This window comes from Kitasatospora sp. NPDC059648 (genome assembly GCF_042734825.1).
In the GTDB taxonomy this organism is placed as follows: Bacteria; Actinomycetota; Actinomycetes; order Streptomycetales; family Streptomycetaceae; genus Kitasatospora.
Genome location: NZ_JBHWDU010000001.1, coordinates 281,838 through 338,355, shown reverse-complemented (window position 1 = coordinate 338,355; position 56,518 = coordinate 281,838). Strand labels below are relative to the sequence as shown.

Below are 56,518 nucleotides of genomic sequence, written 5' to 3'. Positions count from 1 at the left end.
CGGCCGCACCGGACGGGTCCGCCGCGATGTACGGGGTCTCCCCCGGCACCGCGTAGTGCAGCCGGGCGCGGGCCTGCGCCTTGACGTACTCCGGATCCTGCCAGCGGGCCTTGTCCCGGCGCAGTTGCTCGACCTGCTGGCGCACGTGGTCGGCCTTCGCCCGCTGGGCGGTGATCTCGGCACGCTGGGAGATGAACTGCCGCGTCGGGTAGGCCAGGATCGCCACCAGTGAGCAGAGCACCAGGACGAGTACGGTCGCCCGGCTCGTGAACCGGGGCCGGGCCGCCAAGCCCGGGATCCTCCAGCCAGCCATCTCCCGTTTCCCCTCCTGGTCGCGACGGTGCCCCGCCGACCACCCTACGGGGTGTGCGGCGGGGCACCGGTCAGGCTTGCGCTACCGGGGGCCGTCGGCCCCAGGGTTTTCAGCCCTCGTGCTTGCTGTGCTCACTACTCCGCAGCGCGGAAGCGCGGGAAGGCGCCGCGGCCGGCGTACTCGGCGGCGTCGTCGAGGATCTCCTCGATGCGCAGCAGCTGGTTGTACTTGGCGACGCGCTCGGAGCGGGCCGGGGCGCCGGTCTTGATCTGGCCGCAGTTGGTGGCGACGGCCAGGTCGGCGATGGTGACGTCCTCGGTCTCGCCGGAGCGGTGCGACATCATGCAGCGGTAGCCGTTGCGCTGGGCCAGCTCGACGGCGTCCAGGGTCTCGGTCAGCGAACCGATCTGGTTCACCTTCACCAGCAGCGCGTTGGCGGTGCCGGTGTCGATGCCCTTGGCCAGGCGGGCCGGGTTGGTGACGAACAGGTCGTCGCCGACCAGCTGGACCTTGTCGCCCAGCTTGACGGTCATGGCCTTCCAGCCGTCCCAGTCCGACTCGTCCAGCGGGTCCTCGATGGAGACCAGCGGGTAGGCGGCGACCAGCTCGGCGTAGTACTCGATGAGCTCGGCGGACGACAGGGCCTTGCCCTCGAACTGGTAGGCGCCGTCCTTGTAGAACTCGGAGGCGGCGACGTCCAGGGCGAGCGCGACGTCGCGGCCCGGCACGTAGCCGGCCTTCTGGATGGCCTCGGTGATGAGGTCCAGGGCCTCGCGGTTGCTGTCCAGGTTCGGCGCGAAGCCGCCCTCGTCGCCGAGGCCGGTGGACAGGCCGCGCTCCTTCAGCACGCCCTTGAGGGTGTGGTAGACCTCGACGCCCCAGCGGACGGCCTCGGAGAAGGACTCCGCGCCGATCGGGGCGATCATGAACTCCTGGATGTCGACGTTGGAGTCCGCGTGCGAGCCGCCGTTGAGGATGTTCATCATCGGGACGGGCAGGACGTGCGCGTTCGGGCCGCCCAGGTAGCGGAACAGCGGCAGGTCGCTGGCCTCGGAGGCGGCGTGCGCGACGGCCAGCGAGACGCCCAGGATGGCGTTGGCGCCGAGCGAGGACTTGTCCGGGGTGGCGTCCAGGTCGAGCATGGCCTGGTCGATCAGGCGCTGCTCGGTGGCGTCGTAGCCGACCAGCTCCGGGCCGATCTGCTCGATGACGGCCAGGACGGCCTTCTCCACGCCCTTGCCGAAGTAGCGGTTCTTGTCACCGTCGCGCAGCTCCAGCGCCTCGAAGGCGCCGGTGGAGGCACCCGACGGAACAGCGGCACGACCCGTGCTGCCGTCGTCGAGGCCGACCTCGACCTCGACCGTGGGGTTGCCGCGGGAGTCGAGGATCTCACGGGCTACGACGACATCGATGGACGGCACGAAGCATCTCCTTGCGGAAGCAGGGTCCGGCTGACGGTGACGCTGTCGGCCGGAGGATTGCGGAGTCGTTACGACCAGAGCCTAACCGCCCGGACTCCCGGGACCACGTCGACCTCGGTTCCGTCTCAGCGTGTGAGCCCCTCTACCCACCGGTAGTTCACCTGCTTGTCCCAGCTTGTCCCACCGGGGCGGACGAAGACGGACGAAGGAGGGCGCAGGCGGTCGAGAGGGGCCGACCGGTCGGTCGGCCCCTCTCGAAGGGTCTCAGCCGAGGTGGAGGACCTGGCCGGGCACGATCAGGTTCGGGTCTCCGCCGACGGTGCCGCGGTTGCCGTCGTACAGCGCCTGCCAGCCGCCGGACACGCCCTGGGCGGCGGCGATGCCCGACAGGGTGTCACCGGAGCGGACGGTGTAGTCGTGGCCGGTCTGCGGGGCAGGGGCCGGCTGGGCGGCGCGCGGGGCGGCGTGCTTCGGGGTGTACTGCTGGGCCGGCTGCGTCTCCGGCTGCTCGGCCTTCTTCGGCGCGGCGTGCTTCGGCGCGTACTGCTGGACCGGCTTCGGGGCGGCCTTGGGGGCCTGCTGCTTCGGGGCGGCCTTGGTGGCCTGCTTCGGCGCCTGCTGCTTGGGGGCGGACTGCGCCTTGGTGTCCGAGGAGGTGTCCACGGCCGCCGGGGCGCCGCCCTTGCTCAGGCCGGCCTTCTTGGAGCAGACAGGCCAGGCGCCCGGGCCCTGCGAGGCGAGCACCTTCTCGGCGACCGAGATCTGCTGCGCCCGGCTGGCCTGGTCGGCCTGCGGCGCGTAGGCGGTGCCGCCGTACGCCTTCCACGTGCTGGGGGTGAACTGCAGGCCGCCGTGGAAGCCGTTGCCGGTGTTGATGCTCCAGTTGCCGCCGCTCTCGCACTGGGCGACGGAGTCCCAGGCGGAGGCCGGGGCGGCGGAGGCGCCGGTGGCGGTGAGGAGCGGCAGCGCGAGTCCGACGCCGGCCACACCGGCGACGGCGATCGCCTTCTCGGCCTGGGTGCGACGACGATGACGGCCAGATCCAACGAGCAGCATGAAGAGGTCCCTCTCCGCACGCCTGCGAGGTGAGCTGTCGGGTTCGGACCGGGAGGTGGCCCGGCCGCCGGCGGCGGAAACGATTCCGCTCGGGCGGCTTCACCCCAAGCCGTTGGAGGAACGGCAACAAACCTGGTTCCCCCGCCCCTGCCCAGGGTCTGGTCGGTTTCCCGTGGCGCGGCGGGCAGGATTCGGCGTTCCGCGCACGAGGTCCGCAGCTGCGAACTCCAGGGAGACTAGACAGATCTTCAGACCGATCACAAGCTCATATCGCCGACATCACACAAAAATCACGGCCCGTGTTCGATCGCCTACCAACAGCTGGGCTTTGTCCGGTTTGATGGCCGTTCATACTGCTGTCACCGCGCGGAATACGACGTCACATCAGTGTGTCGGACGCTCAGGGAGGGCGTGCGGCGAGCGTGGCTCGGGACTGAATTCGACCGGAAGTTCGCGCAATCCGCGCATGATCAGGCCACCGCGCCAGCGCAGGTTCTCCGGGCTTTCGGCCAACCGCAGATCGGGCAGCCGGGAAAGCAGGGTGGCCAGCGCGGACCGCCCCTCCAGCCGGGCCAGCGGGGCCCCGATGCAGTAGTGGATGCCGTGCCCGAACCCCAGGTGGGGGTTGTCGCTCCGGGCCAGGTCGAGGGTGTTCTCGTCGGCGAACCGGGCCGGGTCGCGGTCCGCCGCCGCCAGCACCACCAGCACCGGGTCGCCGACCGGGATCTCCACCCCGCCGATGGTCAGCGGCGCGGTCGCGAACCGCCAGGTCGCCAGCTCCACCGGTCCGTCGTAGCGCAGGAGTTCCTCGATCCCGGTCTCCAGCAGTGCCGTCTCGCCGCGCGCCACCGACTCCTGCAGCAGCGCCCGCTGGTCCGGGTTGCGCAGCAGCGCGTACGTCCCGTTGCCGATCAGGTTGACCGTCGTCTCGAACCCGGCGAAGAGCAGGATGAAGGCCATCGCCGCGGCCTCGTTCTCGGTCAGGTGCTCACCGTGGTCGCTCGCCCGGATCAGACCGGAGATCAGGTCGTCGCCGAGGTCGGCCCGCTTGCGGTGGATCAGCTCCAGCAGGTACGCCCGCATCCGCTTCACCGCCCGCCCGACGCCGCCGCGTTGGCCGCCTCCATGGCGGATCATCATTCCGGCCCAGTCGCGGAAGTCGTCCTGGTCCTCGGCCGGAACTCCGAGCATGTCGCAGATCGCGTAGATGGGGAGAGGGAAGGCGAACTCGTGGATCAGGTCCGCCGAGCCGCGCTGCGCGAAGCCGTCGATCAGCCGGTCGGTCAGCTGCTGCACCCGCGGCGCGAACTCGGCCACCCGGCGCGGGGTGAACGCCTTCGACACCAGGCGGCGCAGCCGGGTGTGGTCCGGCGGGTCGATGTTCAGCAGGTGGGTCATCAGGTCCGCCTGCCGCTCCCCCGGGATGCCCACCCGGCCGGTGCGGTGCGCCTGTTCGCTGTGGTGCGCCGGGTTCTTCGACAGCCGGCTGTCCGCGAGCGCCTGCCGGGCGTCAGCGTACCTGGTCACCAGCCAGGCCTCCACCCCGCTCGGCAGTTCGGTGCGGTGCACCGGGGCGTGCTCGCGCAGCCAGGCGTAGGCGGGGTACGGGTCGGCCGCGAACTCCCAGGTGAAGAGCTGCGGGGCGGGCTGGGCGGCGGGCTGGGCGCCGTCGGGCTGAGCTGGCATGGGTCGACCGTAACCGGTGGACCCGACGCGCCCGGACGACCTCCGGGGCCGCCGCCGCGTCACCGGTTCGCGAACCGCCCGTGAGCGGCACGCCAACACTCCGTGGACGCCCCGTGGACAGCCCTTGGACAGCTCTTGGCCGGGCGGCAGGCGTGAGCCTGGTCACCTGCGGGGTAATCCCTGTTGCGGAGGGTCAGGACGTGCCTACGATCCTCCGCAGTACGCGTGGGCGCCGGTGCGGTGTCGTCCACAGGGAGGAGCAGACCATGCGGGTCAGCGGAGCAGTCGTCGTCATCGCGGTACTCGACGGCGGTTCGGGAGCCGACCTCGCCCGCCGGTTCACCGCGGCCGGCGCCGCCGGGATGCTGATCGCCGACCAGCACGTCGGGATCGCCGAGGATCTCGCCGCCGAACTCGACCGGCCGGGCTGCCCGGTGGTGGGCGTCTGCGGCGACATCCGCCGGCCCAGCGACGTCGCCGCCCTGGTCGACACCGCCGAGAAGCACCTCGGTCCCATCGACCTCTTCTGCGTCGCCGGCCCGAAGGGCGAGCGGGTCGTCTCCCTCGCCGACCTGCCCGACCACCTCGACCTGGAGCGCCTCGCCGAACTGGTCGCCCTGATCGGCGAGGCCATCGGCGAACTCGTGCCGCCGCAGCGGCGCCCCGCCGAGAGCGCCGCCACGGCCGCCTGACCCTGCCGTCCCGCCCTACTGCGGTTCGAGCCCCTCGGCCGCGCGCACCGCGTCCCGGTAGCCGCGCGCGGCCGAGCGCAGCGCCGCGTCCACGTCCACCCCGGCGTCGTGCGCCCGCTGTGCCACCGCGAGCAGCAGCCGGCCCGCCGACTCCGCGGTCAGCTCGGCCGGCAGCTCGTACGGCTCGTCCGGCACCTCCGTGAAGCCCGCCCGGCGGACCCGGGACACCAGCTTCGCCGCGTACGCCAGTGCGGGCAGCCCGGCCGGCACGCCGTCCAGGACGGACTCCCGGTCCGCCTTCTCGGCCGCCTTCAGCTGCTCCCAGTTCGCCTCCACCTCGGCGGCGCCCCCGGCCTCGGCGTCCCCGAACACGTGGGGGTGCCGGTACACCAGCTTGTCCACGATGTCCCCGGCCACGTCGTCGACGGTGAACGGCTCGGTGGGGTGCTCCTCGGCGATCCGGGAGTGGAAGAACACCTGCAGCAGGACGTCGCCCAACTCCTCGCGCAGCGTGGCCCGGTCCCCCTCCTCGATCGCCTCGACCAGCTCGTAGGCCTCCTCGACCAGGTACTTCACCAGGCTCTCGTGGGTCTGCTCGGCGTCCCACGGGCAGCCGCCGGGCGAGCGCAGCCGGTCCATCACCGAGACGAGGTCCAGCAGCCGGGCCCCCGGCAGGTCGTACGAGCCCGGCAGCACCTCGATCTCCGGCACCTCGCCGGCGTGCTCCACCGCGAGGCGGGCCAGCGCGTCCGTCAGCCCCGGGTCCCCGTCCGGTCCGCCCAGCCACACCGTCGGGCCGGCGTCGGCCGGCTGCCCGGTCAGCAGCCGCGCCAGGGCCGGCGCCGACCCGGCCGGCACCGCCTCGACCGTCACCCCGGCCTGCCGCACCGCCGCCACCTGCGGATGCCCCTCGTCGGCGACCAGCACCCGCCCCGCGGAGCGCAGCACCTCCCAGGCCGGCCAGGCCAGCAGCCCGGGTGCCACCCGGTGGGTGGTGGTCAGCAGGATCAGCTTCGCGCCCGGAGCGTCCGTCGGCACAGCGTTCGTCGTCACACCTCGAACCTACCCGCCCCGCCCGCCCCCGGCCCCGGGGGTGCGGGTAGGGGGACGGCGCCCCGGGGCCGTAGCCGGGGGCCGCCGATCGACGGGTGCTACTTCTTCGCCCCCGCCAGGTCGTCGAACATCGCCGACAGGAACTCGGTGCACCAGCCCAGCAGCTCCCGCCCGACCAGCGGCTTGCCGCCGATCCGCCCGGTGCTCGGTCGCGGCACCAGCAGCTGCTGGGCCGCCGCCTTGACCTGGCTGCGGGGGTAGAGCCGGTTCAGCCGCAGCTGCTGGGACTCGCGCAGTTCCACCGGGCCGAAGCGGACGTTCGAGCCCTGGAGGGTGATGTCCGAGATCCCGCACCGCCGGGCGTACAGCCGCAGCGCGGCGACCAGCAGCAGGTTCTCCACCGGCTCGGGCAGCTTCCCGTAGCGGTCCACCAGTTCGTCCCGGACCTGCTTGATGTCCGCCTCGGAGTTGACCGCCGCGATCGAGCGGTAGGCCTGCAGCCGCAGCCGCTCGCCGGGCGCGTAGTCGTGCGGCACGTGGGCGTCGACCGGCAGCTCGATCTTCACCTCCAGCGGCTCCTCCTCCGGCTCCGCTCCGCCGTTGGCCAGCGACTCCCGGAACTCGGCCACCGCCTCGCCGACCATCCGCATGTAGAGGTCGAAGCCGACCCCCGCGATGTGCCCGGACTGCTCGCCGCCGAGCAGGTTGCCGGCGCCGCGGATCTCCAGGTCCTTCATGGCGACGTACATGCCGGCGCCCATCTCGGTGTGCTGGGCGATGGTGGCCAGGCGCTCGTGCGCGGTCTCGGTGAGCGGCTTCTCCGGCGGGTACAGCATGTAGGCGTAGCCGCGCTCGCGGCCTCGTCCGACCCGGCCGCGCAGCTGGTGCAGCTGGGAGAGGCCGAAGGTGTCGCCGCGCTCGACGATCAGGGTGTTGGCGTTGGAGATGTCGATGCCGGACTCCACGATCGTGGTCGACACCAGGACGTCGAACTCCTTCTCCCAGAAGTCGACGACGACCTTCTCCAGCTGGGTCTCCCCCATCTGCCCGTGGGCGGTGGCGATCCGTGCCTCGGGTACCAGGTCCTTCAGCCGGGCGGCCGCCTTGTCGATCGACTCCACCCGGTTGTGGATGTAGAACACCTGGCCCTCGCGCAGCAGTTCACGCCGGATCGCGGCCGAGATCTGCTTCTCGTCGTACGGCCCGACGAAGGTCAGCACCGGGTGGCGCTCCTCCGGCGGGGTGGTGATGGTGGACATCTCGCGGATGCCGGTGACCGCCATCTCCAGGGTGCGCGGGATCGGGGTCGCGGACATGGTGAGCACGTCCACGTTGGCGCGCAGCTTCTTCAGCTGCTCCTTGTGCTCGACGCCGAAGCGCTGCTCCTCGTCGACGATGACCAGGCCGAGGTCCTTGAACCTGGTCTCGGAGGAGAACAGCCGGTGCGTGCCGATGACGACGTCCACCGAGCCCTCGAACAGGCCCTCCAGGACGGCCTTCGCCTCGCTGTCGGTCTGGAAGCGGGACAGCGCCTTCACGGTGACCGGGAAGTTGGCGTAGCGCTCGGCGAAGGTGGAGAAGTGCTGCTGCACCAGCAGCGTGGTCGGCACCAGCACCGCCACCTGCTTGCCGTCCTGCACCGCCTTGAAGGCGGCCCGAACGGCGATCTCGGTCTTGCCGTAGCCGACGTCGCCGCAGATCAGCCGGTCCATCGGGACGGACTTCTCCATGTCGGCCTTGACCTCGGCGATGGTGGTCAGCTGGTCCGGCGTCTCCGCGTACGGGAAGGCGTCCTCCAGCTCGCGCTGCCACGGGGTGTCCGGGCCGAAGGTGTGCCCGGGCGCGGCCATCCGCGCCGAGTACAGCCTGATCAGGTCGGCGGCGATCTCCTTGACCGCCTTCTTGGCCCGCTGCTTGGTCTTCGCCCAGTCCGCGCCGCCGAGCCGGTGCAGCGTCGGGGCCTCGCCGCCGACGTACTTGGTGACCTGGTCGAGCTGGTCGGTCGGCACGAACAGCCGGTCGCCGGGGTGGCCGCGCTTGGCGGGGGCGTACTCCAGCACCAGGTACTCGCGGGTGGCGCCCTGGACGGTTCGCTGCACCATCTCCACGTACCGGCCGACGCCGTGCGCCTCGTGCACCACGTAGTCGCCGGCCACCAGGGCCAGCGGGTCGATCGCGTTGCGGCGCCGGGACGGCATCCGGCGCATGTCCTTGGTGGAGGACTTCTGGCCGGACAGGTCGGTCTCGGTGATGACGGTGAGCTTGAGGGCCTCGTCGACGAAGCCGTGCTCGATGGAGCCGCAGGCGACGTACACGACGTCCCGGGTGGGCGCCTCGGCGAGGTCGGCGACCAGCCGGGCCGGGATGCCCTCGTTGCCGAGCACCTCGGCCAGGCGGGAGGCGGGGCCGTGGCCCTCCGTCACCATGACGACCCGCCAGTCAGCGGCCAACCGCTCCTTGGCGTCGGCGATCGCCCGGGCGGTGTCGCCCCGGTAGGCCTCGACGGCGTGCATGCCGAGGGTCAGCGTGTTGGCGTCGAACTCCAGGATGGCGTCGACCGAGGACTCGCTGGTCGCGAACGGGCTGACCGACCACCAGGGCAGCCCGATCTCGGCGGCGTGCTCGCGCACCTCGGCGAGCGAGCGCAGCGAGGCGGCGGAGACGTCGATGGTCTCCAGGTCGATCGGCCGGTCGCCGCCGGCCGCCGCGGCGACCCAGGAGGCCTGCAGGAACTCCTGGCTGGTGGCCACCAGGTCGGCGGCCCGGGTGCGGACCCGCTCCGGATCGCAGACCACCGCGACCGATCCGAGCGGCAGCACGTCGAGCAGCAGCTCCATGTCGTCCACCAGCACCGGCGCCAGCGACTCCATGCCCTCGACCGCGATGCCTTCGGCGATCTTGTCCAGGATCTCGGCCAACCCTGGCTGCTCGGCGGACAGTTCGGCGGCCCGGGCGCGCACCTCGTCGGTCAGCAGCAGCTCGCGGCAGGGCGGCGCCCACAGGCCGTGCTCGGCGATCTCCAGGGAACGCTGGTCGGCGACCTTGAAGTAGCGGATCTCCTCGACGTCGTCGCCCCAGAACTCCACCCGCAGCGGGTGCTCCTCGGTCGGCGGGAAGACGTCCAGGATGCCGCCGCGGACGGCGAACTCACCGCGCTTCTCGACCAGTTCGACCCGCGCGTAGGCGGCCGCCGCGAGCCGGCGGGCCACCTCCTCCAGGTCGTGCGACTCCCCGCGCCCGACGGCCACCGGCTCCAGCTCGGCCAGCCCCTTCACCTGCGGCTGGAGCACCGAGCGGACCGGGGCGACGATCACCTGCACCGGCCCCGCCGCCGGGTCGTCGGCCCGCGGGTGCACGATCCGGCGCAGCACGGCCAGCCGGCGCCCGACGGTGTCCGAACGGGGCGACAGCCGCTCGTGCGGCAGGGTCTCCCAGGCCGGGTACTCGGCCACCGCGTCGGGGGGCAGCAGCGAGCGCAGCGAGGCGGCGAGGTCCTCGGCCTCCCGGCCGGTGGCGGTGACGGCGAGCACCGGGCGGCCCCGGTCACCGGCGGCCCGGCCGGCCAGCGCGCGGGCCAGCGCGGCGATCGCGAACGGCCGGGCGGCGGGCGGCCCGACCAGGTCCAGGTGGCGGCGGCCGCCAGCCGCGGCTCCGGTGGCGGTGGCCGCCTCGATCGCCTCGGCGAGCGCCGCGTCCCGCGCGACGACATCGAGCAGTCCGGTCAGGCTCATCTGGGGTCTCTTCTTCGTCCCGTGGCTGGTGCTGCCTCCGGCGGCGAGAGGCCCGCCGGGGCAACGCGAACGGCCCGGCGCGCCGAGCGGCCGGGGGTCTCCAGCCTACGCCGCGGCACGGACGGGCACGCGGCGTACGAGCCCGGCGGGGCCGCGACGACCGGACGCCGGGCCGCGCGGGAGCGGACCGGCGGGCGCACCCGCCGCACTGCCAGGGACACGACCGCGGGCGGAGCACTGGACGGAACACCGGTCGGCCGGCGGACGACCCGGTCGGGCACCGGTCCGCGCGGGGCTCCGCCATCCGCCACGAACTGGACATACTCCTGTCACTGGCCGTCCATGGAGATCGCGCACCATGGTGAACGTGCCCGCCGCACCCAACCGTGGGGGATGGCTGTGGCGGCACCGTCGCACCGCCGATGGGGGTCGGAGGTGCGAGGCCGGGCGACCCTGGGTGGGGGCGCCCGCCCAAGCGCCGGGAACCGTGGCGCCCCTTCCTGGAGGGCGCCACGGGTCTCGGCCTCTTCCGCTCCGTCCACCCGCTCCGCGAGGCCGCTCCGGACGTCCGCACCCGTCCGGCCGCGGACACCGCCGCGCCGGGACTACCAGCGGGACAGGTTGATGTCGTACATCATCACCTGGTGCCCCTGGTTGGCGTTGAAGTCGTAACGCTCCCAGGTGAAGACGGTCCAGGAGCCGAGGCCGCCGCCCAGATAGGTGACGACCTTGTTGTTGCCCGCGTCGATCCGGTCGACGTTGTAGATCCGCACCGCCATCCAGCCGTCGTTCGCGAAGCAGAGCTGTCCGCTGTAGCCGTAGTTCCAGACCTTCGCCAAATCGTCCCGGTTCCCGCAGTCGATCCGTTCCACGGCCTGTGCGGCGGTGGACGGCAGCAGCGTCGCGGCGGCGGCCGTCAGAACCGCGAGAGCGCCCGCCCGCCGGGCCGCGCCTTTTCTGCTCCGCCCGGCGGTACGGGGATCAGTGCGGCGAATCATGTAACCCCTCCATCGACAACGGTTGGGCTCCCGAGATTTGCACGGCGGGGCAGCACCGGACAGCTGTTTTCCGGCCAAGCCAGGCCTTCGGCGGAACTCGCGGAACGTACCCGGACGAAATGAGCTAAGGTCCCAACACGCTTGCCGCGCTTGAGGATCGGAGCAGAAGCTTGGCACGTCCCGCCCAATTCGGACGATTCACCGCCGCCGCCCTGGCGGCCGTTCTGCCGGTCTTATCCGCGGGTTGTGCGGACGACTCCGGGAAAGGATCCGCCGATTCCGCACCGACCCCGCCGGAGATCAGTTCGCCGGCCGCTCCGGAATCCGGCCGGGGCGGATTGACCGGACTTCCGCTCTCCGCTTATCAGGCCGACGACCGGTCCGCGGTCAAGGAGATCCAGGCGCGGAACGCGCTGATCGTCTCGTGCATGCGCCGGGCCGGCTTCTCCGCGTTCACCGGGGACGGCCTGCAGGCCGCGCAACCGCCGGACAACGCGACCGCGCTGCCGGCCGGCGCCTGGGGATACCTGGGGGCCCAGGCCGCGGCCACCCTGGGCTTCCACCCGCCGAAGCGGACCCAGCCCCGGCCGAACCCGGCCCCGGCCGGCTCCGGCGAGGCGTACGACGGCGCCCGGGTGGACTGCGACCGGCAGGCCGCCGAACGGATCGGCTCACCGCCCGCCGCGGGCAGCCAGTTGGTGGGCCGACTGTTCGACGAGTCGATGAAGGCCACCGCCGAGGACGCCCGGGTGGTGGCGGCCACCCGGCAGTGGAGCGCCTGCATGACCACCGCGGGGTTCGGGGCCACCACCCCGGAGGAGCTCTCGCAGCGCTACCAGGCCACCCCGGAGGTCACCCCGGCCGAGCTGGCCGCCGCCCGTGCGGACGCCGACTGCACCGCCGGGACCAACCTGGCCGGCCTCTGGTTCGCCGTGCTGGCCGGCTACCAGCGCCAGCTGATCGACCGCAACGCGGAGGCCCTGGCCGCCAGGAAGGAGGCGGTCAGGGCCCAGGACGCGAAGCTCACCGAGCTGGTCGCCGGGGCGGGCGGCGGCAGCTGACGCTAGCGGCGGCGGTAGGCCACCGTGTTGGGGGCCGCGTAGCCGGCGCCGTCGTCCACGATGATGATCTTCGGGATGATCCGGGTCTCCTCGGCGCCGTCCGTGCCCTCCGCACCCGCCGCGCCCTGCGCGCCGTCCCGCACGGCCGCCGACAGGGGCGGCTGGGCCGGCTTCGGCGGCACCGCGGGCGGGACGACCGGGCCGGTCACCACCTCCGGGTCCTGCGCGTCCCTGGGACCGGCTGCCCTGGAGACGGCCGAGAAGGCCGAGGAACCCCCGACCACCGGCTGCCGCACCGCGGTCGTCCGCTGCTGCGCCCGGGCGTCCGCGCCGCCGTCGGCCGGCACCGCCTTCCGCAGGTCCGGCACCGGGATCTCCCCGGTGTCCGCCTCGGAGTCCACCGGCGCCGCGTCGGCCACCGCGTCCGCCGGGGCCGCCGCGGCACCGGCGGCGGCGAGCGCCTCGGGCTCGATCTGCCCGACCGCCGAGCCGGTGAGCGAGGCCAGGGTCGCCTTGATGTGGTCCAGGTGCTGCTGCACGGTGTCCAGCCGGGCGTCGAACTCGCGCTGCTCGCGCTCGCTCTCCGCGTGGATCCGCTCGGCCTCCCGGCGGGCCTTCTCGATCAACTGGTCGGCCTTGGCCTGGGCGTCCGTCTCCAGCTGCTTGATCTGGTTCAGCACGGTCTCCCGGTGCTGCTCGGCCTCCTTGACCCGGCGCTCGGCGGTCGCGGAGACCTCGGCCTCCTCCGCGTCGGCCTTGGCCTCGGCCGCGGCGAAGGCCTCGTCGGCCTGGCGCCGCTTGGCGGCCAGCTCGGCCTCGGCCTGCTCGCCGGCCTCGGCGGCGGCCACCCGGACCTTGGCGGCGTAGGCGGTGGCGCCGTCACGGGCGGCGCGGCTCTCCCGGTCGGCCTCGGCGCGGATGCCCTCGGCCTCGGCGCGGGTGCGCTCGTCGGTGCGGCGGGCGGCTGCGTCGGCCTCGGCGCGGGTGGCGGCGGCGTACTCCTTGGCCGCCTCGGCGAGCGCCTGCCCCTCCTCGTACACCTCGTCCCGCAGGTCCTCGGCGAAGCGCTCGGCCTTCTCCCGGACGGCACGGGCCTCGTTCGCGGCGATCCCGGCCAGTCCGGCGGCCTGCTCGCTGAGCACCAGGTAGTCCGGCTCCGGGGCCTCGTCGGCGGCGCGGCGGATGGCCTCCAGCCGGGTCTCCATCTGCCGGATCCCGGCTCCCAGGACGCTCAACCGCTCCCAGGCCTCGTCGCGCTGGGCGGTCAGGGCGACGAGCGCCCGGTCGACCTGCTCGGGCGCGTAGCCGCGCCGGGCCTGGCTGAAGCCGTACTGGGGGACGGCGTCGCTCATGGGCTCTTCCCCTCGTTTCGCGGGCTGCGGAGCCCATGATCGGACGGAACGGCCGGATCCGGAACCGGTTGGGAGACCGGGGCCGGATTCGGCCGTCGTGCGGACCGGAATGTGTCAAGGACCGGACGAATAGACCGATCCTCTTGACCTATTTTGCGCAGATCCGGACGAAACCCCAACGAGGCACAGCTGTCGAGACATGCCGGAGGGGTCGTTCCGGACACCGGAACGACCCCTCCCCGTCTGCGAGGATCCGTGACGGTCCGCTACAGCAGGCCGTCCCAGAACTGCTCCAGCAGCACGGCCCACCAGGTGTCCGTGGACTGCAGGGCCGCCGGGTCGATCGCGGCGAGCTCCGCCTGGAAGTCGGTCGTCCAGCGACCGGCCTGCTCCGGCGTCAGCCCGTACCGAAGCCGCCACATCCGGCCCAGCAGGGCCAGCGCACGGACGAACTCCGGTACACCGCTGTTGACGAAGCGGGGCGGCTGGCCGGTTCCGTCGACGTCCACGGCCACCACGTTCGCGGTGCCGTACTGGACGCACAGCTGACGGCCGTAGTCGTTGCCGAGCACCAGGTAGCCGCCGAAGTCCGCGGCCGCGGGCAGGCCGCGCTCGGCGGCCAGTTCGGCCAGCGTCGGGATCGGCCGGCCCTCCTGCGCCTGCGCCCAGAAGAACGGCCCGAAGTCGCGCGGCAGCCCGGCCCACATCAGGGTCTGCGACACCGGCTCGGGCACGCCCTGGCGGGAGACGGCGCGCTGCTCGTAGCGGAACAGGTTCTGCCCGAAGGCCGTCCCGAGCTCCTGGGCGAGCTGCTGGGGCGCCAGCGGGGGCAGCGGCTGGACCGACCCGGGCGCGGGCAGCGGGGCCCGGAACGGACGGACCCGCTGGGCGCCGGAGGCCAGCTGGTGCAGCTCGTCCAGGTGGTCCAGCAGCTCGGCCATCCCGGCCTGCCGGGAGGCGTGGTCACGGCCGTACGGGGCGGTGTGGGTCAGCCGCACGTTCGGCCAGGAGGCGGCGATCATGCGGTTGCAGTAGCCGCCGGGCAGGTCGCAGGACTCCAGCTCGGTGTAGAGCTCCAGCACCTGCTCCGGGGGCACGTTCAGCCGGCGCAGGTCCTGAAGGATCTTCCACTCCGGGTGCGGGGTGCCGGGCTCGCTGCGGTGCAGCAGCTTCTGCTCCGAGCCGTCCGGGCCCCGGTAGCTGAGCGCGGCAAAGTAGCCCGGGCCGACCGCGGGCACCCCGGGCGGCACCGGCGCACCCGGCGGCGGGCCGGTGACCGGAGTCGGCGGAACGACGCCGGGCGCGGCGCCCGCGTTCGGGTAGCCGTACCCGGCCGCGGGCGCGGCGGGGGCGGCCGGACCGCCGGGCGGCGGCGGGACGGCGGGACCGCCGGACGGCGGGGTGCCCGGGTCCGCCGGGCCGCCGAGCAGCGCCGGGTCGATCGCGCTGGCCAGCTGGGTCGCCTCGTACGCCACCCCGGCGGCGGCCGGGGCGGGCGCGCCCTGCGGGGCCGGAGCCGGGGAGGCACCGGCGCGCAGGCCCGCCGGGGGCGGGGGCGGCGGGGTCGAACCGGCCGAACGGCCGCCGGGGGCGCCGGCGGGCGCACCGGAGCCCGGGGTGTGCCGCAGTTCGGCGGGCGGGGGCGGCGGCGGGGCGGAGCCAGGGGTGCGGCCCAGCCCGCCCGAGCCGGACGGAGCGGACGACCCCCCGCGCAGCGCACCCGGCGGGGGCGGCGGCGGGGCCGAGCCCGGGGTGCGGCCGGGACCGCCCTGGGCCGCGGCGGCGGGCGGGGCGGCCGGACCGGGGGCACCGGGCAGGCCGGCCAGCCCACCGGGCGAGGCCAGCATGGTGGGCGCCTGCTCCACCGGGGCGCCGCCGACGGGCGGGGCGGCCGGGGTGCCGGGCGTGGCGAGCATGGTCGGCGCCTGCTCCACCGGAGCGCCGGGCGGAGTCGCCGGGGCACCGGGCAGGCCCATCAGGCCGGGCACCGCGTCCGGCGGCGCGAGCAGCGTCGGCGCCGGCTCGACGGCCGCGGCGGGCGCCGGGGCCGACGGGGCGACGGGCGGCGTGACCGGGGGCTGGGCTCCGACCGGCGGGACCGGGGGCATGCCGCCGCTGCCCGGGGGCATCAGCACGGTCGCGGCCTCGGCTCCGGCAGGGGCGGGCGCGTCGGGCAGGTCCGAACCGGAGGTGCGCAGGCCTTCGGGCATCAGGACGGTCGCCACCTCGGCCCCGACCGGGGCGGCCGGCGGCCGCGGGGCACCGAGCGGCTCCTCGCCGGGCGGCGGGGCCAGCATGGTCGGCGCATCCCCGGCGGGCCGGTCGGAGACCGGCGGCTCGGTCAGCACGGCGGGCGCGGACGGCACGGCGGCGGCCACCGGAGCGGCCGGTACGGGAGTGGGAGCCGGTACAGGAACGGGAGCCGGAGCAGGCACCGCTGCGGCAGCAGCGGCGCCGCCCAGCTTCTCCGCCTCCGCCGCGATCGCCGCCGCACCGGCCTCCTGCAGCCACTGCGGCGGGCTGAGCAGGAAGGAGGTGGCCTCCACCGGCCCCGGTGCGGGCTTCGCCGCCCCGGCCGGGTTGGCCGCGACCGGCCGCCCGTACACCTCCTCGTACTGCCGGACCACCTCGTTGACGGGCAGCGCGGGCCACAGCGTGCTGGCGCCCGAGTCACGGGCGATCACCAACCGCGCCTCACCCGAGCCCGAACCCGAACCGGACCCACCGTCGGCACCGGCACCGCCCGCCGCCTCCGCGGGCGGGACCGCCCAGCAGACGAAGCCCAGGTCGAACTCCCGGACCCGCACCTCGCGCTGCTGTCCGTGCGGCACGCCGCCGTTGATCCACTCCTCGGCGAGCTCCTGCGCCTGTGCGTACGTCACCACGCCCGGTTCACCCCTGTCCCCGTCGTCACCACTCGTTCCCTCAACGCCGTTCCCGCGGTCACGTCAGTCCACCGGGACGGCCCGGGCGAACCCGCCGTCCACCATCAGCTCCGCGACCGTCTCCAGCTCCGGCGGGCTGCCGGCCAGCCGCAGCAGGAAGGCGTCGAAGTCGTCGCCGCAGGGCAGCAGCAGCCGGGCGCAGCGCTCCTCCGGAGCCTCCGGGGCGCCGGAGTCGCGGGCGTCGTCGTACAGGTGGAACCAGACCGAGCCGACCCGGTCGCCGCGCACCTTGAGCGCGACGATGCCGCCCTGCACGTAGGCGATGCCCAGGTAGTCCTTGGTGAGGTGGTCGCGCAGGCACTTGTTGGCGTACACGACGTCCTCGGTGCCGTACTCCTCGGTGAGGGTCAGGAACGGCTGGTCGACCAGCATGCCGAGCTCGGTGTCCAGCGCCACCCCGACCGGGCCGCGGCCGCCGCCCAGCTTGAGGAAGGTGCGGTAGGCGCCGGGCAGCCGGTAGCCGAGGCGCTCCTCGGCGCGCTGCACCAGGTCCTCGGAGACGCCGATCGGGTCCCCGCCGTCCTTGGCCAGCGAGAAGTGGACGGGCCGGCGCTCCTGCAGCGGGCGGGTGCCGCGGCGGGAGTGGTCGGCGGGCGAGGTGGCCAGGCCGCCGTGGTGCCGCAGCAGGGCCTTGACCTCGACCGGGACGAGTTCCATCCGGCGCCAGCCGGGGGCGGCCCGGCCGACCGCGTGGTGCCAGGTCCAGCCGGGCGGGGTGGCCACGGCGGTCTCCAGGTCGGCCCAGAGCGGGTGGCCCTGGGTGAACAGCGCGGCGTTGGCCGAGACGTAGTCGGTCAGCCGCAGTTCGTCCACGCCGAAGCCCTCCGGCGGGTCGGCGACCTCGGCCGCCGCGGCGGCGTACGGACCGAAGTCCGGGTAGCCGGACTCGTCCACCCGGACCCCGGCCGGGTGCCGCTCCGCGCGGACCGGGTCCGGGAACTGCACCACCTGACCTGCGTACGCCGCGTTCGGTGCGGCGGCGACGCCGGGCCGACCTGTCGTCATCTGGGAGCCCCCACTGGCTGCTGCAAATTCTTCGGTGCGCTTGCTGGGCACCAGCCTATTGGTTCACCCGCCCGGGCGATCCCCCGCACCGGAGCCCGTTCCAACACCTCCACGACCCGCAGTCGCCGTGTCCGCGCGGGGCGCGGGTGCGGGTGCGGGTGCGGGTGCGGCGGCAGGCCGAGCAGTTCCCGGGCGGGCCGCTCGGCGACCGGGAGGGAGCCACCGCGCCGGGCAGCGCGTCGGCGGCCTCAACGTCCGGCGCGGGGAGCGGAGTCGGCCCCGCCGGCGGCCGTGCGCGCGGCCGCCCGCCCCCTTCGGCTCGCCGCCGGAACCGTACCGGTCGGGGCCCGGGACCGGGGGAGGTTTCGGTGGATCGGCGGACAAGTCATGACGAGGCCGTGCGGATACGGCCCGGGTGCCGCCAGGATGCGGGTGGAGCGAGGGCGCGATCCGCCGGGAACCGCACGGGTGTTCGCCAGGCCCACACCCCGGTTGTGCGGTTGTCGGTGTCGAATGACAGGCTTGCCCCGGACCCCACGGGGCCGAACAGGAACCGGTCCGCCAGGAACGAGGAGGAGGAGCCGCATGACCACCGGTGAGCCGGCGGGCCCGCCCGTGCTGCGCCACCACCGCGACAGCCTGCTGCCCGCCGTCGCCGCCGCGCTGTCGCTCAAGGGCGGCGAAGTGCACACCCTGGCGGGTGACAAGGACGACCGGCGCCCGGTCCTGCACCCGCTGGTCGGCGAGTTCCTGGACACCCTGCCGGTCGAGGCCCGCGAGCGGTTCACCGGCCGCTGCCCGGAGGCCGTCCTGCTCTCCCAGTACCTGACCACGGTCGACGGGAAGCGCTCCAAGCGCGCCGCCCGCAAGCCGATGAGCCTGCAGGAGGCCCGCAAGGCGCTCAAGGGCGCCCGGATGACGACCCTGCGGATCCGCGAGGAGGGCGACCCGGCGCACGGCACCCACGCCCCGCCGTGCCGCTCCTGCGTCCCGATGCTGGAGCACTTCACCGTGCTGAGCGTCGCGGTCGGGCCGCCGGCGCGCTGAGCCGTCCGCACGCCGGACGCCCGCGCCTGCAGTCCTTCGTACGCCCCCGTCCCCGAGCCCCGGAGCACACCCTGAACCCGCCCAGCCCGCCCCCACCCGCACCGGCCACCCTCGCCCCGGGCACCCCGCCCCCGGCCGGCGTCGGGCGGACCCGCCCGCGCTTCCCCGCCGACGTCGCCGCCGAGCTCAAGGCCTCCGGCTGGCACCCCGGCCGCTGGCAGATCCGGCAGGCCGAGGAGTGGGCCGACGCCCTGGTCGGGTACGGCGGTCCCGGCGGCGTACCGCACACGGTGTTCCCGGCGGCCGTGGAGGCCTGGGCCGAGTTCGGCGGCCTCGTCTTCGACCTGTCCGGCCCGGGCCGCCAGTTGGCGCGTACTCCCTTCCTGATCGACCCGATGTGCGGTCTGCACCAGCCGCGCACCCTGTTCGACCTCGGCCGGGCGCTGGGCACCCAGCTCGCCCCGCTCGGCGAGGAGGCGTACGGGCAGGCGCTGCTGGCGGTCGACGAGGAGGGCCGGGTCTACAGCCTGGACCACACCGGCGAGTGGTTCCTCGGCCACGGCATCGACCAGGCGATCAACACCCTCGTCCTGGGCACCGCCCCGGAACGGCTGCGCACCGCCGAGGAGTACGGGACCTGACGCCTAGCCGAGCCGGTCGCTCCGGACGGCCAGCCGGGACGGCAGCACCGCCTCCACCCGGAACCCGCCGTCCGCCTCCGGCCCGGACGAGAAGGTGCCGCCCAGCGCGATCACCCGCTCCCGCATCCCGACCAGTCCGTTGCCGCCACTGGGCAGTTGCGCCGCTCCCCGCTCCCCGCCCGGACAGGCGTTCACCACGCTCACCCGCACCCCGTTCGGCGCGTAGGCCAACAGCACCGACACCATGGCGCCCCCCGCGTGCTTGTGGGCGTTGGTCAGCCCCTCCTGGACGACCCGGTAGGCGGTCCGCTCGGCCTCACCGGTGAACTCCTGCCGACTGCCGCTGACCGTCAGCGTCACCGCCATCCCGGCCGCCCGGGACTGGTCCACCAGCCGGGGCAGTCCGGCCAGCGAGTCCGGCTCCGGCTGCCGCTCGTCGTCCATCCGCAGCACGCCGAGGATCTCGCGCAGCTCGTTGAGCGCCTGCCGGCCCACCTCGCCCATCAGCTTGGCGCTCTGCGCGGCCTTCTCCGGGTCCTTGCCGGCTATTCGCTCCAGCGCCCCGGCGTGCACCACCATCAGCGAGACCCGGTGCGCCACCACGTCGTGCATCTCCCGGGCGATCCGGGTGCGCTCCTCCAACCGGGCCCGGCGGGCACGCTCCTGGGCCTGCTCGGCCAGCAGGTCCAGTTCGGTCTCCAGTCCGTGCGCGCGGTCCTTGAGCGACTCGATCAGCCGCCGCCGCGCCCCCACGTACAGGCCGGTCACCACCGGGGCGACGGTCAGCCCGACCGCCACCAGCAACGAGAACAGGATCTGGATCCACAGCGGCGGCTGCTCCACCGGAGAGTCGCCCGGCACGATCAGCGTCACCGCGATCACGGCCGCCGCCTCGGCGAAGGCCAGCCCGGACAGTGCCACCACCCGGCGGCGCCGGGAGGGCCACTCCCAGGTCTCCGCCAGCGTGTACAGCGACACCACCAGCAGCACCACGCCCAGCATCCCGGGCGTCACCAGCAGCGTCGCCAGCACCGGTACGGCCGGCCAGCGCCGGCGCACCACCAGCGAACCGCCGGCCAGCGTGCCGAGCAGGGCGATCCCGACCGCGCCCAGGAGGCTCACGTGGATCCGGGCGGACAGGAAGGCGATCGTGCTGGCCGAGCACTCGACCGCGGCGAGCAGCGCCAGCCCGATGTCGAGGAGGGCGCTGCGCCGCCGCTTCCACCACCAGAACGACCGGACCGGCACGCGCTCCCCAGGCGACTTGCTCATGCCCCAAAGACTAAGCGGCGACCCCTTCCCCTCCCCACCGGGATTGCCCGGTACGCCCTCCGCACCCCTCAAGTGGTCCAGACCACAGGTGGGTTTCGGCAGCTCTGTCCGCCATCCGGCCACCTCTCGGACAGCAACCGCCCCGACACCTATGCTGGTCGCGTCGGACAGCGCGGTCCGCACGCGTCACACCCGCCACACTGCGCGTGGACCTGTGACGATGAGCCGTTGCCGAACCCCACCACCACAGGGAGCCAGCCGTGACCGCTCCGGTCCCCACCCCGGCGGACAGCCCCACCGCCATCGCCGACAATGCCGCCCTGCGTGCGGACATCCGCCGCCTCGGCGACCTGCTCGGCGAGACGCTGGTCCGCCAGGAGGGCCCCCAGCTGCTGGGCCTGGTCGAACAGGTCCGCCTGCTCAGCCGCACCGACGGCGAGGCCACCGCCGAACTCCTCTCCGACATCGATCTGGACACCGCCGCCAAGCTGGTCCGCGCCTTCTCCACCTACTTCCACCTCGCCAACGTCACCGAGCAGGTGCACCGCGGCCGGGAGTTCGCCACCCGCCGTGCCCGCGAGGGCTCGCTGCTCGCGCAGACCGCCGACCAGCTCGCCGACGCCGACCCCAAGCACCTCGAAGACACCCTGGCCCACCTCGCGGTCCGCCCGGTCTTCACCGCCCACCCCACCGAGGCCGCCCGCCGCAGCGTGCTCAACAAGCTGCGCCGGATCGGCGAACTCCTCGACCGCATCCACCGCGAGGAGCTCACCTCCGGCCTCGTCGCCGCCGATCCGGCCCGCACCAGCAGCGCCAAGCGCTCGGCCGACCGCCGCCTCGCCGAGGTCATCGACCTGCTCTGGCAGACCGACGAACTGCGCATCGCCCGCCCCGAGCCCACCGACGAGGCCCGCAACGCCGTCTACTACCTGGACGAGCTCTACCGCGAGGCCGTCCCCGAGGTCCTGGAGGAGCTGCACGAGGAGCTCGCCCGGGTCGGCCTCGGCCTGCCCGAGGGCGTGCGCCCGCTCACCTTCGGCACCTGGATCGGCGGCGACCGCGACGGCAACCCCAACGTCACCCCGCAGGTCACCTGGGACGTCCTCAACCTCCAGCACGAGTACGGCATCAAGGACGCCCTGGCCGCGATCGACGACCTGCGCAACACCCTCTCCACCTCCGAGCGGCTGGCCGGCGCCTCGGTCGAACTGCTCGCCTCGCTCAACACGGACCTGCACCGGCTCCCCGAACTCAGCCCCCGCTACAAGCGGATGAACGCCGAGGAGCCCTACCGCCTCAAGGCCACCTGCATCCGGCTCAAGCTGGAGAACACCCGCGAGCGGCTGGCCGGCGGCACCCCGCACGTCGAGGGCCGCGACTACGTCGGCACCCGCGAGCTGATCGCCGACCTGCGGCTGATCCAGGACTCGCTGCGCGCCCACCGCGGCGAGCTGATCGCCGACGGCCGCCTCGCCCGCGCCATCCGCACCATCGAGGCCTTCGGCCTCCAGCTCGCCACCATGGACGTGCGCGAGCACGCCGAGGCCCACCACCACGCCCTCGGCCAGCTCTTCGACCGGCTCGGCGAGGAGGCCTGGCGCTACGCCGACATGCCCCGCGAGTACCGGCAGAAGCTGCTCGCCAAGGAACTGCGCTCGCGCCGTCCGCTCGCCCCCACCCCGGCCCCGCTGGACGAGGCCGGCACCAAGACCCTGGGCGTCTTCAACACCATCCGCGAGGGCTTCGAGCGCTTCGGCGACGAGATCGTCGAGAGCTACATCATCTCGATGTGCCAGGGCGCCGACGACGTCTTCGCCGCCACCGTGCTGGCCCGCGAGGCCGGTCTGATCGACCTTCACTCCGGGATCGCCAAGATCGGCATCGTGCCGCTGCTGGAGACCACCGACGAGCTCCAGCAGGCCGACCGCATCCTGGACGAGATGCTCTCCGACCCCTCCTACCGGCTGCTCGTCTCGCTGCGCGGCGACATCCAGGAGGTCATGCTCGGCTACTCCGACTCCTCCAAGTTCGGCGGCATCACCACCTCCCAGTGGGAGATCCACCGCGCCCAGCGCCGGCTGCGCGACGTCGCCCACCGCTACGGCATCCGGCTGCGCCTGTTCCACGGCCGCGGCGGCACCGTCGGCCGCGGCGGCGGCCCCTCGCACGAGGCCATCCTGGCCCAGCCCTGGGGCACCCTGGAGGGCGAGATCAAGGTCACCGAGCAGGGCGAGGTCATCTCCGACAAGTACCTGCTCCCCTCCCTCGCCCGGGAGAACCTGGAGCTGACCATCTCCGCCACCCTCGCCGCCTCCGCGCTGCACACCGCCCCGCGCCAGGCCCCCGAGGAACTGGCCCGCTGGGACGCCGCGATGGACCGGGTCTCCGAGGCCGCCCACACCGCCTACCGCGCCCTGGTCGACCAGGAGGACCTGCCGAAGTACTTCTTCGCCTCCACCCCGGTCGACCAGCTCGCCTCGCTCCACCTGGGCTCCCGCCCGTCCCGCCGCCCCGACTCCGGCGCCGGGCTGGACGGCCTGCGGGCCATCCCGTGGGTGTTCGGCTGGACCCAGTCCCGCCAGATCGTCCCCGGCTGGTACGGCGTCGGCTCCGGCCTCGCCGCCGCCCGCGCGGCCGGCCTCGGCGACGTGCTGGACGAGATGTACGGCCAGTGGCACTTCTTCCGCAACTTCCTGTCCAACGTCGCCATGACGCTGGCCAAGACCGACCTGCGGATCGCCCGCCACTACGTCGAGCAGCTGGTCCCGGTCGAGCTGCACCACATCTTCGACCAGATCGTCGCCGAGCACGAGCTCACCCTGCGCGAGGTGCTGCGGCTCACCGGCGAGGGCGAACTGCTGGAGCACAACCCGGTGCTGAAGCAGACCTTCACCGTCCGCGACGCCTACCTCGACCCGATCTCCTACCTCCAGGTCGCGCTGCTGCGCCGCCAGCGCGAGGAGGTCGCGGCCGGCCGCCGCGAGGACCCGCTGCGCGCCCGCGCGCTGCTGCTCACCGTCAACGGCATCGCCGCCGGCCTGCGCAACACCGGCTGACCCGGAAGAGCGAAGGACCGGTGCCTCCGAGACGGAGGCACCGGCCCTTCGCGTCAGACGGGGGCCTAGCGGACCTCGGCCACCAGGGGGCCGTACTTCGCCTTGATCTCCGCCCCCGCGGACGCCCACTGCGGGGTGTCGACCACCACACCGGTGCCGTCGACGGCGAGGGTCACCGCCTCGATCTCCACGCCCTTGGACCGCCACTCCTCGGCGTCCGCCCGGATCCGGTCGCCGAACGCCGTCAGCTGGTCACGCGAACCGGCCGCATCCACGAACCGCAGCTTCACCCAGGGCCGGTCGGCCACCGCCCGGGTCGCGGCGACGTCCAGCTCGCTGCCCGGGACCCGCATCACGTAGAGCGTGTTCGTGTCCGCGTCGCGGCAGGTACCGAAGTAGTGCTCGCGAAACAGCACGTTCATGGTCGCCGTCATCTCCACGGCCACCCCGGCACGCCCCAACTCGACGCTCGACGGACCGGCCGACGACAACGACGACGGAGCACCGGACGACGGCACCCTCGACGAGGGGACGTTGGACGACGGCACGTTGGACGACGGAGCACCCGACGACGGGACGTTGGACGACGGCACGTTGGACGACGGAGCACCCGACGACGGGACGTTGGACGACGGCACGTTGGACGACGGAGCACCCGACGACGGCACCGCCGGAGGCGTCCAGGCCGGGTGCTGGTGCCAGCCCGGTGTCCGCATGGCCGTGGGCCCCTTGGCGCACTCCAGGATCACGGCCTCCGGCCCCGCGCCCGTCGCAGCCGTCGTCGGGCTCATCAGAGCGACGCCTGCCCCGGCCGCGCCCGTACGGCCGGGCCCGGATCCGCCGCCCACCTGCGTCAGGACCCCCGCGCCGACCGCCAGCACCGCCACCGCCGTGACGGCCCGCACGACCGCCCGTCGCCGGGCCCGCCGGCGCCCCGCCTCGCGCAGCTCGGCCAACGGCGGGCTGCCACCGATCCCCGCCGCCCGCGCCCCGAGTCGGACGGACAGCTCCTCCTCGAACCCGTCCTCAGCGTTCACGCCCCACCAACTCCCTCGCCGGTTCCAGTTCCTCTCGAAGCGCCTTGATCCCCCGCGCCAGGTGGGTCTTCGCCGTCGTCACCGAGCACCCCAGCTCCACCGCCACCTGTGCGACGGACAGGTCCAGGTAGTAGCGCAGCACCACCGCGGCCCGCTGCCGCCGCGGCAGCCCGGCCAGCGCCGCCGCCAACCGTCCGTCCCGCTCGGCCTCCTGGACCGCCGGCCTGTCCGGCAGGGCGGACGTCAGCACCTCGCGTCTGGTCCGGCGCCACCGCGAGACGTGCGTGCGGACCATCGCCCTGCGGACGTACCCCTCGGCCGCTCGGGGCTCCCGGATCGCCGACCGCTTGGGGTACACCCGCGCCAGGGCGTCGTGCAACAGGTCCCGGGCGTCGTGGACATCCCCGGTGATCAGGTACGCCCCCCGCAGGAGGGCCTGGTACCGCGCCGCGACGAACTCGTCGAACGGGTCGGATCCGGAACCCCCCGGGCGCATCGATTCGCGCTTCATACCCCCATGACGCACCGGCCGCCGGAAACGGATGACAACGGATGGCAGGACGGCGAAGGGCCGGTGCCCACTCCCGTGGACACCGGCCCTCACTTCACGTCCTACTCGGCGGGCTCGCCCGCGCGCCGGCGCTTCAGCCACAGCGCCGCTCCGCCGGCCACGACCACCAGGCCGCCGCCGACCGCCAGCAGCCCGGCGTCCGGGCCGACCGAGTCGCCCAGCACCGGGCCGAACTGGGCCGCCGCGGGCTCCGGCGTGACCGCCGGATCCGGCTCGGCCACCGGGTCGGCGTGCGCCACCGCACCGCTGGACAGCAGCATCCCGGCCGCCCCCAGCGCACCGGCGGTGCCCACCCGTCGTCCGAGCTGCTTCAGCCGGACCACCCGGAGCCGTCGAAGTCGGCGGACCGGACGCAATCTCCGCATCGAGAACTCCCCAGGACCCGTTCGCGTACCAGGCCGACGCTATCCGATCCCGCACGGGCTTCTCACACGGATTCAGGTTCGGCGGGGCAAGCGTTGCACGACTGTTGTGTACCCGGCACACCGTGCACATGACGAACCGTCAGGAGTTGTAGGTGCCCTGCGCCCGCTCCAGTCCTTCGGACAGCAGCGCCTCGACCGCGTCCGCCGAGCGGTCCACGAACCACTCCAGTTCCTTGCGCTCGGTCGAGGAGAAGTCCTTCAGCACGAAGTCCGCGACCTCCATCCGGCCCGGCGGGCGGCCGATCCCGCAGCGCACCCGGTAGTAGTCCGGGCCCAGCGACTTGGTGATCGACTTCAGCCCGTTGTGGCCGTTGTCCCCGCCGCCCAGCTTCAGCCGCAGCGCCGCGTAGTCGATGTCCAGCTCGTCGTGGACGGCGATCAGCGCCGAGGCCGGCACCTTGTAGAAGTCCCGCAGCGCCGTCACCGGCCCGCCGGAGAGGTTCATGAAGGACATCGGCTTGGCCAGCACCACCCGCCTGCCCGCCAGCCGCCCCTCGGCCACCTGGGCCCGGCTCTTGTGCGCCTTGAACTTGGCGCCCATCCGCTGCGCCAGCAGGTCCGCCACCATGAAGCCGATGTTGTGCCGGTTCCTGGCGTACTGCTCCCCCGGATTGCCCAGCCCGACCACCAGCCAGGGCCCGTCGTAATCCTCCGCCATGCCTCTCTTCTCCTTCGCGCTCGACTCCGCGCTCGACGTCATCATCCCGGACACACCGCTGCCCCGGCCGCTCCGGGGGAGCGACCGGGGCAGCGGTCGACAGCGGTGAAGGCTACGAGGCTCAGGCCTCGGCACCCTCGGCCTCGGCGGCCTCGTCCTCGACCGGGGCGGCCTGGGCGGCGATGACCTGCAGCACGACGGCGTCGGCGTCGACGGCCAGCGAGACGTTGGCCGGCAGGACGATGTCCTTGGCGTGGATGGAGGCACCGGCCTCCAGGCCCTCGATGGAGACGGTGACGGCCTCGGGCAGGTGGGTGGCCTCGGCCTCGATCGGCAGGGCCTGCAGGACGTGCTCCACCAGGTTGCCGCCGGGGGCCAGCTCGCCCTCGGTGTGGACCGGGATCTCGACGGTGACCTTCTCGCCACGCTTGACCAGCAGCAGGTCGACGTGCTCGATGGTGCGCTTGATGGCCTCGCGCTGGACGGCCTTCGGCAGGACGTACTCGTCCTTGCCGTCGATCGGAACGACCAGCAGGGCGTTCGGGGTCTTGAGGGCCATCATCAGGTCGTGGCCGGGCAGGTTCAGGTGAACCGGGGCGTGGCCGTGGCCGTAGACGACACCGGGGACGAAGCCGGCGCGGCGGGCGCGACGGGCGGCACCCTTGCCGAACTCGGTACGGGTCTCGGCGGCAAGGCGGATCTCGGACACGACTGCACTCCTCGTGAAGACTGGCGCGGGGGTGCAGGCAACGCGAAAAACCGCCGGGACCACACCCTCAGTACGTTCGGGGGTCACTCGGCGGAAACGGCCTCTGCCGGCGGACGGAATCCGCTACCGGCAGCGCGTCGATCACGGTGTCGGTGCCCGTCGAGCAGGCACACGGCATCCCTCGCCGAGCAGTTTCACGAGTCTAACCGCACCGACCCCCTCCCGCGAAATCGGCTCCCTCCCGGGGGGAACGGCGGCGGCCCCGGACCGTGGATGGTCCGGGGCCGCCTGCGCGGGGCTTCGTCAGTGCACGCCCGCGGAGGTCAGTGCACGCCCTCGAAGAGGCTGGTGACCGAGCCCTCCTCGAACACCTCGTGGATCGCGGCGGCGATCGACGGGGCGATGGACAGCGTGGTGATCTTGTCCAGCTGGAGCTGCGCCGGGGTGGGCAGCGTGTTGGTGAACACGAACTCGCTCACCCGCGAGTTCTTCAGCCGGTCCGCGGCCGGGCCGGAGAGCACGCCGTGGGTGGCGGCGACCACGACGTCCGCGGCACCGTTCTCGAACAGCGCGTCGGCCGCGGCGCAGATCGTGCCGGCGGTGTCGATCATGTCGTCGACCAGGACGCAGACCCGGTCCTTGACGTCACCGACGACCTCGGCCGACAGGATGGTGTTGGCCTGGGTCATGTCGCGGCGCTTGTGGATGATCGCCAGCGGGGCGTCCAGCCGGTCGCACCACTGGTCGGCGACCTTGACCCGGCCGGCGTCCGGCGAGACGACGGTCAGCTTCGAGCGGTCCACCTTCTCGCCGATGTAGTCGGCCAGCAGCGGCAGCGCGAACAGGTGGTCCACCGGGCCGTCGAAGAAGCCCTGGATCTGCGCGGTGTGCAGGTCCACGGCCATCAGGCGGTCGGCACCGGCCTGGCGCAGCAGGTCGGCGACCAGGCGGGCCGAGATCGGCTCGCGGCCCAGGTGCTTCTTGTCCTGACGGGCGTAGCCGTAGAACGGCAGGATCGCGGTGATGCTCCGGGCGGAGGCCCGCTTCAGAGCATCGATCATGATCAGCTGCTCCATGATCCACTGGTTGATGGGAGCCGTGTGGCTCTGCATCACGAAGCAGTCCGCACCGCGGGCCGACTCCAGGAAGCGGACGTAGATCTCGCCGTTGGCGAAGTCGAGGGCCTTGGTCGGGACCAGCTCGGTCCCCAGCGCCTCGGCAACCTCCTTCGCCAGTTCCGGGTGGGCACGGCCGGAGAAGAGCTTGAGCTTCTTCTCACCCGACGTCGTGATCCCGCTCACTGCACCGTCTCCTCGCGTTGCGGACGCTGAATCCCTCGTCCCGAGGAGGGCAGGCGCAGCCCGCACCCACGGGGGATCAGGGAATGTCGGTACGCCTGGACACGGGCGGTAAGCCCAGTGGCGCACGTATGTCCCCAAGGTTACGCGCCCGCGCAGAAACCGTCCGCCCCGGGACCGTCCGGCCGGCGCCGGCCCGCCGGTCAGGCCTCCCCGGCGCCGTCCACCGCGGCCTTCGCGGCCTGCGCGGACACCGTCCCGGGGCGCTTGCGCTCGACCCAGCCCTCGATGTTGCGCTGCTGCGCGCGGTTCACGCCGAGTGCGCCGGGCGGAACGTCGGTGGTGATCACCGAGCCCGCGCCGGTGTAGGCGCCGTCACCGACGGTGACCGGCGCGATGAACATGTTGTCCGAGCCGGTGCGGCAGTGTGCGCCGATGACCGTGCGGTGTTTGTTGACCCCGTCGTAGTTCACGGTGACCGAGGCCGCACCGACGTTGGTGCCCTCGCCGATCGTGGCGTCGCCGATGTAGGAGAGGTGCGGCACCTTGGCTCCTTCGCCCAGCTCGGAGTTCTTGATCTCGACGTAGGTGCCGACCTTCGCCTTGCGGGCCAGCTTGGCCCCCGGCCGCAGGTAGGCGTACGGGCCGGCGGCGGCCAGCTCGCCGATCTCCGCGCGGTCGGCCGTGGTGTTGCTCACACGGGCGCCGGCGCCGACCAGGGTGTCCTTCAGGGTGGAGTTCGGGCCCACCTCGCAGCCCTCGCCCAGGTGGGTGGCGCCCTGCAGCTGGGTGTTCGGCAGCACGACGGCGTCCGGCTCGTACGTCACCTGGACGTCGACCCAGGTGGTGGCCGGGTCCACCACGGTGACGCCGGCCCGCATCGCCCGCTCCAGCAGGCGGTCGTTCAGCAGCCGACGGGCCTGCGCCAGCTGGACCCGGTCGTTGATGCCCAGGATGTCGCGGTGGTCCTCGGCGACCACGGCGCCGACCCGGTGACCGGCCCTGCGCAGGATCTCCAGGGTGTCGGTCAGGTACTCCTCACCCTGCGAGTTGTCCGTGGTGAGCTCGGCCAGCGCCTCGGTGAGCAGCTTGGCGTCGAAGGCGAAGACGCCCGAGTTGATCTCGGCGATCGCGCGCTGGGTGTCGGTGGCGTCCCGCTCCTCGACGATCGCGGCGACCGTACCGTCCTCGTCGCGCAGGATCCGGCCGTAGCCGAAGGGCTCCGGGACGACGGCGGTCAGCACGGTGACGCCGTTCTGCTGCGCCTCGTGCGACTTCGCCAGCCGGCGCAGGGTGTCCCCGGTCAGCAGCGGGGAGTCCCCGGCGGTGACGATCACCGTGCCGTCCAGCGTGACGCCGTCGGCGGCCAGCGCCTCCAGCGCGGTGCGGACCGCGTGGCCGGTGCCGTTCTGCTCCTCCTGCACCACGGGGCGCGCGCCCGGGTAGTGCGCCGCCAGGTGCTCCTCGACCTGCTCGCGCTGGTGCCCGACGACCACGACGAGCTGCCCCGGCGTCAGTTCCCCGGCCGCCGACACCGCGTGACCCACCAGCGAGCGCCCGCACACCTCGTGCAGCACCTTGGGCAGCTTGTTCGACTTCATCCGGGTCCCGCCACCGGCGGCGAGCACGACAACGGCGGCAAGCGAATTGGCACCCATGCGGGGAGGCTCCTCATTAGGTTCACAGAGAGGACAGAGCAGGCCAGAACGCGGGTCCGCACATGTGCTCTGGCAGTTCGAGGATAGTGCGGGGCAGCCGAGCGGAATGCCAGCGGCCCGGCCCGCGCATGCCCGCCCGCGGCCGTACTCAGTGCTCCCGGAGGAGGATTCGAACCCCCATAAGCTGGACCAAAACCAGCTGTCCTGCCCTTAGACGATCCGGGACCGGAGCTCCCGCCGCCGGAGCCCCGACGGCGCGCTGGGGCAAGACTACGGGGTAGCGCGCTCCACATCTACCACCTGTGTCGACCGTCCTGGCCCGTCCGAACCAGGCACGGCGGCGGCCCGGGGTTCATCCATCCAGTCGGGTGAATTCACCCGAGCGCCGCGCGGCGGTGCGTTCCCCCGACCACGGAGCGCAACCTACGATGCCGTAAGTTACGCCAACGTAGGTTCCGTTGTTCCCGTTCCCGGGACGCCGCGAAGGGACGCCCATGACCATCCAGGCCGGCGGGGAGCGCGCGGGGGCCGCCGCGCCTCCCGACACCCCCTCCGATCCCTCCGCCGACGCCGCCACCCGGTTGTCCGCCACCCGCGGCGGGGAGAAGCAGGGTCTCGCCGAGCGGATCGCGCTCGGCCTGTTCATCCTCGTGCCGTTCGCCGCCCTGGTCGCCGCCGTACCGGTGGCCTGGGGGTGGGGACTCGGCTGGACGGACGCGGCGATCACCGTCGCCATGTACTTCCTCACCTGTCACGGAATCACCATCGGCTACCACCGCTACTTCACCCACGGCGCCTTCAAGGCCTCCCGCCCGATGCGGCTGGCCCTGGCGGTCGTCGGCAGCCTGGCGGTCGAGGGCCCGCTGGTGCGCTGGGTGGCCGACCACCGCAAGCACCACCGGTTCAGCGACAAGGAGGGTGACCCGCACTCGCCGTGGCGCTACGGCGAGAGCGTCCCGGCGCTGATCAAGGGCCTGTGGTGGGCGCACATGGGCTGGATGTTCGACGAGGAGCAGACCCCGCAGGCCAAGTACGCGCCCGACCTGGTCGGCGACCCGGCGATGCGGCGGATCTCCCGGCTGTTCTGGCTCTGGACCACCATCTCGCTGCTGCTGCCCGCCCTGGTCGGCGGCCTGCTGGGCCTGTCCTGGCAGGCCGCGCTGTCCGCCTTCTTCTGGGGTTCGCTGGTCCGGGTCGCGCTGCTGCACCACGTCACCTGGTCGATCAACTCGATCTGCCACGCGATCGGACGGCGCCCGTTCCGCTCCCGGGACCGCTCCGGCAACGTCTGGTGGCTCGCGGTGCTCTCCTGCGGCGAGTCCTGGCACAACCTGCACCACGCCGACCCGACCTCGGCCCGGCACGGGGTGCTGCGCGGGCAGATCGACTCCTCGGCCCGGCTGATCCGCTGGTTCGAGCTGGCCGGCTGGGTGCGGGACGTCCGCTGGCCGGACGCGCAGCGGATCGCCGCCCGCCGCGCAGCATGAGGCGGCGCTTCCAGCATGATGTAGGGGTGAACGGGAGCAGCGCAGACAGCACAGGCGGTCACCACAGCACGCGGACGGACGCGGCGCCCGGAACGGCGCCGGCCCGTCCGCGGGCCGCCGCAGCGGCGGGCGCGGCCCCCGACGGCGGCAACGAGAGCGCCGCGGACCCCGGGTCCGGTACGGCGCCGGCCCCGCGCCGGCGGGGCGGCCGGGTCCGGATGACCGGCAAGCAGCGCCGCGAGCAGCTGCTGGAGATCGGCCGTACGGTCTTCGCCGAGCGCGGTTACGACGGCACCTCGGTGGAGGAGATCGCCGAGCGCGCGGGCGTCTCCAAGCCCGTGGTGTACGAGCACTTCGGGGGCAAGGAGGGGCTCTACGCCGTGGTGGTGGACCGCGAGATGCAACTGCTGCTGGACATGGTGACGGGGGCGCTCACCGGCGGGCACTCGCGCGAGCTGCTGGAGCAGGCGGCGTTCGCGCTGATGGACTACATCGACACCTCGACGGACGGCTTCCGGATCCTGGTCCGGGACTCGCCGGTGGCCCAGTCGACCGGCACCTTCGCCTCGCTGATCAGCGACATCGCGACCCAGGTGGAGGACATCCTCGGCCTGGAGTTCAAGTCCCGGGGCTTCGACGCCCGGCTGGCCCCGATGTACTCGCAGATGCTCGTCGGGATGGTCGCGCTGACCGGCCAGTGGTGGCTGGAGGTCCGCAAGCCGGACAAGGCGACGGTGGCGGCGCACCTGGTGAACCTGGCCTGGCACGGGCTGGAGGGCCTGGAGCGGCACCCGAAGCTGGTCGGCGACCGCAAGGCCTGAGACCCGGCTGCTCCGCCGCTCCTGCTCCGCCGCTCCGCTCTTACCGCTCGGCCGCTCCACCCCTGCTGCTCCGCCGCTCCGCCCTCACGGCTCCGCCCTCAGCGCTTCACCCCGACCGCGAAGATCCGCCGGAACGGGAAGACCGTCCCGTGCGGCCCGGCCGGGTAGGCCTCGCGCAGCAGCCGCCCGTACTCGGCGAGGAAGGCAGCCCGGTCCGCCGGGTCGGCGAGCCTGCCGAGCACCGGACGCAGCGCGGTCCCCTTGACCCACTCCAGCACCGGGTCCGGCCCCGGCAGCAGGGTGCTGTAGGTGGTCTCCCAGACGTCGACGGCGCAGCCGGCCCCGGCGAGGGCGTCGAGGTACTGCTCCGGCCGGTGGACGCCGTTGCGGACGGCGTCGGAGCCCAGGGCGTCGCGCCAACGGGCGCTGCGGCGCAGTTCGGCGAGCAGGGTGTGGCTGGGGGCGTCGAAGTTGCCGGGCACCTGGAAGGCGACGACCCCGCCGGGCATGAGGGCGTCCGCCCAGCGGGCCAGCACCGCCAGGTGTCCGTCCACCCACTGGAGGGCCGCGTTGGAGGCGATCAGGTCGGGTCCGGCCGGGGCCGGGTCGTAGTCGCGGGCGTCGGCGAGCAGGTAGTCGGCGGTGGGCTCGCCCTCGGTGCGGGCGGTCTCCAGCATCGGGGCGGAGTTGTCGACTCCGGTGATCCGGGCCTGCGGCCAGCGTTCGCGCAGGACGGCGGTGGAGTTGCCGGGGCCGCAGCCGATGTCGAGGACCGTCGCGGCGGGCTCGTTCGGCAGGGCGGGGACGCGGGCGAGCAGGTCGCGCAGCGGGCGGGTGCGTTCGTCGGCGAAGCGCAGGTACTGCGCCGGGTCCCAGACGGGGCCGGTCATGGTTCACCTCGCAGGTATCTCGACATCAAGATATCTCTCGTAGCCTCGCTGGCACATTTCTCGATGTCAAGAGACTTCACATCGACACATCCACCGATACACTGATCGTCATGGAGGACGAGGTCGACAGGCTGGTCGCAGCGTGGCGCCGGGAGCGCCCCGACCTCGACGTGGAGCCGCTGGAGGTGCTCAGCCGGGTCAGCCGGCTCGCCCGCCACCTCGACCGCGCCCGCCGTACCGCCTTCGCGGAGCACGGCCTGGAGCCCTGGGAGTTCGACGTCCTGACCGCGCTGCGGCGGGCCGGCTCCCCGTACCAGCTCTCCCCCGGCCAGCTGCTCACCCAGACCCTGGTCACCTCCGGCACCATGACCAACCGGATCGACCGCCTCACCGGCAAGGGCCTGGTCAAGCGCCTGCCCGACCCGGACGACCGCCGCGGCGTGCTCGTCCGGCTCACCGACGACGGCCGCGACCGCGCCGACCAGGCGCTGGCCGGCCTGCTGGCGCACGAGCGCGAACTGCTGGCCCAGCTCAGCTCCGGCCAGCAGGGCGAACTCGCCGCCCTGCTGCGGCTGCTGGTCGCACCGTTCGACAACATCCCGGGCTGAGACCCGCCGGCCCCGCTACGGGGCGGAGGCGATGGACGGCGGCACCGCGGACTCGGCGGGACCGACCCCGGCCCGGCGGGCCACCGCGACGGCGGCCAGCGTGGAGTGCACCCCCAGCTTCCCCAGCACGTTCTGCATGTGGGTGCGGACGGTGTGCGGCGACAGGTACAGCCGCTCCGCGACCGCCTGCCGACCCAGGCCCGCCACCATGCAGCGCAGGATCTGCTTCTCCCTGGGCGTCAGGGTGTCGACCAGCCGCTCGCTCTCGGTGCGGTCCCGCCGGGCGGTGGTGAGCTCGCGGATCACCCCGGTGAGCAGCGCGGGCGGCAGGTGCGTCTCGTCCCGCAGCACCCCCCGGACCACCGCGAGCAGCCGGGCCAGCGAACTCTCCTTCGCCACCCAGCCGGTGGCACCCGCGTGCAGCGCCCGGGCGGCGCGGTGCGGGTCGTCGGCGGTGGCCAGCACCACGGCGCGCAGCCCCGGGTGGGCCCGGCGGAGCCGGCCGAGCAGGGTGATGCCGTCCGGCGGCGGGGCGGCGGGCCTGAGCTGGTCGGCGCGGGCCTGGTCGGCGCGGAGTCGCTCGATGCGCACCTGCTCGGTGCGCGGTTGTTCCGTGCGCGGTTGTTCCGTGCGCGGCTGCTCCGTGCGCGGTTGTTCCGTGCGCGGCTGCTCCGCCGGGCGGGTGGGGGAAGCCGGGACCGCGGGCGCGGCGCCCGGGCAGCGCGGAGGCGGTACGGCCGGGGGTGGGCGGCGCCGGGCCTCCTCGGCCGGTTCACCGCCGGGCCGGGCGGGCGGCCCGGCGGTCTCGGCCCCCAGGTCGGCGTCGACCAGCGCCACGTCGTAGGCCCGCCCCTCGGCGGCGGCCCGCTCCAGCGCCCGCTCGGCGGCGGCCGCGCTGCCGGCCGCGCCCACCTCCACGTCGGGCTCGGCGGCCAGGGCCGCGGCCAGCGCTTCGGCGAAGATCCGGTGGTCGTCGACCACCAGGACCCGGATCCGCCCCATCGTCACTACCCCCTGCTCAGAGCGCCCGAGCCCGGGAGCGGGGACCGGTCCGGCGTCCGCGTTCCGGACCCTCCGATCCGCCCGCCCACCGGTGGCCGGTGCGGCCGAAAGGGCGCCGGCCCCCACCGGTACCGCACTCAGCGTACGGGCCGGGAAACGCCCCCGTGGCGATTCGGTGAAGTTCCGTCAGCAGTGGCGTGAGTGGCGCGGCCGGTCAGTCGGGCGACTCTCGCGAGCCGTCCAACTGACCTGCCGGAACGGTCGGTTGCCCGTCGGCCTTCGACCGGAGGCCTTCGGTCAGGGGGCCTTCGGCCGTTGCGGCCTGAGCGCCGTCAGCCGCCGTTCTTCTCCAGGGTGAACTTCCAGGCGTCGGCGACGATGTCGTCCAGGTTCGGGCGGCGCGGCGTCCAGCCCAGCGCCTCGTGGGCGCGCTCGGCGGAGGCCACCAGCACGGCCGGGTCACCGGCCCGGCGACCGGCGACCTGCACCGGGATCTCCCGGCCGGTGACGCGCTTGACCGACTCGATCACCTCGCGCACCGAGAAGCCGCTGCCGTTGCCCAGGTTGCAGATCAGGTGCTCGCCCGGCTTGGCGGCGTCCAGCGCCAGCAGGTGGGCGTCGGCCAGGTCGGCGACGTGGATGTAGTCGCGGATGCAGGTGCCGTCCGGGGTCGGGTAGTCGTCGCCGTACACCGCGATGTGCGGGCGCTGACCGAGCGCGGCCTGGAAGACCAGCGGGATCAGGTGCGACTCGGGGTCGTGGCGCTCGCCGTAGGCGCCGTACGCACCGGCCACGTTGAAGTAGCGCAGCGAGACTGCGGCCAGGCCGTGGGCGACGGCCTCGCTGGTGATCATGTGGTCCATGGCGAGCTTGCTGGCGCCGTAGGTGTTGGTCGGCGAGGTCCGGGCGGTCTCGGCGATCGGCACGACCTCCGGCTCGCCGTACACGGCGGCGGTGGAGGAGAACACCAGCTTGCGCACGCCCGCCGCGCGCATCGCGGTGATCAGCTCCAGCGAACCGGCCACGTTGTTGCGCCAGTACTTCTCCGGGTCCACGACCGACTCGCCGACCTGCGAGGACGCGGCGAAGTGCAGCACGCCGTCGAAGGAGCCGTCCAGCACCTCGCCGGCCTCCTGGATCCGGCCCTCGACGAACTCGGCACCCGTCGGGACGCCCTCGCGGAAGCCGGTCGAGAGGTCGTCCAGGACGGTCACCTGGTGCCCCGCCTCCAGCAGGTGGGCGGCCACCACGCTGCCGACGTAGCCGGCGCCACCCGTGACCAGGTACTTACTCATGATGAGACCTCCAGCGGGCGATGGTCCGCCCGGTCGGCGGCGCCATCGACGGAATGCGAACGACTGAGGTCAATTGTCCCTGCCCGGCGGGGTGCTCCCGACCACCGGGGCATCCACTCCCGCGCATTCTCACCCAGTCCTCAGCCGACCTCCACGAGCCCCCGCGGCCGCCCCCGACGGCCCCCTCGGCTCAGCCCTCGGCCATCCGCTCCAGCAGACCGGTCCGCGCGGCCACCGCGGCCGCCTCCAGCCGGGTACGCGCCCCCAGCTTCATCAGCACGCGCTGGACGTGGGTACGGGCGGTGCTCGCGGCGATCCGCATCCCGGCGGCGATCGCCGCGGTGTCCTCACCGTCCGCGATCCGGGCCAGCACCTGCACCTCACGGCGGGTCAGCAGCCGCAGCAGCCGGACCGCCTCGTCGTCCGGTTCGGCCACCGGGCGCAGCAACTGCTCGAAGGCCCCGCGCAGGACGTCCACCGCCACCGCGGCCTCGCCCGCCCGGGCCCGCCCGATCGCCCGCTCGACCACCTCGATCCGCTCGTCGCTCGGCACGTACCCCGCCGCTCCGGCCGCGAACGCGCAGGCCGCGCCACGGAGTTCGCCGACCGGCCCGAGCACGATCGCGGCCACCTCCGGGCGCTCCCGGCGGATCCGGCGCAACCCGTCGAAGGCACCCGGCTCCCCCGGCGCGGACACCCCCAACAGGCACACCTCGGGCCGCCGCCCGGCGACCAGGTCGGCGGCGACGCCGGACGGGGAGCCGACCGCGAGCACCCGGTGGCCGCGCAGTTGGAGCGCGGTGGCCAGCGCCTCGGCCAGCAGCCGGTGGTCGTCGACCACCACGAGTCGAACACCCATGACGCCCTCCCGGTCGGGGCCCGGCTCGCGCCCGCACCCCTCGGGCGGGCGGCCGATGACGCACCATCACAGCGCATTCCGTACCCGACCCGCTAGGCCACCGCGTGTCGCCGGGGCCGGACGCGGCCGGGGCGGGGAACGCGAAAGACCCCCGCCGTGAGGCGAGGGTCTTTCAGTGGAGCCCCCATGCGGAATCGAACCGCAGACCTTCTCCTTACCATGGAGACGCTCTACCGACTGAGCTATAGGGGCTTGCCGGGTTTGTTTTCCCGGGCCGGTCGAACAAGGAAGACATTACACGGCCGTCGACCCGAAAGGGAAATCGGCCCCGGTCCGGCCCTCGGCCGCCGTCCGGCGGGCCCGCTACCGGGACCCTTCGGGGTGCGCCGCGTCGAACTCGTCGCGGGCCGCGAGCATCTGCAGGGCGCGCCGCTCCGTCCAGTGCCCGAGCGGGGCGACCAGCTCGGCCAGCTCCCGACCGAGCGGCCGCAGGTCGTAGACCACCCGCGGCGGCGTCTCCGGGAAGACCGTGCGGAGCACCAGGCCGCTGCGCTCAAGGTTGCGCAGCGACTGGGTGAGCATCTTGCGGCTGACCCCACCGACCCCGCGCTGCAGCTCGGAGAAGCGCTGGGGCCCGCAGGCGGAGAGGCTCATCAGGATCAGCAGCGACCACTTGTCGGCGAGCTCGGCGAACATCTCGCGGCTGGGGCAGAGCTGGGCGAAGACGTCGAGCTCCTGCTCCCCCTGCGATCCGGTCCCGGTGCGGGCGGTTTCCTCCGTCGTCATGCCGTCCAGCGTAGCCCCGCGGTCTCCCATCCGCCCCTGGTCTCCGAAACACTCTTGGTCTCCCATAGAGACTTGGTCTATATTGGAAACTGTTCGACCGGCGGTAGCCCGCCCGGACCCGCATCCGTTCCCCCGCCGCACAGGAGTGCCCCGCATGACCGCCATCCGCCCGACCGTCGCCCTCGCCTACCACTCCGGCTACGGCCACACCGCCGTGATCGCCGAGGCCGTCGCCCGCGGCGCCGCCGCCGCCGGGGCCGAGGTCGTCTCGATCGCCGTCGACACCATCACCGAGGAGCAGTGGGCCCAGCTGGACGCCGCCGACGCGATCGTCTTCGGCTCCCCCACCTACATGGGCACCGCCTCCGGCGCCTTCCACGTCTTCGCCGAGGCCACCAGCAAGCGCTGGTTCACCGACGCCTGGAAGGACAAGGTCGCGGCCGGCTTCACCAACTCCGCCTCCAAGAGCGGCGACAAGGCCAGCACCCTCGGCTACTTCCAGACCCTCGCCGCCCAGCACGGCATGAACTGGGTCAACCTCGGCCTCAAGCCGGGCTGGAACGCCACCACCGCCAGCGAGAACGACCTCAACCGTCTCGGCTTCTTCAGCGGTGCCGCCGCCTCCTCGCCGTCCGACGCCGGCGCGGAGGCCGTCCACAAGGCCGACATCGCCACGGCCGAGCACCTGGGCGAGCGCGTCGCCCGGCACACCGCGATCGTGCTGGCCGGCCGCGCCGCCCTGGCCGGCTGACCGCCACCGCCCCTCGTCCCCTGTACGGCTACGCCGCCGGGTCCGCCCCCAGAACGGGCGCCCGGCGGCGGCCGCCGTCCACCGCCGCCAACTCCGCACCGGTGGTGTCCGGCAGCGTCCACAGGCAGCCCAGGGCCACCACGCCCAGGGCCGCCAGGTACCAGCCGGCCGGCTGCGCCGTCCCGTACACCGCCGTCAGCCTGGTCGCCACCAGCGGCGTCGTCGCCCCGCCGACCACCCCGCCCAGGTTGTACGTCAACGCGGCCCCCGTGTAGCGCACCCGGGTCGGGAACAGCTCCGGCAGGAACGCCGCCAACGGGCCCAGCAGACCGCCCAGCACCACCATCGCCCCGGCCAGCGCCAGGAACATCAGCGGCCGGCGCACCGTCTCCAGCAGCGGGAACAGCACCAGCGACCACCCGGCCGCCAGGCCCGTCGCCCACCACAACGTCCGCCGCCGGCCCCAGCGGTCACTGAGCGAGGCACTCAGCCACACCGTCACCGCCCCGCCCAGCGCTCCGGCCAGCAGCATCGCCAGCACCACCGTGCTCGCCACCCCAAGGCCGGACGTCGCGTACGCCAGCGCGTAGGTGGTGGTCAGGTAGAACAGCGCGTACCCGACCGTGATCGCCCCGCCGCCCGCCAACACCGGCCGCCAGTGCTCGCGGAGCACCTCCACCACCGGCGCACGGTCCCGCGGCACGTCCGCCCGGAACAGCGGCGACTCCGCCAGCCGCAACCGCACGAACAGCCCCACCGCCACCAGCGCCAGCGAGGCCAGGAACGGCACCCGCCAGCCCCACTCCCGGAACGACCGCTCGTCCAGCCCCAGTTGGAGCGCCAGGAACCCGCCGTTCGCCAGCACGAACCCGGCCGACGGCCCCAACTGCAGGAACCCCCCGTACCGCCCGCGCCGCCCGGAGGGCGCGTTCTCCGCGATCAGCAGCGCCGCCCCACCCCACTCCCCGCCCAACCCGACGCCCTGGCAGACCCGGAACACCACCAGCAGCACCGGCGACCACCACCCCCACGCCGCGAAGCCCGGCAACAACCCCACCGCCGCCGTCGCCAGCCCCATCAACAGCAACGACACCACCAGCGTCGCCTTCCGGCCCACCCGGTCCCCGAAGTGCCCGAACACCACCGCCCCCAACGGCCGGGCCAGGAACGCCACCGCATACACCGAGAACGCCGCCAACAGCGCCCCCACCGTGCCCAGTCCGGGAAAGAACACCGGGCCGAACACCAACGCGGCCGCCGTCCCGTACAGGAAGAAGTCGTAGAACTCGATCGCCGTCCCGATCAACGCCGCAGCCGCAGCCCGCCGCAACTGCCCGGCCCGCCGGGCACCCTCCGCATCCATACCACCCACCCTCACCACCACCCGGGCCCCCCACCAGCCCCCACCCGGGTGACTCCAGCGCGCACCCCGGCCGCCGCGCCCACCTGGCGCGTCGCGCGCCCGAACAGGACTGCCCGGCCACTGGGTTGGCCCAGTGGCCGGGCAGTTGTTGCGTGCGGCCGACCGCCTACCTCGCGTACGGGTTGTCCTCCGGCGGCACCGACGGCTGGTGCGACGGCGGAGGCGGCGGAGTCACCGAACCCACCGACTGCTGCGGAGGCACCAGCGGCACAGCCGCCTTCCGCCTCCTCACCACGGCGAACACCACCCCGGCCACCACCAACAGCCCGGCCACCACGCCACCCACGACCGGCAGCACGCTGCTCGACCCGGACGACGCCTCAGCCTTCGGCTGTGCGGTCGGCGCACTTACCGCCACATCGCTTGGGCTTCCAAGAGAGCCCGGTGTCGACGAAGTGGGAGCTGACGTACTCGCCGACGCAGACGGACTCGCCGTCGCCACCGGAGTTGCCGCCGGAACCGGAGACACATCCGCCGGGCCAGGATCCCCCGGATCCGTCAACGCGACCCGGGGGCGCACGGAGCCGTAGCCGCCGAGATCGTTACGAACAGACCCGTCGTGCGGCTTCCCCGCAGTGTTGATGAGAACCCGCAAGACCTGATTCGCAGTCCACTCCTTGTGAACCGACCAGACCAACGCAGCCGAAGCTGAAACCAATGCAGCAGCATCAGATGTTCCATGACTCTTGCAATAGCCCGTGGGGGAGGTGCAACCGGCAATCATATCCATACCGGGCGCGGCGAGTACGACCTGCGGGCCATGTTCAGACTCAGGTGTAACGGATGCGTCGTGATCGAGGGCCGCTACGCCCACGACGCCGGGAAGGGCGCCCGGATACTCAACCGGATTCCCCTTCTGCGCTTCGTTACCCACACTTGAAACGATCAGGACACCCTTCGCCCTGGCGGCAGCGATGATGCCGTTCAGCTTGGCGACATCCTCTGGAAAGGCGGTTACCGCTTCCATGCCCTGGGAGATATTGATGACCTTCGCGCCCTGGTCGACTGCGTAGTTGATGGCCTGTCCGATCTGCCCCAAGAAATCCGAGGCAACCAGCGCGCCGACAGAGCCGTTGTTGATCTTCAGCGGAAGTATCTTTACCCCGGGCGCCAGACCTTGGGCACCCGTTCCTCCCATGCCTTTCCCAGTTCCCGCGATGAGGCTGGCGATGCCTGTGCCATGTCCGTCGCCGAAGGACCCCACGCCTCCGGAGCTACCGCTGAAGTCCTTACCTGGAAGGAACTGACCCTCCAAGTCCGGGTGATCGAGCTTGAATCCGCCGTCGATCACCGCGACAGTGATCCCCTGCCCCTTGGACGTCTTCCACATCTCGGGGGCTTGCATAGCTTCCAGGTGCCACTGCTGCTGCCGAATTGTGTCCTCAGCAACCGCTGGTGCTGCGACCGGGCCTGCCACGACTCCCGCAGCCAGGAGGGCCGCACCAGCAGCCCGCCAGCGCACTCGTGCGTCCGTCCACCCCATCACAACTCCTCATCGTTCCTCAGCAACCAGAGAACCACAGCTCTGAACAGATCTGCCCGGCCACTGGGTGAGCCCAGTGGCCGGGCAGTCGTTGTCGTCCTACTCAATCACGTCCGGGTTGCTGTGCGGCGTACCGCTGGTCCAGGTCTCCTCGTCCTCGTGGAGGTAGTCCGCGCGGTTGCGGCGGTCTCGGTCCTTCTTGCCGCCGTGGCCGCTCGCGCCCGGGGCCATCATGCCGTTCTGCCCGGACCGGGAGCCGCCCTCGGCGGCGCCTGCTGCAGCCGCCCGGTTGCGAAGACCCGTACCGCCCGGGGTGAACTCCCCGCCGGCGGCGGGGCCCTTGCGGCCCCCGACCGTTCCACCGGCGGTCGAGGTCAGACCCCGCCCACGCGAGCTACCGACACCGCCGCCACCCACACCGTGGCCGCCGCCCATGCCAGGGTGCATGCCCATCCCACTGCCCATGGACGACCCACCGACCCGGCCGCCGTTCACCGCGCCCTCTCGGCCGAAGACCGTTCCGCTGGGCAGACCCGGGGTACCGGCCTTGCCCGGTACCGAGCCGCCGGCGAAGGGGCCGGTGCGGAGGGGCACCGAGCCGCCGCTCTTACCGGGGATGCTGCCGATGCCCTTGGCCGGGACGGAGCCGCCGCTGGTCCCGCTCGGGAAGCCGCCGATGGGCCCGCCGCCCGGCAGGCCGGGCAGACTGCCAGGGCCACTGGGCCCACCGGGGTAGGCCGGAGTTCCGCTCGGGCCGTTCGGCAGCACGGGGCCGCTACCGGGGCCGACCGGGGCGGTCTGGTCCGGGAGGGTCGGGAGACTGTCCAGGCCGGTACCCGGGCGGATGACCGGGTCCGACGGATGGGAAGACGGAGTGGGCGTGCCCGGGTCGTGCGGCGGCGGAGGCAGCTGGCCGCGGTCGTACGGGGCATTCGATCCGGGGTGGTGTGACGTACCGGCGTTCGATGCACTCGTCCCGGCCTCGCGGTAGGTCACGGAACCACCACCGTAGTCACCGCCAGACGGGGGAACGCTCCCACCTCCGCTGCTCCCACTTGTTCGTGGGCTGCGAAGGGCGCCTCCGGAACCGACATATCCGCCGCTGCCACCCGAGGCAGTGGTGGATTCGTCCTTGTTACTACTCGAGTCAGGCGTCCCCGGAAGTACCACGTTGTCGCCGAGCCCGTTCAGCGTCGTCGTAGCCGCCGCATACGCCTGCGCCAGATTCTCCATCTGATGGACGGCATCCTGGTGCGCCTGGTAGACCCGCTTCGACGCGGCCTCGAAGTCGGCTTGGGTAACCCAGCCTTCCTTACGCTTCTGCATGATCGAATCGATGTTCGCGGGGGTCGCCCCCTCGGGCATGAAGCTGGCCGTCGTGTAGGCCGCTGGGTCAACCGTCTGACCTGCATGCCTGCTCACCGTGTCTACGTCAGTCGTCGGCACCTTTGGCATGGCGACCTTTGCAGTACTGAGTGCTTCGCCCGCTTGGTGCATGGCATTGCCCGCACCCGTGGAGTAGGCGCCCAACTTCTCCGCGGACTGCTGCAGATTGCCGGCCCACGTCTTGAAGTTCTCGGCAGCCTGACCTTCCCAGTTGACGTTACCGAGATGCGACTTGAGCGCAGCGCTGAGTTCTGTCAGAACACGTCCAGCCGCCTGCAGCTGGGTACCGCGGCTAAGCACCGTCTGGGGACTGGTGCCGTTGACCATGTCGTGAAGGACGGAATGGTCCAGACCTTCAAAGTTCGTTTCGCCTGCCACTACTTGCTCCCCGTTCCCCGTTAACCGTCTCCGCTCGCCATCAGAAGTCGTACTTACCGGCGGGTCCGTTCGTCCCCGCGTTACCAGCGCTGCTCGCGACCGCGTTCTGGGCGGCAGTCGCATTGTTCTCGTTGGTCCGGTAATTGGCTTCCGTGGTCGTGACCGCCTTCTGCATGGCGCTAATCTGCGACACGAAGTCCTTGTGCAGCTTGACGAGCTGGGAGTGAACCTTGCCGTAGGTGCTGGACAGGGCGACCGCTTCCGGGAAGCTTTCAGGGGTATGGCCACTGACGAAGCTCTGCTGAGTCAAGGTCTGCGCTTCGAGGTTGTATGGCGCTGCCTCTGAGCCCTCCATCGCTGCGAGCAGAGCCTCGATCTTCTTCGCGAACACGGTAAGGGTGTCGATCTCGACATTGACGTCGTGCTTGCCGAAAGCCGCCACCAGGTCGCCGGCGCTGACGTCCGTCTGCGCCGTGCTGACGACGGGAGCAAGATTGATTCCACCCCAGGGCAAGGGAATCTTCGGCCCGTCCAGCATGAACGGCGTCGAATCAGCCGAGCCCCCGGGGTTCGCCCCCGCAGGGTTCGCCGGAGCCCCCGAGCTCTGCGCACCGTCTGACACAGCAGTCCACCTCTCCCCCGTACGGCCGGGCACCCGGGCGACTCCCGGGCCCTCCCTGCCGCAACACACCGTCAACTTCTTGTTCGTACCGTCCTGGTCGGCTCGACCACACCGCCCTGAGGGCGGTCTGCCGCCTCCGTCATGGTAGCCACCACCCCTGTCGGACCGGCAGGGACCTTGCCCTGCCCGGGCTCGATCGGTACGAACTTGACACGTACAACCCGCTCCCGGCCGCTGGATAGACTGTCCCGGTACGCCCCATCTGCCGCGCAACGTCGCACAGCAGCGACCCGAGGCCGCAGAACGGACGTGACGGCATGCCTGTGCACGAGCAGCTCCCGACCCCCTGGTGGGCCCGTGCCGTGCGGCCCGCGCGGCCGCCGGTGCCGGTGGTGTTGATGGTGCGGGCGGCGGTCGGGTTGGCGGTGCCGCTGAGCGTCGGGCTGCTGTCGCACCGGCTGGGCCTGGGGGTGTTCGCCGGGCTGGGGGCGATGCACGCGACGATGAACGACCGGATCGAGCCGGCGCTGCTGCGGGTGGCCCGGATCGGGTCCGCGGTGGCGGCTTCGGCGCTGGGGATGCTGGTCGGTACGGCGTTGCAGCACGCGCACGTGGGTGCGGCCGGGCTCGGTGCGGGGCTGACGCTGACGGCGTTCGTGTCGGGTGCGTCGAGTGCGACCGGCCCGCGCGGGTCGGCGGCGGGGATGCTGCTGCTGGTGTCGGCCGCGTTGGGCAGTGGGATGCCGTTGCCCGGGCCGTGGTGGGCGGCGGCGCCGATGATGCTGGTGGGTGCCGCCCTCGTCGTGCTGTTGGGCCTGCCGGCCACCGCGCACCGCCGGCCCGCCGCCGATCCGCGCAACCGGGCGTTGGCCGCCGTGTACGAGGCGCTCGGCCGTACCCTCGCCGATCTGGGTACCGCACGGGGTGCGGACTCCCGCCGGGTGCTGACGGCCCGGCTGAACCAGTTGCAGGACCTGCTGCCGGACCACGGCCGGGCGGAACGCACCGGCCTGCGCCCGGTGTACGAGGCGGCCCTGGCCGCGACGGAGGCGGCGACCGGCCTGCTGTGGGCCTGGCGGCCCGTCCCCCCGGAGGTGGCCGCAGTGCCGGGGCTGCTGGCGGAGGCGGTCCGGCGGGGCGGTGGCGAGGTGGTGGTGCCGGACTGGCGGCCTGACACCCCGGCCCGGCAGGCGCTGGACGAGGCGCTGCGGGCCGCCGCCGAGGCCGTGGCGGGCCGTCCGGCGCGGATCGGCACCGCTCCGGCGCCTCCGCCGGACCCGTGGTGGCTGCGGGCCGGACTGCTGTCCGGGCCGTCGGTCCGGTACGGCCTGCGGGTCGCGCTGTGCATCGCCGTGGGTTCGGTGGTGACGGCCGGCTTCCCGCTGAGCAAGAGCTACTGGGTGCCGATGACGATCGCCTTCGTGTTGAAGCCGGACCTCGGTTCGGTGTTCCTGCGCGCGGTGAGCCGTGCTGTCGGCACGGTGCTCGGCGTGGTGGTGACGGCGGCGCTGCTGTCGCTGACCACCGAGAAGTGGGCACTGACCGCGGTGGCGGCGCTCTGCGTCGCCCTGCTGCCGTACGCCACGGCGGCGCACTACGGGCTGAACACCGTGGTGATGACGCCGATGGCACTGGTGCTGCTCCAACTCGGCGGGCAGAGCGGCGCGGCCGAGTTCTGGCCCCGGGTGCTGGACAGCGTGCTGGCGAGCGCGGTGGTGCTGCTCTTCGGCTACCTGCTGTGGCCGGAGCGCCCGCGCCACCGGATCGAGCCGCGGCTGGTCACCGCGACGACCGCGCTGCGCGCCTACCTGGACGCGGTGACCGACCACCGGAGGACGGGCGAGGTGTGGCTGCGCCGTACGGCCTACCGGGCGTTGGCGGACGCCCGGCAGGAGGTGCGGCAGGGCTTGGCCGAGCCGCCGCCGACCGGCCGGCTGGCCGAGCAGTGGCTGCCGGCCACGGCCGCGCTGGAGCGGCTCGGCGGCGCGGTGGCGGCGTTCGCCGCGCAGACCCGGTACGGCGGCCGGGTGCCGGACCCGGCCGAGACGGAGCGGGTCCGCCGGGCGCTGGACGAACTGACCGCGGCGGCCCGGGAGCACCGGCCGCCGACCAGGCCCGCGGCCCGGCCGAGTGCGCCGCACGACCCGGCGCTCAGTGCGCTGGGCCGTGCGGCGGACGAACTCGAAGTACTGCTCAGAAGGCGGTAGTCCAGGCCCGGAAGGACGTGCCTCAGACCTGCTCGGCGAGCTCCAGCCAGCTCATCTCCAGCTCCTCCTTCTCCTCGCGGACCGCACGCAGCTGCCCGTCCAGCTCGGCGACCTTGGAGAAGTCGGCGGCGTGCTCCGCGAGTTGGGCGTGCAGCTTGGACTCCTTCTCGTCCAGCTTGGCGATCTGCCGCTCCAGCTTCTGCATCTCCTTCTTCGCGGCGCGCAGGTCCCCGCCGGACAGCCCGGAGGCGGCCGCGGCCTCGGCAGCAGCCGGGGCGGACCCACCGGAAGCGGAGGCGGAGGCGGCAGCCGCCGCGGCGGCCATCCGCGCCCGCCGCTCCAGGTACTCGTCCACGCCGCCCGGCAGCATCCGCATCTTCCTGTCGCCGAGCAGCGCGTGGACGACGTCCGTGGTCCGCTCGATGAAGAACCGGTCGTGGCTGATGACGACCATCGAGCCGGGCCAGCCGTCGAGGAGGTCCTCCAGCTGGTTGAGGGTCTCGATGTCCAGGTCGTTGGTCGGCTCGTCGAGGAAGAGCACGTTGGGCTCGTCCATCAGCAGCCGCAGCAACTGGAGCCGCCGCCGCTCGCCGCCGGACAGGTCGCCGACCGGGGTCCACTGCTTGTCCTTGCCGAAGCCGAACTGCTCGCACAGCTGCCCGGCGCTCATCTCCCGGCCCTTGCCGAGGTCGACCCGCGAGCGCACCTGCTCGACGGCCTGCAGCACCCGGATCTCCGGGTCCAGTTCGGCGATCTCCTGCGACAGGTAGGCCAGCCGCACGGTCTTGCCGACCTTGACGACGCCGGAGGCCGGCTGCACGTCGCCCTCGGAGGCGTACGCGTCCCGCATGGCGCGCAGCAGCGAGGTCTTGCCGGCGCCGTTGACGCCGAGCAGGCCGATCCGGTCGCCGGGGCCGAGCTGCCAGGTGAGGTTCTCCAACAGCAGCTTGGGGCCGGCCTTGACGGTGACGTTCTCCAGGTCGAAGACGGTCTTCCCGAGCCGGGCGTTGGCGAACTTCATCAGCTCGCTCTTGTCCCGGGGCTCCGGCACGTCCGCGATCAGGGCGTTGGCCGCCTCGATCCGGTAGCGCGGCTTGGAGGTGCGGGCGGGGGCGCCGCGGCGCAGCCAGGCGAGCTCCTTGCGGGCCAGGTTCTGGCGCTTCTGCTCCTCGACGGCCTCGATCCTGGAGCGCTCGGCGCGGGCGAAGACGTAGTCGGAGTAGCCGCCCTCGTACTCGTGCACCTCGCCGTGCTGGACGTCCCACATCCGGGTACAGACCTGGTCGAGGAACCAGCGGTCGTGGGTGACGCAGACCAGCGCGGAGCGGCGCTTCTGCAGGTGCTGGGCGAGCCAGTTGATGCCCTCGACGTCGAGGTGGTTGGTGGGCTCGTCGAGGATGATCAGCTCCGGGGAGCCGAGCAGCAGCTTGGCGAGGGCGATGCGGCGGCGCTCGCCGCCGGAGAGCGGGCCGATGACGGTGTCCAGGCCGTCGGCGAAGCCGGGCAGGTCGAGGCCGCCGAAGAGGCCTTCGATGATGTCGCGGATCCGGGCGTCGCCGAGCCACTCGTGGTCGGCGCGGTCGGCGATGACCTCGTGCCGGATGGTGGCCGTGGGGTCGAGCGAGTCGTGCTGGGTGAGGACGGCCGGTTCGAGGCCGCCGCTCCAGGTGATCCGGCCGCCGTCGGGCTCCTCCAGCTTGGCGAGCATCCGGATCAGGGTGGTCTTGCCGTCGCCGTTGCGGCCGACGACGCCGATCCGGTCGCCCTCGCTCACGCCCAGGCTCACCGCGTCCAGCAGGGTGCGGGTGCCGTAGACCTTCGTGACGGACTCGATGGTGGCGAGGTTGACGGCCACGTGTGCTGCGCTCCTGGGTTCGGCGGTCGCGGGGCGGCCCGCCCTCAGCGGTGGGACGCCCCCTCTCGGGGGCTCCCCGATCACTCCAGCCTAATGGGCCCGGCCGGGAGCCCCGGACGCGTCAGGAAACCACCGAAGCGCCCGGCACCGGCCCGTGCGTGGCGTGCGCGGCCCGGCAGGTTCCGGAGGCCAGCAGGGCCGCAGCGACGGCGGTGGCCGCCTCGGCGTCCTTGGCCAGGAAGGCGCAGGTCGGCCCGGAGCCGGAGACCAGGGCGCCGAGCGCGCCGGCCTCGGTGCCGGCCCGCAGGGTGTCGGCCAGCGAGGGGCGCAGCGAGAGCGCCGCGGGCTGGAGGTCGTTGGCGAGCGCGGCGGCCAGGGCGACGGCGTCGCCCTCGGCGAGGGCGGCGAGCAGCGCCGGGTCGGCGTCGGGGGTGCGGACGTCGGTGTCGCTGGAGCCGGTGCCGGCCTCCTCGCGCAGCCGGTCGCACTCGCGGAAGACGGCAGGGGTGGACAGGCCGCCGTCGGCGACCGCGAAGACCCAGTGGAAGGTGCCGGAGACGGCGAGCGGCTCCAGGATCTCGCCCCGGCCGCGGCCCAGCGCGACGCCGCCGAGCAGGGCGAACGGCACGTCGGAGCCCAGTTCGGCGGCGAGTTCCAGCAGCGTCTCGAAGGGCGTGTCGAGCTTCCACAGCGCGTCGCAGGCGACCAGCGCGGCGGCGCAGTCGGCGCTGCCGCCGGCCATGCCGCCGGCCACCGGGATGGCCTTGGCGATGTGCAGGCGCACGCCCGGGTCGGCGATCCCGTGGTGGGCGGCGAGCAGCCGGGCGGCGCGGGCGGCGAGGTTGCTGTCGTCGAGCGGGACGGCGTCGGCGTCGGGCCCGGAGCAGGTCAGCGTGACGCCCTCGCCCGGGGTCGCCGTGACCTCGTCACCCAGCGCGACGGCGAAGAAGACGTTGGCCAGGTCGTGGAACCCGTCGGCGCGCAGTCCGCCGACCCCGAGCTGGACGTTGACCTTGGCCGGTACCCGTACGGTGATCACTCGCTGTCCTCGGCAGGCCTGGCGGGCTTGTGCTCGGCGATCGCGGCGAACTGTTCCACCGTCAGCATCTCGCCGCGCAGCTTGTGGTCAATGCCGGCGGCCGCGAGGGCCTGCTCGGCCGCGGCCGCGGAGCCGGCCCAGCCGGCCAGCGCGGCGCGCAGGGTCTTGCGGCGCTGGGCGAACGCGGCGTCGACCACCGCGAACACCTCTTCGCGGCTGGCCGTGGTCTTCGGCGGCTCGCGGCGGATCAGCGAGACCAGCCCGGAGTCCACGTTGGGGGCGGGCCAGAACACGTTGCGCCCGATCGCGCCGGCCCGCTTCACCTCGGCGTACCAGTTGGCCTTGACCGACGGGACGCCGTACACCTTGTTGCCGGGCTTGGCGGCGAGCCGGTCGGCGACCTCGCTCTGCACCATCACCAGGGTCCGCTCGATGCTGGGGAAGGTCGCCAGCATGTGCAGCAGGACGGGCACGGCCACGTTGTACGGCAGGTTGGCGACCAGCGCGGTGGGCGCCGGGCCGGGCAGCTCGGTGACCTCCATGGCGTCGCTGAACACCAGGTCGAAGGCGTCCGCCCTGCCGGGCATCCGGGCCGCGACGGTGTCCGGCAGGTGCTGGGCGAGCACCGGGTCGATCTCGACCGCCGTGACGTGCCGCGCCACCTCCAGCAGCGCCAGCGTCAGCGAGCCGAGCCCGGGGCCGACCTCCACCACCGCGTCCTGCTCCGTCACCTCGGCGGCCCGGACGATCCGCCGCACGGTGTTGCCGTCGATGACGAAGTTCTGCCCGCGCTGCTTGGTCGGCTTCACGCCGAACGCGGCCGCCAGTTCCCGGATGTCGGCGCTGCCCAGCAAGGGGGTCCCCCCGGCCGGAGACTGGGGACGGCTGTCAGGGGTGGGGTCGGTGGTGCTCACGCGCCAAGGATACGGGCGTACGGGCCGGCGCCCGGACGCACCGATCCGGGGCGCGCTTCAGTACCCGAAGGCCCGGGCGGTGTTCTCCGCGATGGCCGCCGACAGCTCGTCCTCGTGCAGGCCCAGGGTGGCGGCCATCGAGCGGACCGTGACCGGGATCAGGTACGGCGCGTTCGGCCGTCCCCGGTAGGGGTGCGGGGTGAGGAAGGGGGCGTCGGTCTCGACCAGGATCCGGTCGAGCGGGGTGGCCAGCAGGGCGTCGCGCAGCGGCTGGTTGGCCTTGAAGGTGACCGGACCGGCGAAGGAGAGGTACCAGCCGTGCTCGGCGCAGACCTCGGCCATCCCGGCGTCGCCCGAGTAGCAGTGGAAGACCGTCCGCTCCGGGGCGCCCTCCGCCAGCAGGACGGCGATGACGTCCTCGTGGGCGTCGCGGTCGTGGATGACCAGGGCCTTGCCGTGCCGCTTGGCCATCTCGATGTGGCGGCGGAACGACTCCTTCTGGATCTCCACGCCCTCCGGCCCGGTGCGGAAGTAGTCCAGGCCGGTCTCGCCGACGGCGAGCACCTGGGGCAGGGCGGCCAGCGCGTCTATCTCGGCGAGCGCCTCGTCCAGCGCCGCCCGGCCACCGGCGGGCCGCCGCTGCCCGGACCAGCCGTCCGGGTCGCCGAGGAAGATCCGCGGCGCCTCGTTGGGGTGCAGGGCGACGGCCGCGTGCACCTGCTCGTACGAGGCCGCCAGTTCGGCGGCCCAGCGCGAGCCGGGCACGTCGCAGCCCACCTGGACCACCGTGGTGACCCCGACCGAGGCGGCCCGGGCGAGCCCCTCGGCCGGGGTGCCGGCCTGCATGTCGAGGTGGGTGTGCGAGTCGGCCACCGCCACGGCCAGGGGTTCCGGCAGCGGCGGCGGGGTCGACCGGTCGTCGTCCTTGGCGGGCATCAGGAGGCCGGCTTCTCTTCGAGGCGCGGGAACAGGATCTCGCCCTTGGTGACGGTGGCACCGGCGGGCAGCCGGCCCCAGTCGCCGGCGGTGGCGACGGGCTGGTCGGCGAGCGCCCCGAGGCCCTCGGCGGCACCCAGCGAGGCCCACAGCTTCTCGGCGGTGGACGGCATCACCGGGTTGAGCAGCACCGCGGTGCCGCGCAGCGACTCGGCGGCGGTGTAGAGGATGGTGGCCAGGCGGGCCCGCCCCTCGGCCGACTCGTCCTTGGCGACCTTCCACGGCTCCTGCTCGGTGAGGTAGCCGTTGACCTGCTTGACGAACTCGAAGACCGCCGCGAGGCCGCCGGCGAAGTCCAGCTCCTCGCCGATCTTCCGGTCGGCGACCTCGACCGCCGTGCGCAGCCCGTCCGCGACGGCCTGCTCGGCGTCGCCGTGCGCGGCCGAGGCGGGCAGCGCCCCGCCGAAGTACTTGCCGACCATCGCGGCGACCCGGGAGGCCAGGTTGCCGAAGTCGTTGGCGAGCTCGGAGGTGTAGCGGGCGGTGAAGTCCTCCCAGGAGAACGAGCCGTCCGTGCCGAACGGGATCGCCCGCAGGAAGTAGTAGCGGTAGGCGTCCACGCCGAAGTGCGAGGTGAGGTCGGTGGGCGCGATGCCGGTCAGGTTGGACTTGGACATCTTCTCGCCGCCGACCATCAGCCAGCCGTTGGCGACGACCCGCTTGGGCAGCGGCAGGCCCGCGGCCATCAGCATGGCGGGCCAGATCACCGCGTGGAAGCGCAGGATGTCCTTGCCGACCAGGTGGACGGAGGCCGGCCACAGCTCGGCGAAGCGCTCCGGGTCGCTGCCGTAGCCGGCCGCGGTGATGTAGTTCTGCAGCGCGTCCACCCAGACGTAGAGGACGTGCTTCTCGTCCCAGGGCAGCGGGACGCCCCAGTTGAAGGTGGAGCGGGAGATCGAGAGGTCCTTGAGGTCCTGCTCGACGAAGCGCAGCACCTCGTTGCGGGCCGAGGCCGGCTGGATGAAGTCGGGGTTGGCCGCGTAGAACTCCAGCAGCCGCTCGGCGTAGGCGGAGAGCCGGAAGAAGTAGTTCTCCTCCTCCAGCCACTCGACCGGCTTCTTGTGGACGGAGCAGAGCTTCTCGTCCTCGGTGGCGCCGTCCAGCAGCTCGGAGGGGAGCTTGAACTCCTCGCAGCCGACGCAGTACGGGCCGGAGTAGCCGCCCTTGTAGATCTCGCCCTTGTCGTACAGGTCCTGGACGAACTCCTGCACCCGGGCGGTGTGCCGCTCCTCGGTGGTGCGGATGAAGTCGTCGTTGGCGATCTCCAGGTGCTGCCAGAGCGGCTTCCAGGCCTCCTCGACCAGCTTGTCGCACCACTCCTGCGGGCTGACGCCGTTGGCCTCGGCGGTCCGCATGATCTTCTGGCCGTGCTCGTCGGTGCCGGTCAGGTACCACACCTTCTCGCCGCGCTGGCGGTGCCAGCGGGTGAGGACGTCGCCCGCCACGGTGGTGTACGCGTGGCCCAGGTGGGGACGGTCGTTGACGTAGTAGATCGGAGTGGAAACGTAGTACGCCGGGGCGCTCGCCCCGGTGGTGCTGTGGTCTGCAGTGGCCGCCATGGTCGGAAAGCTTAGTCGGGCCCGAACGCGCCCCTCGACCGCGTTTCGGGCCGGTGGTGCGGCGGGGCCGCCCGCCGCGCTGCTCGCGGCGGGCGGCTCCGGGTCCGCTCCCCGGTCCGGCGGTCAGCCCAGCAGCCGCGCCCAGAACCGGGCCCAGCGCCCGCGCGGCTTCCCGGGCCCGGCCACCGCGGGCTCCACGGGCACCACGGCCGGCTCGGCGTGCGCCGGGTAGCCGGGGGCGTGCTGCCAGGGCTGGTCGGCGGAGGCCACCCGGCCCTCGCGCATGATCCGGACGGTGTGGCCACCGCATCCCGGGCAGGTCGGCTTGAGCAGCGGGGACGGCACCCGGACACCGTTGGCGTGGTACTCGAACACGATGTGGCCGTCCCTGGCCACGTGGTGCTCGATGTCGTACGCCTGCTCCCAGCCGTACCCGCAGCGCAGGCAGGCGAAGGAGTAGGCCTCCCGTACGGTCTCGACGGGAGTGTGCGCCCGCCCCGCCAGGCCGGGGACGTTCAGCGCGTTGCCACTGCGGGGGCTACCGATCGTGTCGCTCATAGCCAACTCCCACTGCCCGTCGGGCGCTCGCCCGGCTGGGTCTTTCCATTCCAGGAAATGCCCGGACAGGCCCGGCCGACGCCCTTCTTGTGAAAGCTTGGAGGCGGGTTGGGAAGTCCTATACGAAGGGCCTCCCGGAGCTCGTCCACCAGGACCGAAACTTCAGCTCAGCGGGTGTTTACCGGGGCCTTCTCTCAACCGTACGACTCCCCGCCCGCCTCGCAACCCCCGGAATTCACCCCCTTTTCAGGGCCTCTTCCGACGCCTCCTTCTTGGCCGCGACCACCGCGTCGAAGACCTCCCGCTTGGGCACGGAGAGTTCGACCGCGACCGCCGCGATGGCCTCCTTGCGCCGCTCCCCGGCCTCCTCCCGGAGGGCCACCAGCCGGGCCAGCTCGGCCGGGGTCAGCTCCCGGGGCGCGGCCGGCGGGGCTCCCGCGACCACGACGGTGATCTCTCCCTTGACGCCCTCCGCCGCCCAGGCCGCCAGCTCGCCGATGGGCCCGCGCTTGACCTCCTCGTAGGTCTTGGTGAGCTCGCGGCACACCGCGGCCGGCCGCTCCGGCCCGAAGGCCTCGGCCATCGCGGAGAGCGCCTCGGCGATCCGGTGGGGTGCCTCGAAGAAGACCATGGTGCGCGGCTCGGCCGCGATCGAGGCCAGCTGCCGGGCCCGGTCGCCGGTCTTGCGCGGCAGGAAGCCCTCGAAGGTGAAGCGGTCGACCGGCAGTCCGGACAGCGCCAGCGCCGTGAGCACCGCGGACGGGCCGGGCACGGCGGTGACCTTGACGTCCGCCGCCACGGCCGCCGCCACCAGCCGGTAGCCGGGGTCGGAGACGGAGGGCATCCCGGCGTCGGTGACCAGCAGCACCCGGGAGCCGCCGAGCAGCGCCTCGACCAGCTCGGGGGTGCGGCCGACCTCGTTGCCCTCGAAGTAGGAGACGACCCGCCCGGCCGGGGTCACGCCGAGCGCCTGGGTGAGCCGGCGCAGCCGCCGGGTGTCCTCGGCCGCGATCACGTCCGCTGTGGCCAGCTCGGTGAGCAGCCGGGGCGGGGCGTCCGAGACGTCGCCGATGGGGGTGCCTGCGAGAACGAGTACTCCTGTCACGAGCCCCATCCTTGCAGTTGGGTGCGGCCGACGGTCCACGTCGGGGCTTTTGGTGACGATTCGGGCAGCTTCCGAGGGACCGCTCACACGTACGAGGAGCGCCCCTACGATGTGGCGGATGAACGGCGACACGGCGGCGCAGGCCCCCACCGGTACGGACCCCTCCGCGCAGGGCGGTGCCGGCCTGCCGTCCCCCCGCTCACCCGGGTCCCCCCCGAGCTGGCGGGAGCGCCTGGCCGGGCAGGGCTACCGCGCCCGCCCCACCGGCACGCTCACCGAGCGCCTGGTCCCGCCGATGCCGGACGGCCCCGGGGTGACGACGCCCGACGTCCCGCAGTCCCCGGTGCTGCTGCGCCTGGGGATCACGCTGCCGCAGGGCCTCTGGTACTTCCTGTGCCGCTGGTCCGGCTGGCTGGGCCCGATCGCGGTGGCGGTGTTCGCCGGGCTGCTGCGGTTCACCGACCTCGGGCAGCCGCACGCGATCATCTTCGACGAGACGTACTACGCCAAGGACGCCTACGCGCTCTGGCACGGCGGCTACGAGATCAACTGGCCGGAGGACGCCAACACCACGATCATGACGCCGGGCGCGGCCGTCCCGTACCGCGCGGCGGCGTCGTACGTGGTGCACCCGCCGGTCGGGAAGTGGATCATCGGCGCGGGCGAGCAGCTGTTCGGCATGAACCCCTTCGGCTGGCGGTTCGCGGTGGCCCTGCTCGGCACCCTGTCGGTGCTGGTGCTGGCCCGGATCGCCCGCCGGATGTTCCGCTCCACCCTGCTGGGCTGCGTGGCCGGCCTGCTGCTCTCGGTGGACGGCCTGCACCTGGTGCTCAGCCGGACGGCGCTGCTCGACCTCGTGGTGATGTTCTGGATGGTCGCCGCCTTCGGCTTCCTGCTGCTGGACCGGGACCGCACCCGGGCCCGGCTGGCGGCGCGCCTGGGCGGGGTGGCGGACCCGGCGCTCGCCCAGCGGATCAACCTGGGCTGGCGCCCGTACCGGATCGCGGCCGGCGTCTGCGTGGGCCTGACCTGCGCCACCAAGTGGAGCGGCCTGTACGTCGCGGCGGCCTTCGGCGTGCTGACCGTGCTGTGGGACGTCGGCGCCCGCCGGCTGGCCGGGGCCCCGCGCCCGTACCTGGCGGTACTGGCCCGGGACGTCGTGCCGGCCTTCGTGTCGATCGTCGTGGTCTCGGTGGCCGTCTACCTGGCCTCCTGGTGGGGCTGGTTCGCCAGCAGCAACGCGCCAGGCCGGGGCGGCTGGGGCCGGGACTGGGCCGTCGGCCGCTCCACCGACTACCCGTGGATACCGGAGGGCCTGCGCGCCCTGTGGCACTACCACTCGACGGTCTACGAGTTCCACACCCACCTGACCGACCCCCACACCTACCAGTCCAACCCGTGGTCCTGGCTGGTGCTGGGCCGCCCGGTATCCTTCTACTACGAGTCCCCGAAGTATGGCCAGGACGGCTGCACCGTCGCCGACTGCGCCCGCGAGGTGCTGGGCATCGGCACCCCGCTGCTGTGGTGGACGGGCGTACTCGCACTGGTCTACTGCCTGTGGCGCTGGGCGTTCCGGCGGGACTGGCGGGCGGGTGCCCTGCTGTGCGGCCTTGCCGCGGGCTACCTGCCGTGGTTCCTGTACCAGCAGCGGACGATCTTCCTCTTCTACGCGGTGGTCTTCGTCCCGTTCCTGGTGCTCGCCGTGACGATGCTGGTCGGTGCGCTGATCGGGCCGGCCGGCGCCTCCCGGGACCGCCGGATCATCGGTTCGGCCACGGCCGGCCTGCTGGTGCTGCTGATCATGTGGAACTTCCTGTACTTCTATCCGCTGTTCACGGGCCAGACCATCCCGCTGGAGGACTGGCGCAGCCGGATGTGGTTCAACAGCTGGATCTGACCGGGCGGCCCGGGCCCGGAGGCAGCCGACACACCGTTCCCCCGGAACGTCCGCACCCGGTCCACGACACGTACCAGATCCGTCACAAGTCCCCGGCGTTTCGTCGGCGTCCTCATCAGCGCTGCCTAGGGTGGAGGGAACACCGCGTTTCCGGCCCGGCCGGTTGCGCCCGGCCGCGAGACCCCTGGGGGATTTGCACCATGCGCAGTGGCGCGAAGATCGGCATCATCACCGGCGTGTCCATCGTCGTCCTCGCGGGCGGCGGCTACGGGGCGTACAGCCTGATGGGCGGCTCGGACTCCGGGTCCGGCAGCAAGCCCCGCACGGTGGTCGCCGACCCGCCCTCGGCCGACCAGGCGGCGAGCGGTGCGAAGGACTTCCTGGCCGCCTGGGCCTCCGGCGACATCGCGAAGGCGGCCTCGCTCACGGACGACCCGGCGGCCGCCACCACCGCGCTGACCGCCTTCAAGACCCAGGTGAAGCCCAGCGCGCTGACCCTCACCCCGGCCGGCCCGGCCACCCCGCAGGCCTTCGCCTCGGCCACCGGCACGCCCGCCCCGGCCAAGCCCACCGGCGCCGCCTCGGCGACCCCGTCGGCGACCGGCACCCCCGGCGCGAGCGACTCGCCCTCCGCCGCCCCCGGGCCGACCGGCGTGCTGATGGGCTTCAAGGCCCGCGCCGAGTTCGAGGGCACCAGCCGGGTCTGGGACTACAACGGCTTCCTGGGCGTCGTGAAGATGAGCGACAACACCCCGGCCGTGCACTGGGCGCCCTCGGTGATCCACCCGCACCTGTCCGGCAACGAGACGATCGCCACCCAGCAGGTCTTCGCCCCGCCGTCCACCGTGGTGGACCGCAACGGCAAGACGCTGCAGGGCGCCTCGCTCACCCCTGCGCTGATGGCCAGCCTGC

General features: G+C 73.1%; 46 protein-coding genes, 2 tRNA genes and 1 riboswitch (2 of these 49 only partly in view). Of the genes, 12 read left to right on the top strand and 36 right to left on the bottom strand.

The features are described 5' to 3' along the window. From ACFV1W_RS01565 to ACFV1W_RS01550, 4 genes are all read right to left on the bottom strand, one after another. Positions 1 to 313 carry the 5' portion of a septum formation initiator family protein gene (locus ACFV1W_RS01565; protein WP_380411854.1) on the bottom strand. It extends 191 nt beyond the left edge of the window, so only the first 313 of its 504 coding nucleotides appear in the window; its start codon is at positions 311 to 313; its stop codon lies beyond the left edge, outside the window. 134 nt (positions 314 to 447) lie between these two features. Continuing rightward, positions 448 to 1,734 carry a phosphopyruvate hydratase gene (eno, locus tag ACFV1W_RS01560; RefSeq protein WP_380411851.1) on the bottom strand — a complete coding sequence of 429 codons (1,287 nt, stop codon included), beginning with the start codon at positions 1,732 to 1,734 and terminating at the stop codon, positions 448 to 450. Between the two features lie 264 nt (positions 1,735 to 1,998). After that, on the bottom strand, positions 1,999 to 2,790 hold the full coding sequence (locus ACFV1W_RS01555; protein ID WP_380411849.1) for a transglycosylase family protein: 792 nt from the start codon (positions 2,788 to 2,790) through the stop codon (positions 1,999 to 2,001). A 5-nt stretch (positions 2,791 to 2,795) separates the two neighbouring features. Continuing rightward, positions 2,796 to 2,964, bottom strand: a riboswitch (cyclic di-AMP (ydaO/yuaA leader). A gap of 210 nt (positions 2,965 to 3,174) precedes the next feature. After that, positions 3,175 to 4,476 (bottom strand): cytochrome P450, encoded by a 1,302-nt coding sequence (locus ACFV1W_RS01550; protein WP_380411846.1) that lies wholly within the window; start codon positions 4,474 to 4,476, stop codon positions 3,175 to 3,177. A gap of 266 nt (positions 4,477 to 4,742) precedes the next feature. Between ACFV1W_RS01550 and ACFV1W_RS01545 the strand changes: the two genes are divergently transcribed. After that, entirely contained in the window at positions 4,743 to 5,168 is a 426-nt protein-coding gene (locus ACFV1W_RS01545; protein WP_380411843.1) for an SDR family NAD(P)-dependent oxidoreductase, read from the top strand. A 15-nt stretch (positions 5,169 to 5,183) separates the two neighbouring features. On the opposite strand, the gene ACFV1W_RS01540 is transcribed toward ACFV1W_RS01545, so the two are convergent. The 3 genes from ACFV1W_RS01540 to ACFV1W_RS01530 all read right to left on the bottom strand — a co-directional run bounded on the left by ACFV1W_RS01540 (position 5,184) and on the right by ACFV1W_RS01530 (position 10,950). Next, the gene (locus ACFV1W_RS01540) at positions 5,184 to 6,221 is read right to left on the bottom strand and encodes a MazG family protein (protein ID WP_380411841.1); all 1,038 of its coding nucleotides are present in this window, start codon (positions 6,219 to 6,221) and stop codon (positions 5,184 to 5,186) included. Positions 6,222 to 6,319: 98 nt separating this feature from the next. Beyond that, positions 6,320 to 9,952: a transcription-repair coupling factor gene (mfd, locus tag ACFV1W_RS01535; RefSeq protein ID WP_380411839.1), complete on the bottom strand. Its 3,633-nt coding sequence runs from the start codon at positions 9,950 to 9,952 to the stop codon at positions 6,320 to 6,322. A 605-nt stretch (positions 9,953 to 10,557) separates the two neighbouring features. Then, positions 10,558 to 10,950: a beta/gamma crystallin domain-containing protein gene (locus tag ACFV1W_RS01530; RefSeq protein ID WP_380411837.1), complete on the bottom strand. Its 393-nt coding sequence runs from the start codon at positions 10,948 to 10,950 to the stop codon at positions 10,558 to 10,560. A gap of 338 nt (positions 10,951 to 11,288) precedes the next feature. Between ACFV1W_RS01530 and ACFV1W_RS01525 the strand changes: the two genes are divergently transcribed. Continuing rightward, complete coding sequence (locus ACFV1W_RS01525) at positions 11,289 to 12,011, top strand: hypothetical protein (RefSeq protein WP_380411836.1); 723 nt, start codon at positions 11,289 to 11,291, stop codon at positions 12,009 to 12,011. Between the two features lie 2 nt (positions 12,012 to 12,013). Here the strand turns inward: ACFV1W_RS01525 and ACFV1W_RS01520 are convergent, their stop codons facing one another. The 3 genes from ACFV1W_RS01520 to ACFV1W_RS01510 form a co-directional block, all read right to left on the bottom strand. Next, a complete protein-coding gene (locus ACFV1W_RS01520) occupies positions 12,014 to 13,363 on the bottom strand; it encodes a hypothetical protein (protein ID WP_380411833.1) in 1,350 nt (449 codons plus the stop codon). A gap of 266 nt (positions 13,364 to 13,629) precedes the next feature. Continuing rightward, the gene (locus tag ACFV1W_RS01515) at positions 13,630 to 16,248 is read right to left on the bottom strand and encodes an SUKH-4 family immunity protein (protein ID WP_380411831.1); all 2,619 of its coding nucleotides are present in this window, start codon (positions 16,246 to 16,248) and stop codon (positions 13,630 to 13,632) included. A 63-nt stretch (positions 16,249 to 16,311) separates the two neighbouring features. Continuing rightward, entirely contained in the window at positions 16,312 to 17,313 is a 1,002-nt protein-coding gene (locus tag ACFV1W_RS01510) for an SMI1/KNR4 family protein (RefSeq protein WP_380411829.1), read from the bottom strand. A 585-nt stretch (positions 17,314 to 17,898) separates the two neighbouring features. Here ACFV1W_RS01510 and ACFV1W_RS01505 point away from each other — a divergent pair. After that, positions 17,899 to 18,360, top strand: coding sequence for a YwqJ-related putative deaminase (locus ACFV1W_RS01505; protein WP_380411827.1), 462 nt, complete (start codon positions 17,899 to 17,901; stop codon positions 18,358 to 18,360). Beyond that, a complete protein-coding gene (locus ACFV1W_RS01500) occupies positions 18,288 to 19,001 on the top strand; it encodes an SUKH-3 domain-containing protein (RefSeq protein ID WP_380411824.1) in 714 nt (237 codons plus the stop codon). Before ACFV1W_RS01505 ends, ACFV1W_RS01500 begins: the two co-directional genes overlap by 73 nt. A 3-nt stretch (positions 19,002 to 19,004) precedes the next feature. Here ACFV1W_RS01500 and ACFV1W_RS01495 read toward each other — a convergent pair whose 3' ends face one another. Next, positions 19,005 to 20,273 carry a sensor histidine kinase gene (locus ACFV1W_RS01495; RefSeq protein WP_380411821.1) on the bottom strand — a complete coding sequence of 423 codons (1,269 nt, stop codon included), beginning with the start codon at positions 20,271 to 20,273 and terminating at the stop codon, positions 19,005 to 19,007. Between the two features lie 260 nt (positions 20,274 to 20,533). Between ACFV1W_RS01495 and ppc the strand changes: the two genes are divergently transcribed. Next, positions 20,534 to 23,329, top strand: coding sequence for a phosphoenolpyruvate carboxylase (gene ppc, locus ACFV1W_RS01490; RefSeq protein ID WP_380411819.1), 2,796 nt, complete (start codon positions 20,534 to 20,536; stop codon positions 23,327 to 23,329). 65 nt (positions 23,330 to 23,394) lie between these two features. On the opposite strand, the gene ACFV1W_RS01485 is transcribed toward ppc, so the two are convergent. From ACFV1W_RS01485 to ACFV1W_RS01450, 8 genes are all read right to left on the bottom strand, one after another. Beyond that, positions 23,395 to 24,366, bottom strand: a complete 972-nt coding sequence (locus ACFV1W_RS01485) for a hypothetical protein (RefSeq protein ID WP_380411817.1) — start codon at positions 24,364 to 24,366, stop codon at positions 23,395 to 23,397. After that, positions 24,356 to 24,877, bottom strand: coding sequence for a SigE family RNA polymerase sigma factor (locus ACFV1W_RS01480; protein ID WP_380411815.1), 522 nt, complete (start codon positions 24,875 to 24,877; stop codon positions 24,356 to 24,358). Before ACFV1W_RS01480 ends, ACFV1W_RS01485 begins: the two co-directional genes overlap by 11 nt. A gap of 101 nt (positions 24,878 to 24,978) precedes the next feature. Continuing rightward, positions 24,979 to 25,302 carry a hypothetical protein gene (locus ACFV1W_RS01475; protein WP_380411813.1) on the bottom strand — a complete coding sequence of 108 codons (324 nt, stop codon included), beginning with the start codon at positions 25,300 to 25,302 and terminating at the stop codon, positions 24,979 to 24,981. A 139-nt stretch (positions 25,303 to 25,441) separates the two neighbouring features. After that, positions 25,442 to 26,020: an aminoacyl-tRNA hydrolase gene (gene pth, locus ACFV1W_RS01470; RefSeq protein ID WP_380411810.1), complete on the bottom strand. Its 579-nt coding sequence runs from the start codon at positions 26,018 to 26,020 to the stop codon at positions 25,442 to 25,444. A gap of 121 nt (positions 26,021 to 26,141) precedes the next feature. Beyond that, a complete protein-coding gene (locus tag ACFV1W_RS01465; RefSeq protein WP_380411808.1) occupies positions 26,142 to 26,729 on the bottom strand; it encodes a 50S ribosomal protein L25/general stress protein Ctc in 588 nt (195 codons plus the stop codon). Positions 26,730 to 27,052: 323 nt separating this feature from the next. After that, positions 27,053 to 28,030, bottom strand: a complete 978-nt coding sequence (locus tag ACFV1W_RS01460) for a ribose-phosphate diphosphokinase (RefSeq protein ID WP_380411805.1) — start codon at positions 28,028 to 28,030, stop codon at positions 27,053 to 27,055. Between the two features lie 200 nt (positions 28,031 to 28,230). Then, positions 28,231 to 29,685 (bottom strand): bifunctional UDP-N-acetylglucosamine diphosphorylase/glucosamine-1-phosphate N-acetyltransferase GlmU, encoded by a 1,455-nt coding sequence (gene glmU, locus ACFV1W_RS01455; protein ID WP_380411802.1) that lies wholly within the window; start codon positions 29,683 to 29,685, stop codon positions 28,231 to 28,233. Between the two features lie 154 nt (positions 29,686 to 29,839). Further along, positions 29,840 to 29,910 (bottom strand) — tRNA-Gln (locus ACFV1W_RS01450). A 269-nt stretch (positions 29,911 to 30,179) separates the two neighbouring features. Here ACFV1W_RS01450 and ACFV1W_RS01445 point away from each other — a divergent pair. Together ACFV1W_RS01445 and ACFV1W_RS01440 are read left to right on the top strand one after the other, a co-directional pair. Further along, entirely contained in the window at positions 30,180 to 31,172 is a 993-nt protein-coding gene (locus tag ACFV1W_RS01445; protein WP_380411800.1) for an acyl-CoA desaturase, read from the top strand. Positions 31,173 to 31,390: 218 nt separating this feature from the next. Further along, complete coding sequence (locus ACFV1W_RS01440) at positions 31,391 to 31,993, top strand: TetR/AcrR family transcriptional regulator (protein WP_380411799.1); 603 nt, start codon at positions 31,391 to 31,393, stop codon at positions 31,991 to 31,993. 98 nt (positions 31,994 to 32,091) lie between these two features. On the opposite strand, the gene ACFV1W_RS01435 is transcribed toward ACFV1W_RS01440, so the two are convergent. Continuing rightward, positions 32,092 to 32,883 carry a methyltransferase domain-containing protein gene (locus tag ACFV1W_RS01435; RefSeq protein WP_380411796.1) on the bottom strand — a complete coding sequence of 264 codons (792 nt, stop codon included), beginning with the start codon at positions 32,881 to 32,883 and terminating at the stop codon, positions 32,092 to 32,094. Positions 32,884 to 32,993: 110 nt separating this feature from the next. Here ACFV1W_RS01435 and ACFV1W_RS01430 point away from each other — a divergent pair, with 110 nt between their 5' ends. Then, the gene (locus ACFV1W_RS01430; RefSeq protein WP_380411794.1) at positions 32,994 to 33,491 is read left to right on the top strand and encodes a MarR family winged helix-turn-helix transcriptional regulator; all 498 of its coding nucleotides are present in this window, start codon (positions 32,994 to 32,996) and stop codon (positions 33,489 to 33,491) included. A gap of 15 nt (positions 33,492 to 33,506) precedes the next feature. On the opposite strand, the gene ACFV1W_RS01425 is transcribed toward ACFV1W_RS01430, so the two are convergent. The 5 genes from ACFV1W_RS01425 to ACFV1W_RS01405 form a co-directional block, all read right to left on the bottom strand. Further along, on the bottom strand, positions 33,507 to 34,493 hold the full coding sequence (locus ACFV1W_RS01425) for a LuxR C-terminal-related transcriptional regulator (RefSeq protein WP_380411791.1): 987 nt from the start codon (positions 34,491 to 34,493) through the stop codon (positions 33,507 to 33,509). A 332-nt stretch (positions 34,494 to 34,825) separates the two neighbouring features. After that, complete coding sequence (galE, locus tag ACFV1W_RS01420; protein ID WP_380411790.1) at positions 34,826 to 35,788, bottom strand: UDP-glucose 4-epimerase GalE; 963 nt, start codon at positions 35,786 to 35,788, stop codon at positions 34,826 to 34,828. Positions 35,789 to 35,978: 190 nt separating this feature from the next. Continuing rightward, positions 35,979 to 36,647, bottom strand: coding sequence for a LuxR C-terminal-related transcriptional regulator (locus ACFV1W_RS01415; RefSeq protein ID WP_380411788.1), 669 nt, complete (start codon positions 36,645 to 36,647; stop codon positions 35,979 to 35,981). A gap of 176 nt (positions 36,648 to 36,823) precedes the next feature. Continuing rightward, positions 36,824 to 36,899, bottom strand: a tRNA-Thr gene (locus tag ACFV1W_RS01410). Between the two features lie 111 nt (positions 36,900 to 37,010). Continuing rightward, positions 37,011 to 37,433 carry a winged helix-turn-helix transcriptional regulator gene (locus ACFV1W_RS01405; protein ID WP_380411785.1) on the bottom strand — a complete coding sequence of 141 codons (423 nt, stop codon included), beginning with the start codon at positions 37,431 to 37,433 and terminating at the stop codon, positions 37,011 to 37,013. Between the two features lie 154 nt (positions 37,434 to 37,587). Here ACFV1W_RS01405 and ACFV1W_RS01400 point away from each other — a divergent pair, with 154 nt between their 5' ends. Further along, the gene (locus ACFV1W_RS01400; RefSeq protein ID WP_380411784.1) at positions 37,588 to 38,184 is read left to right on the top strand and encodes a flavodoxin family protein; all 597 of its coding nucleotides are present in this window, start codon (positions 37,588 to 37,590) and stop codon (positions 38,182 to 38,184) included. A 28-nt stretch (positions 38,185 to 38,212) separates the two neighbouring features. Here ACFV1W_RS01400 and ACFV1W_RS01395 read toward each other — a convergent pair whose 3' ends face one another. The 4 genes from ACFV1W_RS01395 to ACFV1W_RS01380 all read right to left on the bottom strand — a co-directional run bounded on the left by ACFV1W_RS01395 (position 38,213) and on the right by ACFV1W_RS01380 (position 43,392). Then, positions 38,213 to 39,547, bottom strand: a complete 1,335-nt coding sequence (locus tag ACFV1W_RS01395; protein ID WP_380411781.1) for an MFS transporter — start codon at positions 39,545 to 39,547, stop codon at positions 38,213 to 38,215. Positions 39,548 to 39,713: 166 nt separating this feature from the next. Continuing rightward, positions 39,714 to 40,937 carry a S8 family serine peptidase gene (locus ACFV1W_RS01390; RefSeq protein ID WP_380411780.1) on the bottom strand — a complete coding sequence of 408 codons (1,224 nt, stop codon included), beginning with the start codon at positions 40,935 to 40,937 and terminating at the stop codon, positions 39,714 to 39,716. Positions 40,938 to 41,189: 252 nt separating this feature from the next. After that, positions 41,190 to 42,854: a WXG100 family type VII secretion target gene (locus ACFV1W_RS01385; RefSeq protein ID WP_380411779.1), complete on the bottom strand. Its 1,665-nt coding sequence runs from the start codon at positions 42,852 to 42,854 to the stop codon at positions 41,190 to 41,192. A 40-nt stretch (positions 42,855 to 42,894) separates the two neighbouring features. Beyond that, a complete protein-coding gene (locus ACFV1W_RS01380; RefSeq protein ID WP_380411777.1) occupies positions 42,895 to 43,392 on the bottom strand; it encodes a hypothetical protein in 498 nt (165 codons plus the stop codon). A 401-nt stretch (positions 43,393 to 43,793) separates the two neighbouring features. Between ACFV1W_RS01380 and ACFV1W_RS01375 the strand changes: the two genes are divergently transcribed. Then, the gene (locus ACFV1W_RS01375) at positions 43,794 to 45,683 is read left to right on the top strand and encodes an FUSC family protein (protein ID WP_380411776.1); all 1,890 of its coding nucleotides are present in this window, start codon (positions 43,794 to 43,796) and stop codon (positions 45,681 to 45,683) included. Positions 45,684 to 45,705: 22 nt separating this feature from the next. Here ACFV1W_RS01375 and ACFV1W_RS01370 read toward each other — a convergent pair whose 3' ends face one another. From ACFV1W_RS01370 to rsmI, 7 genes are all read right to left on the bottom strand, one after another. After that, complete coding sequence (locus ACFV1W_RS01370; protein ID WP_380411775.1) at positions 45,706 to 47,538, bottom strand: ABC-F family ATP-binding cassette domain-containing protein; 1,833 nt, start codon at positions 47,536 to 47,538, stop codon at positions 45,706 to 45,708. 121 nt (positions 47,539 to 47,659) lie between these two features. After that, a complete protein-coding gene (locus tag ACFV1W_RS01365; protein ID WP_380411773.1) occupies positions 47,660 to 48,577 on the bottom strand; it encodes a 4-(cytidine 5'-diphospho)-2-C-methyl-D-erythritol kinase in 918 nt (305 codons plus the stop codon). Beyond that, the gene (gene rsmA, locus ACFV1W_RS01360; protein WP_380411771.1) at positions 48,574 to 49,491 is read right to left on the bottom strand and encodes a 16S rRNA (adenine(1518)-N(6)/adenine(1519)-N(6))-dimethyltransferase RsmA; all 918 of its coding nucleotides are present in this window, start codon (positions 49,489 to 49,491) and stop codon (positions 48,574 to 48,576) included. Before rsmA ends, ACFV1W_RS01365 begins: the two co-directional genes overlap by 4 nt. A gap of 57 nt (positions 49,492 to 49,548) precedes the next feature. Then, positions 49,549 to 50,427, bottom strand: a complete 879-nt coding sequence (locus ACFV1W_RS01355; RefSeq protein ID WP_380411769.1) for a TatD family hydrolase — start codon at positions 50,425 to 50,427, stop codon at positions 49,549 to 49,551. Further along, positions 50,427 to 52,046 (bottom strand): methionine--tRNA ligase, encoded by a 1,620-nt coding sequence (gene metG / locus ACFV1W_RS01350; RefSeq protein WP_380411767.1) that lies wholly within the window; start codon positions 52,044 to 52,046, stop codon positions 50,427 to 50,429. The genes ACFV1W_RS01355 and metG overlap by 1 nt, the downstream gene beginning before the upstream one ends. Before the next feature lie 123 nt (positions 52,047 to 52,169). After that, entirely contained in the window at positions 52,170 to 52,604 is a 435-nt protein-coding gene (locus tag ACFV1W_RS01345; protein WP_380411764.1) for a hypothetical protein, read from the bottom strand. A gap of 235 nt (positions 52,605 to 52,839) precedes the next feature. After that, positions 52,840 to 53,709 carry a 16S rRNA (cytidine(1402)-2'-O)-methyltransferase gene (gene rsmI / locus ACFV1W_RS01340; protein ID WP_380411762.1) on the bottom strand — a complete coding sequence of 290 codons (870 nt, stop codon included), beginning with the start codon at positions 53,707 to 53,709 and terminating at the stop codon, positions 52,840 to 52,842. Between the two features lie 118 nt (positions 53,710 to 53,827). Between rsmI and ACFV1W_RS01335 the strand changes: the two genes are divergently transcribed. Together ACFV1W_RS01335 and ACFV1W_RS01330 are read left to right on the top strand one after the other, a co-directional pair. Then, positions 53,828 to 55,606 carry a dolichyl-phosphate-mannose--protein mannosyltransferase gene (locus ACFV1W_RS01335; RefSeq protein ID WP_380411761.1) on the top strand — a complete coding sequence of 593 codons (1,779 nt, stop codon included), beginning with the start codon at positions 53,828 to 53,830 and terminating at the stop codon, positions 55,604 to 55,606. A 200-nt stretch (positions 55,607 to 55,806) separates the two neighbouring features. Next, a protein-coding gene (locus ACFV1W_RS01330; protein WP_380411758.1) for a penicillin-binding transpeptidase domain-containing protein crosses the window boundary here: on the top strand, positions 55,807 to 56,518 show its beginning. 1,040 nt of this gene lie beyond the right edge of the window; 712 of the gene's 1,752 nt are visible here — the first part of the coding sequence; the start codon lies at positions 55,807 to 55,809; its stop codon lies off the right edge, out of view.

What these genes read in the sequence shown, in the direction of transcription:
- ACFV1W_RS01555 (WP_380411849.1), bottom strand. Translation starts at nt 2,790, where the DNA reads ATGCTGCTCGTTGGATCTGGCCGTCATCGTCGTCGCACCCAGGCCGAG.
- ACFV1W_RS01550 (WP_380411846.1), bottom strand. Translation starts at nt 4,476, where the DNA reads ATGCCAGCTCAGCCCGACGGCGCCCAGCCCGCCGCCCAGCCCGCCCCG.
- ACFV1W_RS01545 (WP_380411843.1), top strand. Translation starts at nt 4,743, where the DNA reads ATGCGGGTCAGCGGAGCAGTCGTCGTCATCGCGGTACTCGACGGCGGT.
- mfd (WP_380411839.1), bottom strand. Translation starts at nt 9,952, where the DNA reads ATGAGCCTGACCGGACTGCTCGATGTCGTCGCGCGGGACGCGGCGCTC.
- ACFV1W_RS01530 (WP_380411837.1), bottom strand. Translation starts at nt 10,950, where the DNA reads ATGATTCGCCGCACTGATCCCCGTACCGCCGGGCGGAGCAGAAAAGGC.
- ACFV1W_RS01520 (WP_380411833.1), bottom strand. Translation starts at nt 13,363, where the DNA reads ATGAGCGACGCCGTCCCCCAGTACGGCTTCAGCCAGGCCCGGCGCGGC.
- ACFV1W_RS01510 (WP_380411829.1), bottom strand. Translation starts at nt 17,313, where the DNA reads ATGACGACAGGTCGGCCCGGCGTCGCCGCCGCACCGAACGCGGCGTAC.
- ACFV1W_RS01505 (WP_380411827.1), top strand. Translation starts at nt 17,899, where the DNA reads ATGACCACCGGTGAGCCGGCGGGCCCGCCCGTGCTGCGCCACCACCGC.
- ACFV1W_RS01495 (WP_380411821.1), bottom strand. Translation starts at nt 20,273, where the DNA reads ATGAGCAAGTCGCCTGGGGAGCGCGTGCCGGTCCGGTCGTTCTGGTGG.
- ACFV1W_RS01480 (WP_380411815.1), bottom strand. Translation starts at nt 24,877, where the DNA reads ATGAAGCGCGAATCGATGCGCCCGGGGGGTTCCGGATCCGACCCGTTC.
- ACFV1W_RS01475 (WP_380411813.1), bottom strand. Translation starts at nt 25,302, where the DNA reads ATGCGGAGATTGCGTCCGGTCCGCCGACTTCGACGGCTCCGGGTGGTC.
- pth (WP_380411810.1), bottom strand. Translation starts at nt 26,020, where the DNA reads ATGGCGGAGGATTACGACGGGCCCTGGCTGGTGGTCGGGCTGGGCAAT.
- glmU (WP_380411802.1), bottom strand. Translation starts at nt 29,685, where the DNA reads ATGGGTGCCAATTCGCTTGCCGCCGTTGTCGTGCTCGCCGCCGGTGGC.
- ACFV1W_RS01445 (WP_380411800.1), top strand. Translation starts at nt 30,180, where the DNA reads ATGACCATCCAGGCCGGCGGGGAGCGCGCGGGGGCCGCCGCGCCTCCC.
- ACFV1W_RS01440 (WP_380411799.1), top strand. Translation starts at nt 31,391, where the DNA reads ATGACCGGCAAGCAGCGCCGCGAGCAGCTGCTGGAGATCGGCCGTACG.
- ACFV1W_RS01435 (WP_380411796.1), bottom strand. Translation starts at nt 32,883, where the DNA reads ATGACCGGCCCCGTCTGGGACCCGGCGCAGTACCTGCGCTTCGCCGAC.
- ACFV1W_RS01430 (WP_380411794.1), top strand. Translation starts at nt 32,994, where the DNA reads ATGGAGGACGAGGTCGACAGGCTGGTCGCAGCGTGGCGCCGGGAGCGC.
- ACFV1W_RS01425 (WP_380411791.1), bottom strand. Translation starts at nt 34,493, where the DNA reads ATGGGGCGGATCCGGGTCCTGGTGGTCGACGACCACCGGATCTTCGCC.
- galE (WP_380411790.1), bottom strand. Translation starts at nt 35,788, where the DNA reads ATGAGTAAGTACCTGGTCACGGGTGGCGCCGGCTACGTCGGCAGCGTG.
- ACFV1W_RS01415 (WP_380411788.1), bottom strand. Translation starts at nt 36,647, where the DNA reads ATGGGTGTTCGACTCGTGGTGGTCGACGACCACCGGCTGCTGGCCGAG.
- ACFV1W_RS01405 (WP_380411785.1), bottom strand. Translation starts at nt 37,433, where the DNA reads ATGACGACGGAGGAAACCGCCCGCACCGGGACCGGATCGCAGGGGGAG.
- ACFV1W_RS01400 (WP_380411784.1), top strand. Translation starts at nt 37,588, where the DNA reads ATGACCGCCATCCGCCCGACCGTCGCCCTCGCCTACCACTCCGGCTAC.
- ACFV1W_RS01395 (WP_380411781.1), bottom strand. Translation starts at nt 39,547, where the DNA reads ATGGATGCGGAGGGTGCCCGGCGGGCCGGGCAGTTGCGGCGGGCTGCG.
- ACFV1W_RS01390 (WP_380411780.1), bottom strand. Translation starts at nt 40,937, where the DNA reads ATGTGGAAGACGTCCAAGGGGCAGGGGATCACTGTCGCGGTGATCGAC.
- ACFV1W_RS01380 (WP_380411777.1), bottom strand. Translation starts at nt 43,392, where the DNA reads ATGCTGGACGGGCCGAAGATTCCCTTGCCCTGGGGTGGAATCAATCTT.
- ACFV1W_RS01375 (WP_380411776.1), top strand. Translation starts at nt 43,794, where the DNA reads ATGCCTGTGCACGAGCAGCTCCCGACCCCCTGGTGGGCCCGTGCCGTG.
- ACFV1W_RS01355 (WP_380411769.1), bottom strand. Translation starts at nt 50,427, where the DNA reads ATGCCCGCCAAGGACGACGACCGGTCGACCCCGCCGCCGCTGCCGGAA.
- metG (WP_380411767.1), bottom strand. Translation starts at nt 52,046, where the DNA reads ATGGCGGCCACTGCAGACCACAGCACCACCGGGGCGAGCGCCCCGGCG.
- ACFV1W_RS01345 (WP_380411764.1), bottom strand. Translation starts at nt 52,604, where the DNA reads ATGAGCGACACGATCGGTAGCCCCCGCAGTGGCAACGCGCTGAACGTC.
- ACFV1W_RS01335 (WP_380411761.1), top strand. Translation starts at nt 53,828, where the DNA reads ATGAACGGCGACACGGCGGCGCAGGCCCCCACCGGTACGGACCCCTCC.